The following is a 57,671-nucleotide window of genomic DNA, read 5'->3' on the forward strand; positions in this document are numbered from 1 at the left end:
ATGCATTCCATCGCGGTGCGCGTCGAGCCTTCGAGCACCCTGGCATAGGACTCGTCGAACCGGCGGCGCATGAACGTCCCAAGCATCTTTTCGAGGGTTTCGGCCGCCAGTCTCGGCAACGTCATCATAGATGCAGCCCCGCTCGTCGGTGGTGTCCCACGCCAACTCCCGACGTTCCATTCGTGTCCTCGACGCAACGGCCAGCATAGCCCATCTTGGGCCGAGTGACCAAACCCCGGGACGAAATTACGGAAATATGTTGCTGTTTTGCTCCGCGACATCACGGTTGCGGTCGGGGCGCGATACACCCTGGCGGCAGAGGGCGACAGGCCGGCAAGACCGCTTTCATTCCACCAGCAACACGTCCACGGCGACGCCGAGCTTCTGCTTCGGCGAGCCGACGATGACGCCGTCGACCGGCGAGACGTCGGAAAAGTCGCGGCCGACCGCGAGCACGATATGGTCGTTGGCGACAAGCAGATCGTTGGTCGGATCGAAATCGACCCAGCCAAGCTCGGCCCCGCACCACAGCGACACCCAGGCATGGGTGGCATCGGCGCCCTGCAGACGCGGCTGGCCCGGCGGCGGAATGGTGCGCAGATAGCCGCTGACATAGGCCGCCGGGAGGCCGAGCCCACGCAGCCCTGCGATCATCACATGGGCGAAGTCCTGGCAAACGCCGTGGCGCTTGTCGAAGACCTCGCCAAGCGGCGTCGAGATCACCGTCGCCTTCGGATCGTAGCGGAATTCGGTGCGGATGCGATGCATGAGATCGGCCGCGCCGGCAAGGATGCCTGCGCCGGGCGCAAAGCTCGTGGCCGCATAGGCGCTGACGGGACGCAGCACCGGCACCAACGGGCTCGCAAAGACATAGCCGACCGGCGAGGACGGCCCGAGGCTCGTCGCTTCAAATGCGATGTCGCGGATGCTCTCCCAGGACGGGCTGACGGCATCGCGCGCGGGCGGCCGTCGCGAGACGGAGACGCGCGAGCGCGAGTCGATGCGCAAATTGCGATGCGCGGCTTCGATCACGACGCTCTCGGTCAGGGTGCCGAAGAAATCGCGCCGCACATTGCGCTCGGTGGGGCGCGGACGGATCTCGACATGGTGCGAGATCAGCTCCTGGCCGTGGCCGCTGTTCGGCTCCAGCCGCAGCGTGCAGCGGGCGAAGCTGACCGGACTCTCGTATTCGTAAGTCGTGACGTGCCGGATGTCGTAGATCACGCCAGCCCCGTCAGCTTTTCCGGCCGGCTGGCATTGGGACCATGCGGGAAGTAATGCTGCCCGATCGCCTCGGCGAGGCCGAGCAGATCCTGCTCCAGCGCGAACAGCGTCTTGACCTCGAGCTTCTCGGCCTCCGCGGTCGCAAGCATCGCCTGCATTGCCACCGCAAGCCGTTGCGGCTTCTCGATCAGGCCGTGCTCCTTGAGGCTTGGCAGCGCCGCGATGTGCTCGTTCAGCGTCGTCACCTGGAACGCGACCGAACGCGGATTGTAGCTGTCGAGCACGGCGAGATCGCGCACCGGAGCCAGAATCGGCGCCAGCAGGTAACGCGAGCGGTAGGTGATCTGGCAATCCACCAGCGTCAGCAGGATATCGAGATCCTCGTCGCCGGCCTCGTCGTAGGCGAACTGGCGCGCAAAGCGCGTGGTGTTGATGGCGCGCTCGGTGCGGCGGCCGATGTCGAGGAAGCGCCAGCCGGCGGCGCGGTTCATGTTCTCCTGCGCCAGGCCTGCAAAACTCGCAAGCTCCTGTAAGGTCAGCTCGGCCGCGCTCACCACGCTGTCGTCGTCCTCGACCTCGTAGGCCAGGCGCTCGGCCATCTCGGTGATGACCTGCCAGGCGTCGGGCGACAGCCGCTCGCGCAGGGATGTCGCCGTGCGCTGCGCCGCGCGCACCAGCGACAGCGCCGAGCCGAAACGCTCCGGGCTCTGCAACGCTTCGGCGACGATGCGCCCCGGCGCCGCGCGCGAGGCCTGCGAGATCGCGCCCCAGGCCACCAGCAGGCGCTGGATCCGATCCGCCGATTGCAGCGAGGCCGCGGTGCCCTTGTTGGGTCCGCTCGGCGAGCCCAATGCGCGCACCAGCCGCAGCGTTGCTTCGGCACGTTCGAGATAGCGGCCGAGCCAGAACAGATTGTCCGCGGCGCGGCTCGGCAGCACGCCGGCGATGCGGCGAATCCGCACCTTGTCGGTTGCAGGCAGCAGCGTCGCGGTCGAGACCTTCTTGTCAGAGACCACCCAGACGTCGGCGGCGCGCGCGCCGTCGCCCATCGACACCGCGCGCGCATCCGCCTGCTCGGCGATGCGACAGAAGCCGCCGGGCATGATGGCCCAGCCGTCGGGCGTGGCGGCCGCGAACACGCGCAGCACGAACGGACGCGGCGTGAGCTGTCCGTGCTCCCACACCGGCATGGTCGAGAGCCGCACCACCTCCTGGCCGACATAGTCCATGCCCCGCGCGGCGATGCCGTCGATCAGGCGCTGGCGTCCGCCGGCGTCGAGCTCGTTCGCGAGTACCGGGCCATTGCTGTCGAAGCCGGGAACGCCGCGCCGGTAGGCGCCCTCGATCGCGACCTCGTCGAGCCGTGACAACACCTCGTCGCGCGCCGAACGCTGGCCGCACCACCAGGTCGCGATATGCGGCATCTTCAGCTCTTCGCCGAGCAGGCGGCGGCTCAGGGCCGGCAGGAAGCCGAGCAGCGCGCGCGCCTCCAGCACGCCCGAGCCCGGCATGTTGGCGACGACGACGCCATCCTTGCGCAGCACGTCGATCAGGCCGGGTACACCGAGCCGCGAGGAAGCATCGAGCTCGAGCGGATCGAGCGAGTTGGAATCGACCCGGCGCAGCAGCACGTCGAGCCGCTTGAGGCCGGCGACGGTGCGGATGTGGATACGGTTGTCGCTGACGGCGAGATCGTCGCCCTCGACCAGCAGGAAACCGAGATAGCGCGCCAGGGTCGCGTGCTCGAAATAAGTCTCGCTGAAGCTGCCCGGCGTGAGCACGCCGATGCGCGGCTCGTCGCGGTCGGCGCGCGCACGAAGACTGTCGCGGAACGCTTCGAAGAACGGCGCGACGCGCGGCACGTTCATCGACTTGTAGAGGTCGGAGAAGGCGCGCGAGAGCACCAGGCGGTTCTCCAGCGCATAGCCCGCCCCCGACGGCGCCTGCGTGCGGTCGCCCAACACCCACCAGCGCCCGTCGGGCCCGCGGCCGACATCGGCCGCATAGAGCGAGAGATAGCGCCCGCCCGGCGGCGGCACGCCGCAGACGGGACGGAGATATTCGGGGCTGCCGGCGATCGCGGCCGCCGGCAATGCGCCTTCCGCGACCAGCCGCCCCTCGCCATAGATGTCGCGCAGCACGAGCTCGAGCAGCTCGGCGCGCTGGGTGATGCCAGCGGAAAGCTGCTTCCAGTCGGCCTCGTCGATCAGCAGCGGCAGATGGCTGATCGACCAGGGCCGATCGGCGCTGTCGCCGGGCGCACGGTAGGTGACGCCGGCCTCGCGGAGGTGGCGATCGGCCATGCCAAACCGCCGTTCGATCTCGTCCGGCGCGAGCGCACCGAAGGCGTCGAAGAAGCGGCTCCAGACCGCGCGGGGGGCGCCGTCGGGCCCCAGGAACTCGTCGGGAATGCCGGGCAGACGGCTATAGTCGCGGACCCATTGCGCGAGGCGGCGCTGGCCTTGCGCCCTACCCGTCTGGTCGTTTTCCTCGGCTGCGCCTTCGCCCATGCGCCTCTCCCTGCCCAACCCTCACACTCATTGCAGGAGCGGGGTCCGCAAGTCGAGGGTCAGCGGAAACTCATTTGTGCGTTCCTCGGGCGGCGGCTGCATCGGACCGGGCGTATGGCCGTGGTCCTGGAAGCGCGCCAGCCGCCGCGCCTCGGCCTCGTAGGTGTTGACGGGCTTGGTGTCGTAGCTACGGCCGCCGGGATGGGCGACGTGATAGACGCAGCCGCCGAGCGAGCGGCCGTTCCAGGTATCGATCAGGTCAAAAGTCAGTGGCGCGTGAACCGGGATGGTCGGGTGCAGGCCGGAGGCCGGCTGCCAGGCCTTGAAACGGACGCCAGCCACGGCCTCCGCCGAGCGGCCGGTCGACGTCATCGGCAGGCGGCGGCCGTTGCAGGTCACGACGTGGCGGCCCTCGACAAAGCCCTCAGCTTTCACCTGAAGCCGTTCGACCGAACTGTCGACGTAGCGCACCGTGCCGCCGGCCGAGCCCTCCTCGCCCAGCACGTGCCACGGCTCCAGCGCCTGACGCAGCTCCAGCGTCACACCGCCATGATGGACGCGGCCGAAGGCGGGGAAACGGAATTCGAGCTGGGCCAGATACCATTCTGGCTCAAAGGGATAGCCGGACTCCTTCAACTCAGAAAGCACTTCAAGAAAATCCTGCCAGATGAAGTGAGGCAGCATGAAGCGATCATGCAGCGCAGTGCCCCAGCGCACGAACTTGCCTTGTTGCGGCTCGCGCCAGAATTTTGCGATCAGCGCCCGGATCAGCAACTGCTGCGCCAGCGACATGCGCGGATCGGGCGGCATTTCGAGCGCGCGGAATTCGACGAGGCCGAGCCGGCCCGTGGAGCCATCCGGCGAATAGAGCTTGTCGATGCAGATCTCGGCGCGGTGGGTGTTGCCGGTGATGTCGACCAGCAGGTGGCGGAACAGCCGGTCCACCAGCCACAGCGGCGTCTGGTAACCCGGCGGCGGCACATGCGAGAGCGCGATCTCCAGCTCGTAGATGCTGTCGTGCCGGGCTTCGTCGATGCGCGGCGCCTGGCTGGTCGGGCCGATGAACAGGCCGGAGAAGAAATAGGACAGCGACGGATGCCGCTGCCAGTACAGCACGAGGCTCTTCAACAGATCGGGACGGCGCAGGAATGGCGAATCCTGCGGTGAGGAGCCGCCGACCACGACATGATTGCCGCCGCCGGTGCCGGTGTGGCGGCCGTCGACCAGAAAGCGGTTCGCGCCGAGACGCACCTTGCCGGCATCCTCATAGAGGCCCGAGGTGATGTCGACCGCGTCGCGCCAGCTCTTCGCCGGCTGGATGTTGATCTCGATCACGCCGGGATCCGGCGTCACCTTGATGACCTCGATGCGCGGGTCGAACGGCGGCGGATAGCCTTCGACATGGACCTGGAGCTGCATCTCCTCGGCGGTGGCTTCAAGCGCCGCGATCAGTTCGAGATAATCCTCGATGCGCTCGACCGGCGGCATGAAGGCGCAGAGTACGCCGTCGCGGACTTCGACCGACATCGCAGTGCGGACCGGTACCGACGTGTTGAGATGCTCGGGCGCGACCCGCGGCGAAGCCTCCGGGCGCGCGGCGAGGGTGAACACCGGCAGCCTGCCCCGCGGCTCCAACGGATCCTGCTCGACGATGTAAGGATATTGGTTGGGCGGGACGTAGCCGAGCGAACCGATCGGCAGGCGCAGGCCCAAAGGTGAATCGCCCGGCGTCAGGAACAAATGATTGCGCCGGAGCTGCCAGCGCTCGCTGCGCCAGCGCGGCGGCGCGTTCCAGCGTTGCACCGGCAGCACGAAGCCGCGTGGGGTATTGAGGCCCTGCTCGAACACACGCGCGATGCGTGCACGTGCCTCTGGATCGGACAATTTGGCGTCGGACGGATCGACGTTGACGGGAAGTTCGGCTTCCTTCTGGAGCCAAAGCGCGGTGTCCTCATAGGCCGGCATGATGTAGCCGGGATCGAGCCCGAGCCGCTGCGCCGTACCTTCCATGAAGGTCTCGGCGTCCTTCACCTGCGCGGGCCGCGGATTTTCGATTTTGGCGATGAGGTCGGCGTTCTTCCAGATCGGCACGCCGTCCTTGCGCCAGTACAGGCCGAAGGCCCAGCGCGGCAGGCTCTCGCCGGGATACCATTTGCCCTGGCCGTAATGCAAAAGGCCGCCCGGCGCGAAGCGCGTACGCAAGCGGCGGATCAGGTCGTCGCCAAGCGCACGCTTGGTGGGACCGACGGCCTCGGTGTTCCACTCCGCCGCTTCGAGATCGTCGACCGAGACGAAGGTCGGCTCGCCGCCCATGGTGAGCCGCACGTCCTGCGCGGCAAGATCGCCATCGACCTGCTCGCCGAGATCGTTGAGCCGCGCCCAGGATTCGTCGGAGAACGGCTTTGTGATGCGCGGCGCTTCGCGGATGCGGCGGACGCTCATGTCGAACTCGAACTCGACTTCGGCAAAGCCGGCGCCACCGGAGATCGGCGCCGCCGAACGATAATGCGGCGTGGCCGCAACCGGGATGTGCCCCTCGCCCGCAAGCATGCCGGAGGTCGCGTCGAACCCGATCCAGCCCGCGCCGGGCAGATAGACCTCGGCCCAGGCGTGCAGGTCGGTAAAATCGTTCTCGACTTCCGGCGGACCCTCGATCGGATCGATGTCGGGACGGATCTGGATCAGGTAGCCGGAGACGAAGCGGGCGGCGAGACCGAGATGACGCAGGGTCTGGATCAGGAGCCATGCGGAGTCGCGGCATGAGCCGGCACCGGAGGAGAGCGTCTCCTCCGGCGTCTGCACGCCGGGCTCCATGCGGATGATGTAGCGGACGTGCTTCTGAAGCTCGCGATTGAGATCGACCAGGAAGTTGACGGTGTTCGGGGCTTCGTGCGGGATCGTGTCGAGAAATTTCGCGAACAGGCGATCGGGCTTTATGGTTTCGAGATAGGGCGCGAGCTCAGTCTTCAGGTCCTTGGGATATTCGAACGGAAAGCTGTCGGCGTAAGGCTCGACGAAGAAGTCGAACGGATTGACCACGGTCATCTGCGCCGTGAAATCGACCTCGAATTTCAGCTCGGTCGTCTTCTCCGGAAACACGTAACGCGCGAGCCAGTTACCTTGCGGATCCTGCTGCCAGTTCACGAAATGGTTTGAGGGCGTGACCTTGAGCGAATAGCTCAGGATCGGCGTCCGCGTATGCGGCGCCGGCCGCAGCCGGATGGTCTGCGGGCCAAGATCGATCGGGCGGTCGTATTTGTAGTGCGTGACGTGGTGTAATGCGACGTAGATCGACACGGGGTGCGGTGCTCCAGCAGCATTTTTGAGCAGAACACCGCTGGTGACCTCGATCAAGCACTAACAACGGGCAGACCGTGCCTACGCCACGGGCTGCACGCTCAATTACATCGTCGCGCCGAGCACCCAGGGCGCGAACTCGGCGCCGCCGAAATCGAAGCTCTCGCTCTTGGTCGGCTGTCCCGATGCCGTCTTCAGGATGAGATCGAAGATGCGCTGGCCGCACTCCTGGACGCTCTCCTCGCCTTCGAGGATGGTGCCGCAATTGACGTCCATGTCCTCTTCCATGCGCTTGTACATCGGCGTGTTGGTGGCGAGCTTGATCGAAGGCGCGGGCTTGCAGCCGAACACGCTGCCGCGGCCGGTGGTGAAGCAGACCAGATTGGCGCCGCCGGCGACCTGCCCCGTTGCGGCGACCGGATCGTAGCCGGGCGTGTCCATGAAGACGAAGCCGCGCTTCGTCACGGGCTCGGCGTAGCGCAGCACGTCGACGAGGTTGGTGGTGCCGGCCTTCGCCATCGCGCCGAGCGATTTTTCCAGGATGGTGGTGAGACCGCCGGCCTTGTTGCCGGGGCTCGGATTGGCGTTCATCTCGGCGCCTTCGCGCTCGGTGTATTCGTCCCACCAGCGCATGAGATCGACCAGCTTCTCGCCGACCTCGCGGCTCACCGCGCGGCGCGTCAGCAGATGCTCGGCACCGTAGGTCTCCGGCGTCTCGGACAGGATCACGGTGCCGCCGTGGCGGACGATGAGATCGCTGGCGGCCCCCAGGGCCGGATTGGCGGATACGCCGGAATAGCCGTCCGAGCCGCCGCATTGCAGGGCCACGGTCAATTCGCTCGCGGCGACAGTCTCGCGCTTGACCTTGTTGGCATCCGCAAGGGCTTCACGGACGAAGGCAATACCCGCTTCCACCGTCTTGCGGGTGCCGCCGACCTCCTGGATGTCCATCGCGCGCAGGCGGCCGGCGAGCTTCTGCTCCGCCATCAGCCCGCCGATCTGGTTCACCTCGCAGCCGAGGCCGAGCACGATCACGTGGGAGAAATTGACGTGACGCGCATAGCCGCCGAGCGTGCGGCGGAGCAGCGCCAGGGGCTCGTTCTGCGTCATGCCGCAGCCGGTCTTGTGGGTCAGCGCGACCACGCCATCGACATTGGGGAAGTCGGCCAGCGGATTGTCGCCGGTGAACGGATTCTTCTTGAAGACGTCGGCGACGAGGCTTGCGACATGCGCGCTGCAATTCACCGAGGTGAGGATGCCGATATAGTTGCGCGTGGCGACGCGGCCGTCCGGGCGGCGGATGCCCTCGAAAGTCGCCGGCAGGTCGAAGTTCGGCGTCGGCTTGACGTCGGCGCAATAGGCATAGTCCTTCGAGAAATCACCCATGCCGCAGTTCTGCACGTGCACGTGCTGGCCAGGCGCAATCGGCACCGTCGCAAAGCCGATGATCTGGCCATAGCGTATCACCGGCTCGCCCAATGCGATCGGCTTGATCGCGACCTTGTGGCCGGAGGGAATGCGCTCGACCGTGGTCACACCGTCGGCGACCATCGTTCCCGGCGGCAGGCTCGCGCGCGCGATCAGCACGCCATCATCGGGATGCAGGCGAATGACGGGGCTGATGGTCATGGGTATCTCCTCAGGCGAATAGTAAGTAGCGAGTGGCGAATGGAAAAGGGGAGTAGCCCAATTCGCTACTCCCCATTTGCCATTCGCGAGGTCTTAGGCCTTGCCGGCCGAATCCTTGCGGGTCGCATTGACCTGCATTTTCGCGTAGGTCGTCATCAGGCCGACCTCGTTCGAGAGCGTCACCAGCTTGAAGCCCATGTTGATGGCGCGCGCAGCACCTTCGGCGCCGCTGCAATGGATGCCGGGGTTGAGGCCGCGCTTGCCGCATTCCTTGATGATCTTGTCGTAGATCGCGAGGATTTCCGGCTCGCTGCGATCGAGCTTCGGCTCAAGGCCGTAGGAGAAGCCGAGGTCGGACGGGCCGATATAGACGCCGTCGATGCCCTCGACGTCGAGGATCGCTTCCATGTTCTCGACCGCGGTTTTCGTCTCCATCATCGGCAGCAGGATGGTGTCGGCATTCGCGGTCTTCTGGTAGGAGCCCGCGGTGCCGTACATGCCGGCGCGGATCGGGCCGTTGGAGCGGACGCCCTGCGGCGGATACTTGGAATACGACACGAGGTTCTTGGCCTCCTGCGCCGTGTTGACCATCGGGCAGATCACGCCATAGGCGCCGCCGTCGAGCACCTTGCCGATGATGCCGGGCTCGTTCCAGGGCACGCGGACCATCGGGGTCACTGGATGCTTATCCATCGCCTGGAAGCACTGCACCATCGAGAGATAGTCCTGCACGCCGTGCTGCATGTCGACGGTGACGCTGTCGAAGCCGCATTGCGCGATCATCTCGGCCGAGAAGCCGGAGGGAATCGCTAGCCACGCGTTGACCACGGCCTTGCCCGACTTCCAGATTTCCTTGACCTTGTTCGCCACGTTGCCTTCCTTCTTTTGTTGCTTGGACCGTTGTTTGGACCTTCGTCACCATGACGAGCGCCGCGACAGCACAGCTCTGCTGTTACCGCGAACCGGGGCTCCGCGCTACGCTCGCAATGACGCAAGACCTATGCGGTCGCCCGCTGGATGCTGACTTCGCTGACACCGACCTCGCGGGCGGTGTTCACTATCGCCGCCCAGGTGTCATCCGGCAAGGGGATGCCGTTCTTGCTGCGCTCGGCCCGGGTTTTCCGCTCGGGATCGCCCGGAATCAGCACCTGATCGACCCCCGCCATCGGCTTGGTGGCGCGGATGAAGTCGGTATAGCGCGACACCTCTGCATCGAACACATGGGAGGTATCGATCACCTTCGGATCGACGTAGAAGGCCAGCATGCCGTTGGCGAAGCGGCGGCCGCCCGAGGTGGCCCCGGTTCCGGTCAGCGCGCCGCCAAGCAACTCGCACATGAAGGCAAGGCCCGAGCCTTTGTGGTCGCCGAAGGCGCGGATCGCGCCGGTGCCCTTGGTGTGGTCGCGCGGCCCTTCGGGCGTGAAGGGCCCGTAAAGCACGGTCGGGTCCTCGCTGAGGGTCCCGTCGGCATCGACCAGCGCGCCCTTCGGCAGCTTCTTGCCGCCGCGGCTTGCGACCAGCACCTTGCCTTCGGCGACGACCGAGGTGGCGAAATCCAGCACGATCGGGTCCTGCCCCTCACGCGGAATGCCGACGCAATACGGCGCGGTGGAGAGCCGCTTCTCGACGCCGCCGAACGGCGCCACCAGCAGCGAGCCGGCGGCGTTGACGAAGTGCACCGAGACCAACCCTTCGGCGGCGGCCATCTCGGCCCAATCGCCGACGCGGCCGATATGGCCGGCATTGCGCAACGCGACCGCGGCAAGGCCCGCCTTCTTGCATTTCTCGATGCCGATCCGGACCGCCTGCGGCGTCACGGTCTGGCCGTAACCGAACTTGCCGTCCACCACGGCGAGCGAGGGCGTATCCACCACGACCTCAGCGGTCTGGTTCGGCACCACGAAGCCGGTCTTCAGCCAGCGGATGTAGACGGGCACGCGGATCACGCCGTGGCTGTCATGCCCGGTGAGGTTCGCCGTCGTCAGATAAGTCGCGATCCGTTTCGCCTCCTCCGGTGAGGATTGAGCGTGGCCGAAGACCTCGCCGACGAAATCGATGAGGTTCTGGACCTGGATCGTGACCATGAACTGAGCTCCCGGTTATTGTCTGGGCATGATCTTCTCGGAAAACCGCTGCACACTTTGCGCTAACGCGGCCCTCCGGGTCCGGATCATGCCCTAAGCACTCACCTTGGCATGGCCGCCGAGATAGGCGGCGCGGATCGCTTCGTTGCCCCAGAGCTCGTCGGGCTTGCCACCGAGCACAATGCGGCCGGTCTCCAGCACATAGCCGTAGTCGGCCACCGACAGACCCATGCGCGCATTCTGCTCGACGAGCAAGACCGTCGTGTTGCGGCGGATCTCGGAGATGATCTTGAACACGGCCTGCACGATGACGGGCGCAAGACCAAGCGAGGGCTCGTCGAGCAACAACAGCCGCGGCTTGGCCATCAAGCCGCGCGCGACCGCCACCATCTGCAACTGGCCGCCCGAGAGCGTCCAGCCGAGCGCGTTGGTGAACTTCCGGATGTCGGGGAACAGGTCGAACATCGCGTCCGCCTCCCGCGAGATCTCCGAGGTCGGCGCCCGGCGATTGGACGCGCCGAGCATGATGTTCTCTTTCACGGTGAGACCCGGGAAGACCCTGCGGCCTTCCGGCACGTGCGAGATGCCCATGCGGACGATCGCTTCCGGACCAAGACCTGCGATCGAATTGCCGTCGAACAGGATGTCGCCGGAAGTCGGCTTGGCGAGGCCTGAGATGGCGCGCAAGGTCGTGGACTTGCCGGCGCCGTTGGCGCCGAGCAGCGTCACCACCTGCCCCTGCTCCACCGCGCAGGTCACGCCACGCAGGGCTTCGATCTCGCCGTAGCGCACCACGAGATTGCGGATTTCGAGCAACGGCATCATTCGCTCCCGAGATAGGCGGAGACGACGTCGGGATGACGCAGCACGGCCAGGGATTCGCCGTCCGCGATGCGGCGTCCGAAGTTGAGCACGGTGATGTGCTGGGCCGCTTCCGAGACCAGCGTCATGTCGTGATCGATGATCAGGATGGTCAGGCCCTGCGCGGCGATGCGCTTGAGCAGCTCGTGCAGCTCCAGCTTCTCGGTCGAGTTCAGGCCGGCCGCGGGCTCGTCCAGCAGCAGCAGCGTCGGGTTCGAGGCGAGCGCACGTGCGATCTCGATCAGGCGCTGATGGCCGTAGGAGAAGCTCGAGATCAGCTCGTTGGCGCGGTTGCCGAGACCGACGAAGGTCAGGGCTTCCATCGCGCGCTCGGTCAGGGCGTCATCACCCTTCCCGACCATGGTGTTGCCCGGCCGCTCCGCACCGATCTCGACATTTTCGAGCGCCGTCATCGAACGGAACAGGCGGATGTTCTGGAACGTACGCCCGAGGCCCGCTGCCGTGCGCTGATGCGGCGGCATGTGGGTGATGTCGGTGCCGTCGAGCACGATCCTGCCGGCTGTCGCTTCATAGAGGCCCGAGAGCACGTTGAGCGTCGTGGTCTTGCCCGAGCCGTTCGGTCCGATCAGCGCGTGCACGCCGCCACGCTTCACCGCGATGTCGACGCCGTCGACGGCCTTGAGGCCACCGAAGTGCTTCGACAGGCCGGTGACTTCCAGCACCGTGTCGCCGCCGACCGTCGCCGGCCGGAGCTGCAGCGCGGCCGCAGCCGGCGGTGCCTTGGTCTTGGCGCGCCAGCGCGTGAAGGCATCGGCGACAAAGCCCCAGATGCCGTCGGGCATGAAGCGGATGATCAGGATCACGAACAGGCCGTAGATCGCGAGGTACAGGCCCGGCACGCTCTTGAGGAAGCGCAGCCATTCCGGGATCAGGATCAAGAGACCCGTGCCGATCGTCGAGCCGATCGGCGAAGCGACGCCGCCGAGCAGCGACATGGTCAGGAACACGATCGATTCCGCGAAGGAGAACTGATCGGGGCTGACATAGGCGAAACCGCCGGCGAACAGGCCGCCCGCGAGCCCGCCGAGCAGCGCGCACAGCGCGAAGGCGTAGATCTTGGTGCGGAACACGTCGATGCCGTTGACGCCGGCCGCCAGCTCGTTGTCGCGCACCGCGCGCATGGCGCGGCCGAGTTTTGTATCCGCGAGATGCCAGACCAGATAGCCGACGATCGCCAGCATCGCGACGCAGAAGGCGAGATAGCTCTGCGACGACTGGAACAGCTCGGGACGCTTGATGTTGGGAACGCCGTCGGGACCGCGCGTCAGCCAGATCGCGTTGATCATCACCAGCGTCACGATCTGCTGGAACGAGATCGTGACCATCGCGAGGTAATGGCCACCGAGCCGCAGCGTGGACATGCCGAGGAACGCGCCGGCCAGCAGCGAGATCAGGCAGCCGCCGACGAGGCAGACCCAGAAGCTGACATGCAGGTCCGTCGTGCCGATGCCGACCGCGTAGGCGCCGAGCCCGAAGAACGCGGCCTGCGCCAGGTTGATCTGGCCGCACAGGCCGAGCACGACCGAGAGGCCGAACACCGCGATCGAGAACGTGGTGGCCTGGAGCAGGATGTTGTGGACGTATCCGTCGAAGCGCATGGTCGCGGCGAGCGCGACAATGATCGCGGCACCGATGAAGTACGGCAGATGCCGGACCAGCAGCGGCTTCGAATGGATGGCGGGTGCCGGAATCGGCATGTTGTCGCTGGGAGCGCTCATGCTTTTTCCGCCACGCGTTCGCCGAAGATGCCCTGCGGCCGGAAGATCAGGAAAGCGATCAGCACCAGGAAGGCGAAGCCATCCTTGTAGGGAACCGAGACATAGGCGGCGCCAAACGTCTCGATCACGCCGAGCGCAAGGCCGCCGATGATGGCCCCGGCGACATCGCCGAAGCCGCCGATGATGGTGGCCGCGAACGCCTTCAGCGCGATCGTCGAGCCCATCTGGATCGAGACGAACAGCACCGGTGCGACGAGGATGCCGGCGAGACCGCCGAGCACGGCCGAATAGATGAAGGTGATCATGATCATGGTGGAGACGGAGATGCCGAGCAGCGAGGCCATCTCCTTGTCCTGCGAGGTCGCCTGCAGCTTCTTGCCGAGCAGCGTCTTCTCGAAGAACCAGAAATTGAAGATCACGAGACAGATCGTGACGCCGATGATCAGGAGATACTGGCTGTCGAGATAGACCGGGCCGACCTGAATGCCCGGCGTCTCAAACCAGCCTTCCAGCACCTGGGGCTGGGGGCCGTAGATTGCGAGCACGGAGTTCGCCAGCAGGATCGAGGCGCCGATGGTGGCGATGATCACGGGCAGATAAGTGCGGTGGCGCAGCGGATAGTAGACGCCAAGATTGAAGATGACACCAAGCAGCGCCATGCCGAGCAGCGCAACGATGAATGCCGCCCAATAGGGCAGACCGGCTTCGATCGCGACGACCATCAGATAGGCCGCGACCATGGAGAATTCGCCCTGGGCGAAGTTCACCACGTTGGTGGCACGGAAGATCAGCACGAAGCCGAGCGCAACGAGCGCATAGACGGCACCGATACCGATGCCGGTAAACAGGAGTTGTAGGGCGAGATCCATGACAAGCGTTCTGTTGGAGGTCAGATTCGTCCAATGAAAGACGTTTCGACCTCCCCGACCGAAATCGGGGAGGTCATTTCGTCAACGTCAGTCGTTGAACTCGATGTGCTTGTCGAAGACGATCTTGCCCTTGTCGTTCTTCACGATGTTGTAGCCGTGCAGACCGTCGCCGTTCTGGTCGAAATTGTATTCGCCCTCGGCACCCGGGAACTTCTTGATCGCGAGGATGGCTTCACGGACCTTGCCGGGCTCGGTGGTGCCAGCCTTGTTGATGCCCTGCGCCAGCACGTTGACGGCGTCGAAGGTCCACGAGCTCTGGTTGTCGGGCGCAACCTTGACCGCGTCGCGGTAGATCTTGCCGAACGCCTTCGAGCCTTCGCTGGAATCCTCGGCATAGTCCGCCACGCCATAGGTGTTGTAGAGCGCGGGACCGGCGAGCTTCAGCGCGGTGATGTTGACGATCGAGGGCGAGCCCACCCACGGGATGTTCACGCCGAGCTGACGGAGCTGGCGGGCGAAGATGCCGAGGTCGTTCTCGAAGGTGAAGTAGGAACCGAGGATGTCGGCGCCCGATTGCTTGATCGCGAGCACGACCGGGGTGAAGTCCTGGCTCTGGTTGGCATAGCCCTGATCGAGCACGGGCGGCGCGCCCAGCTTGGTCAGCGCTTCGGTCAGCGCCTTGCCACCGGCGGTGCCGAACGCGTCGGTCGAGTGCAGCACGGCCCACTTCTTCTTGGCCAGCGTGTTGACGCCGTATTCGGCGATGACGCGGCCGGAATAGCTGTCATTGGGACGGCAGCGGAACAGCCACTGATTGCCCATGTGGGTGAGATTCGGATCGGTACCGCCGATCATCACGGGCTTGCCGAGCTTGATCACGTCGGGCGCCATCGCGTGCACCTGGGTCGAACGGATCGAGCCGAGGAAGCCGACGATGTCGGACTGCGCGGCGAGCTTGGAGAATGCGAGCACGATGCCGGGATTGGTGGTCTGGTCGTCCTCGACGATCAGCTCGCCCTGCTTTCCCAGGATACCGCCGGCCTTGTTCACGGCTTCGAGCGCGAGCTTGGCGCCCTTGATGGCGTAGCCGCCGGATTCAGCGGCGGGGCCCGTGACGGGCGCGCACATGCCGATCTTGATGGTGGCGCCTTGCGCATGCGCGCCCTTGATGAGGTAGGGCGCGGCAATGCCGGCAGCAATTCCGGCAGCGAAGTCGCGTCTCGTCAGTCTCATTCATTCCTCCCTGGGGCCGGGCATCCTTGTCGGCCCTTCTTGTCTTGGCTCTCTCACTGAATGCAGAGCCGGATGCTACTTACGGATTCTCTCCGCGTGAGTAAATTGATATTGAGACGCCATCAACTAAGTGCGGAGAGCTCGCGCCCGAAGATGACTAACACCTGCGGCCACGATCTATTTTCGGCTATTTTTTAAGGGCTTTTCGCGCATTTCACGGCGATCGCGCTGCCCACGCGTTATGCAATGATGACAGTCATGCGTGGCAGGAAAGTCATCATGCAAATTTGCCGTTACATTTCATCCGCAACGTCACTCGCTTCGGTGGAAGCGAGACACAGTTCCAACTCACCGAGCATCTCCTGCAACTCGGCGAGCTTGCGCGCGCCGAAGCGCCGCGTGATCTCCGCATAGATCGCTTCCGAGGACGGCGCGACGGCGGCCATCAGCTTCACCCCCTCTTTCGAGATCGAGACCATGCTGCGGCGCTGATCCGACTTCGCGGTCTTCCGCTCGATCAGATTGCGCGCCTCGAGATCGCGCAGGATGCGCGACAGGCTCGGCCCGAGCAGAAACGCCGTGCGCGCGAGTTCCGTGACCTCAGCAGCGTCGATCGCCGCGAGCGCGCGGAGGATGCGCCATTGCTGTTCGGTCAATCCGTGCTCGCGCAGTTTTGGACGAAACTGCCGCATCACCGCTTCACGTGCCCTGAGCAGCGACATCGGCAGCGAGCGCGAGAAGTCGCGCATCGGCACCTGCCGTGCGGCAGGCTCACTTCCGTTCGCGGGATCAGCCGGTCTCTTCGCCATGACGCCCTTTCAAAGCCGCCCTTTCAAGCCGCAAAGTGTTTGCAGTGCAGCAAGCCCGAATTGTGTTTGACGCATTCACTTAACATGTTAAGTATCTCTGGGCACCACGATTTGTAAGATCACAAATGGCGCTTTCCAACGACGATATCCAAGCTTGTGCGAACCGTCTGCATCAGGCGGAGAAGACCCGCACGCAGATCCGGCAGCTCTCGCAGGATTTTCCCGGCATTACCATCACCGACGCCTACGCGATTCAGAAGGCGTGGGTCGACCTCAAGCTCGCCGAGGGCCGCACCGTCAAAGGCCACAAGATCGGCCTGACCTCGAAGGCGATGCAGGGCGCGCTCAATATCGACGAGCCGGATTCCGGCGTACTGCTCGACGACATGTTCTTCGCCGATGGCGGCCTCGTCCCGACCGAACGCTTCATCGCGACGCGCGTCGAGGCCGAGCTTGCCTTCGTCATGAGCAAGCGCCTCTCCGGTCCTGATTGCTCAATGTTCGACGTGCTCAACGCCACCGACTTCGTCGTGCCGGCGCTGGAAATCCTGGACACGCGGATCGAGCGCGTCGATCCCAAGACGAAAGCCACGCGAAAGATCTTCGACACCATCGCCGACAACGCCGCGAACGCCGGCATCGTGCTCGGCGGTCGCCCAATCCGTCCGCTCGACGCCGATCTGCGCTGGATCGGCGCGCTGTGTTTCAGGAACGGCCAGCTCGAGGAAACCGGCCTTGCCGCCGGCGTGCTCAATCATCCCGCGACCGCCGTTGCCTGGCTCGCCAACAAGATCGCACCGCTCGGCCTTGCGCTGGAGCCCGGGCAGGTCGTGCTCGCCGGCTCCTTCATCCGTCCGATCGAGACCCGCAAGGGCGACACAATTCAGGCCGATTATGGCGCCTACGGCTCGGTGAGCTGCTACTTCGCCTGACAACAAGAATACACAGGGAGTGAAACCGCGATGCCGCATTTCACGATTGAATATTCGGCCAATCTCGACAACCGCCTCGACATCGGCGCGGTGTGCGAGGTCGTGCGCAAGGCGGCGGTCGAGACCGGCATCTTCCCGCTCGGCGGCATCCGCGTTCGCGCTGTCAGGTGCGAGCACTACGCGATCGCGGACGCGCGGCAGGACTACGGCTTTCTCGACATGGTGCTGCGCATCGGAGAGGGCCGCGACCTTCCCATGCGCCAGAAGGCCGGCGAGCACGTCTTCCAGGCGCTTTCAAAACATCTCGATCCCGTCTTCGCCGCCAGCAAGTTCGCTTTGTCGTTCGACATGCAGATCAACGACAAGGACACCAGCTGGAAGCGCAACAACATCCACGACGCCCTGAAAGTGGAGGCCGCCCATGGATAAGCCCACGCCGAAAACCGATGTGTTCCAGGCCAATCGCGACCGCACAGCACCGCTGCTGAAGACGCTGCGGGCCGACGGCATCGGCCATATGATCGACGGCAAGACCGTCGCCTCGATCTCGGGCGAAACCTTTGAAACCAAGTCGCCTGTCGATGGCGCCGTGCTTGCAAGCGTCGCCCGCGGCAACGCCGAGGATATCGACGCCGCAGCCACAGCCGCTGCGCTGGCCTTCAAATCCTGGCGCGACATGAGGCCGGCGATGCGGCGCAAGCTGCTGCACCGCGTCGCCGACGCGATCGAGGACAATGCCGACGACATCGCCGTGCTCGAATGCATCGACACCGGCCAGGCCTATCGCTTCATGGCCAAGGCCGCGATCCGCGCGGCGGAGAATTTTCGCTTCTTCGCCGACAAGTGCGCCGAGGCGCGCGATGGCCTGAACACGCCGAGCGACGAGCACTGGAACGTCTCGACCCGCGTGCCGATCGGCCCCGTCGGCGTGATCACGCCGTGGAACACGCCGTTCATGCTCTCGACCTGGAAGATCGCGCCGGCGCTGGCCGCGGGCTGCACCGTCGTGCACAAGCCGGCCGAATGGTCGCCGGTGACAGCCGCGATTCTGGCAAGGCTGGTCAAGGAGGCCGGCGTTCCCGACGGCGTGCTCAATACCGTCCACGGTTTTGGCGAGGAGGCCGGCAAGGCGCTGACCGAGCATCCCGCCATCAAGGCGATCGGCTTCGTCGGCGAGAGCGCGACGGGATCGGCGATCATGGTTCAAGGCGCGCCGACCCTGAAGCGCGTGCATTTCGAGCTCGGCGGCAAGAACCCGGTGATCGTGTTCGACGACGCCGATCTCGACCGCGCGCTCGATGCCGTCGTGTTCATGATCTACTCGCTCAATGGCGAGCGCTGCACGTCGTCGAGCCGCCTGCTGATCCAGCAGAACATTGCCGAGAAATTCGTGGAGAAGCTGACCGCGCGCGTGCAGGCGCTCAGGGTCGGCCATCCCCTCGATCCCGCCACCGAGATCGGGCCGCTGATCCACGAACGGCACCTCGCAAAAGTCTGCTCCTATTTCGACGTTGCGCGGCAGGATGGCGCTGTGATCGCCGTCGGCGGTAAGACCTATGACGGCCCGGGCGGCGGACATTATGTCGAGCCGACGCTCGTGACCGGTGCGAACGGCAAGATGCGCGTGGCGCAGGAGGAGGTGTTCGGCCCCTTCCTCACCGTGCTGCCCTTCAAGGACGAGGCCGACGCCATCGCGATCGCCAACGACATCCGCTATGGCCTGACCGGCTATGTCTGGACCAACGACGTCGGCCGCGCACTGCGCGTTGCCGACGCGCTGGAGGCCGGCATGATCTGGCTGAACTCGGAAAACGTCCGCCATCTGCCGACGCCGTTCGGCGGCATGAAGGCCTCGGGCATCGGCCGCGACGGCGGCGACTACTCGTTCGACTTCTACATGGAAACCAAGCACGTCTCGCTGGCGCGGGGCACGCACAAGATTCAGAAATTGGGAATCTGACGCTCGTCGAGCCGAGGGGAAACGCCGATGCCCGTACCGCAACACATCTTCGAACCGCCGTTCAACATCATCCGCTCCAGCCACGTCGTGCTCGACGTGACCGACCTGAAGCTCAGCCGCGAATTCTACGAGACCACCGTCGGTCTGCATGTCGAGGATGCCGACGACAAGTTTGCCTACTTGCGGGCAGCCGAGGAGCATCAGCATCACTCGCTGGTGCTGCGCAAGGCGGCAGCGCCGGCCTGCAACCGGCTCGGCTTCAAGGTCGGCAACGACGGAGATCTCGACAAGGCCGCAAAGTTCTTGTCCGAGAACGGCCTCGGCTATTCCTTCGTCGACCAGCCCTTCCAGGGCCGCACGCTGCAATTCACCGATCCCTTCGGCTTCCAGATCGAGCTCTATGCGGCGATGGACCGCCGGCCGCATCTGCTTCGTCGCTACGACCTCTACAGGGGATGCCACCCGCAGCGGCTCGATCATTTCAACGTCTTCGCCGCCGAGGTGCAGGACACCGTCGAGTTCTACGCACGGCTCGGCTTCCGTCTCACCGAATACGCCGAGGAGGACGGGCCGAACGGGCGCATCGCAGCCGCCTGGATGCATCGCAAGGGCAATGTGCACGATTTCGCCATCACCAACGGCAAGGGCCCTCGCCTGCACCACTTCGCCTACTGGACGCCGACGGCGATGAACATCATCCATCTCTGCGACGTCATGGCCTCCCAGGGCTTCGTCAAGAACATCGAGCGCGGCCCGGGACGCCACGGCATCTCGAATGCGTTCTTCCTCTACGTGCGCGACCCTGATGGGCACCGTCTCGAACTCTACACCAGCGACTATTTCACCGGCGATCACGACCACGAGCCGCTGCGTTGGTCGCTGCGCGATCCGCGCCGCCAGACGCTGTGGGGCGCGCCGGCGCCGCGCTCGTGGTTCGAGCAGGGTTCGCCCTTCTCGGGCCAGGCCGTGCGTGAACCGAAATTCGTGGCCGACGTGCTGGTGGCGGATTAGGCGATGAAACTTCCTCGCCTCGCCACATATTCCGTCAAGGGTGAAACCAGGTACGGCGCCGTCCTTGAGGGCGGCATCGTCGATCTCTCCGTACGCCACGCAAAAGACTATCCGACGCTGCGCGAAGTGATTGCGGCCGGAAAGCTCGTGAGCCTTGCCGAGCAGGCCGCCGGCCGCGCGCCGGATCACCCGCTCGCCGACATCATTTGGCTGCCGCCGGTGCCCGCGCCGGAAAAGATCATCTGCATCGGCGTCAACTATCCCGATCGCAACGCCGAGTACAAGGACGGCCAGGACGCGCCGAAATATCCGAGCATGTTCATGCGCTCGCCGCGCTCCTTCGTCGGCCACGACACGCCGCTGGTGCGCCCGCGCGCATCGGCGCAGCTCGACTACGAGGGCGAGATCGTGCTGGTGATCGGCAAGGCCGGCCGGCACATTGCCGAGAGCGCTGCGCTCGATCACATCGCCGCGTTGACGCTCTGCAACGAAGGCTCGGTGCGCGACTGGTTGCGCCACGCAAAATTCAACGTCACGCAGGGCAAGAACTTTGATTCCAGCGGCAGCCTGGGTCCGTGGCTGGTGCCCTACACGCAGGAAGCGCAGATCGCCGACGTCAGGCTCACCACGCATGTCAACGGCGAGCTGCGGCAGGACGACGTGACCAGCCGCCTGATGTTTCCGTTCCGCTATCTCATCAGCTATATCTCGACCTTCGCAACGCTTGTCCCCGGTGACATCATCGTGACGGGCACGCCGACGGGAGCGGGTGCGCGGTTCGATCCGCCGCGCTACTTGAAGCCCGGTGATGTCATCGAGGTCGCGGCCGAAGGCATCGGCACTTTGCGCAATGGTGTCGTCGACGAAGCCTGAACAACAATCGAAGTGGAATAGTGCAATGACCACCCTCACCGGCGGCGAAGCAATCGTAAGCGGCCTTGTCGCCCACGGCGTCGACACCGTGTTCGGCCTGCCCGGCGCGCAGGTCTACGGCCTGTTCGACGCCTTCCATCAGGCCCAGCTCAAGGTGATCGGCGCGCGGCACGAACAGGCCTGCGGCTACATGGCGTTCGGCTATGCGCGCTCCAGCGGCAGGCCCGGCGTGTTCAGCGTGGTGCCCGGCCCCGGCGTGCTCAACGCCAGCGCGGCGCTGCTGACCGCTTACGGCTGCAACGAGCCGGTGCTCTGCGTGACGGGTCAGGTGCCGACGCAATTTTTGGGCAAGGGCCGCGGCCATCTGCACGAGATGCCGGACCAGCTTGCGACCTTGCGCACCTACGTGAAATGGGCGGATCGTATCGAAACGCCCGGCAACGCGCCGACCACCGTGGCCCGCGCCTTCCAGGAGATGACATCGGGCCGGCGCGGCCCCGCCTCGGTCGAAATGCCCTGGGATATTTTTACCCAGCGCGCCGACACCGCGGCCGCACAGGTGCTGGAGCCCCTGCCTGCGCCGCGGCCTGATCCTGATCAGATCAAGCAGGCCGCCGCGCTCATCAAGGCCAGCAAGGCGCCGATGATCTTCGTCGGCAGCGGCGCGATCGAGGCGCGCGACGAGATCCTCGAGCTCGCCGAGATGATCGATGCACCCGTCGTCGCTTTCCGCAGCGGCCGCGGCATCGTCTCCAACGCGCATGAGCTGGGGCTCACGATGGCTGCCGCCTACAAGCTCTGGCCGAAGACTGATTTGATGATCGGTATCGGCTCGCGACTGGAGCTGCCGACCATGTCGCGCTGGCCGTTCCGCCCCGACGGCCTGAAGAGCATTCGCATCGACATCGACCCGGTCGAGATGCGGCGCTTCATCTCGGACACCGCCATCGTCGCCGATGCCAGGACTGCGACCGCCGATCTCGCCGCCGCCGTCAGCAAGGCCGGCTACAGCAAGACCGCCGGCCGCCGCGCCGCGATCCGCGACGCCACCGCGACCGCGCAACAGGACATCCAGCGCATCCAGCCGCAGATGGCCTATCTCAACATTTTGCGCGAGGTGCTGCCGGCGAACGCGATCGTCACCGATGAGTTGTCGCAGTTCGGCTTCGCGTCCTGGTACGGCTTTCCGATCTACGAGCCGCGCACCTTCATCACCTCAGGGTATCAGGGCACGCTCGGCTCGGGCTTTCCGACCGCGCTCGGCGCCAAGGTCGCCAATCCCGACAAGCCGGTGGTGGCGATCACCGGCGACGGCGGCTTCATGTTCGGCGTGCAGGAGCTTGCCACCGCCGTGCAGTTCAACATCGGCGTCGTGACGCTGGTGTTCAACAACAACGCCTATGGCAATGTGCGCCGTGACCAGCGCGAGCGCTTTGATGGCCGCGTGGTGGCGTCCGACCTCGTCAACCCGGATTTCGTCAAGCTCGCGGAGTCCTTTGGCGTCGCCTCTGTGCGCGTCACCGCGCCGGACCAGTTCAAGGCGGCGATGGAAAAGGCGCTCGCCCACGGCGGGCCGTATCTGATCTCGGTCGAGGTCACGCGGGATTCGGAAGTGAGCCCCTGGGCGTTCATTCACCCGCCGAAACCGTAATAGAAGCATCGTAGTTCCGGGACTCTTCCCTTCTCCCCTCCTGGGAGAAGGAAGATCAGCGGAGAAGGAAGATCAGCGCGTCCTGCGAAACGTCAGATTGATCCGCTTCCGCCCGAGCAGCGCATGCTCGCCTTCGGCGAGCGGCGCCACGCCGTGATAGGCGAGCCTGCTGGCCCCGCCCCAGACGACCACGTCGCCATGGACGAGCCGGAAGCGGCGCGGCTTGTCGCTGCGCGCCATGCCGCCGAACAGGAAGGTCGCGGGCAGCCCGAGGGAGACCGAGACGATCGGCGCCGAATAGTCCAGCTCGTCCTTGTCCTGATGCAGCGACAGCCGCGTGCCGGGCTCGTAGCGATTGACGAGGCAGGCGTCGGGCGCAAAGCCTTCGAAGCCGCCCTGCTCCGCCGCGCGGCGGGCGAGACCGCGGAGCACCGGCGGCATCACCGGCCATGGCGCGCCGGTCCGCGGATCGATCGGGTCATAGCGGTAGCCGGTGTGATCGGTGATCCAGCCGCGCTCGCCGCAATTAGTCATGGCCACCGACATCAGATGGCCGCCAGGCGTGGTCATGCGACGGAACGGCGACAGTGCCACGATCGCGCGGACCGCTTCGATCAGCTCGCTCTCGATTGGCTTGACGAAACCGCGCAGCAAGACGGCGCCGTCGGCGATCTGCTCGCGTGACGGCTGGGCTTCGGCGGCCGTGTCAAACAGATCAGCCGTCAATCGCAGCGCTCATTTTGCATCATGGAAGATCACACCCAGCGTGTGGCGCTGGCCGGACCTGAGACGGCTGACGCCGTGGCGCAGATTAACCCTGTAGGTGCCGCGTGTCCCCTGCACCGGGCGGTGATGCACAGCAAAGGCCACGGCGTCGCCCTGCGTCAGCGGAACCACTTCGGCGCGGGACTGCATGCGCGGCCGTTGCTCGGTCAGCACGAACTCGCCACCGGCGAAATCGCGGCCGGGCTCGGACAGGAGGATCGCGACCTGGAGCGGGAACACATGCTCGCCGTAGAGGTCCTGGTGCAGGCAATTGTAATCGCCGGCCTCGTATTGCAGCAGCAGAGGCGTCGGCCGCGCCTGCCCTGCCTCGTGGCAACGCTTGAGGAAGGCGGCATGTGCAGCGGGATAGCGGATGTCGATCCCCATCGCCTCATTCCAGCGATTGGCGACGCCTTGCAGGTGCGCATAGAGCGCGGGGCGCAGCTGCGCGATGAGATCGGGGAGCGGATAAGAGAAGTACTTGTATTCGCCGCGGCCAAAACCGTGGCGACCCATGACGATGCGGCTGCGGAAGTTTGCATCATCAGGATAGAGCGCGGCGACGGCGCGGCATTGGTCGGGCGTCAGCAGATTCTTCAGGACGGCGCCGCCCTGGGCGTCGAGCTCGGCCGTGATCTGCGGCCAGTCGAGGGTGTCGACATGGGCGGCGAGGTCAGCGGACGGCTTTGGAGGCGCTTTGCGTGCTGTTGCTGTCATGGCTCTGACTTTCGCAAGACCGCCCCGCCCTCTGCCACCCGATTTCCGACTCTCCCCGGAACCGGTCTGGATTGCTTCGCGTCGCTCGCAAGGACGACGGAGAGGTATCAGCCCCGCACCGGCAGCGTCGCCACGTCATACCCGTGCCTGATGGTCCGCTTCAGTACGGGATCCTCAAGCTCGAAATCGAAACGGTCGGCGGGGCGGATGCCGCCCTTGGCGGCGAAGGTGCCGCCGAACATGGCGCAGCCATCGGGGAGCTTCCCACCCTCAAAGCCGCGCGCGATGAGGTCGGCGACTGGCAGCATCGCGTCCAGCGTACCCTCCTGGTAGAGCACGCGCTCGCCCTTGATCGTGGCATAGGAGCGCAGGATCATCCTGTCCCAATGGCCGATGACGTCCTCGAGCTCCCAGAGCGTGGATGCGACCGGCTTGTCGCACATCTGCTTGGACACGGTGACGTTGTAGGCCTCGACCTTGCGGTCGGTGTGATCCGAGCCGCAGCCGACGAAGATGCGGCCCTGCCAGCCGATCAGCACGAACTCGACCTCACCGGAGGACTCGCCACCGGTGCATTCGATGCTGTCTTCCTGAGTGAGCCGCCGCGCCGAGGCGCGGTAGTAGATCGGCGTCGAGGCCGGCGGGGCGATGCCCATCTCTTGCAGCTCGGCGATGTGCTTGTCGCGCGCGACGGGATCGCGGCCGGTCCAGCCTGCGATGACCATCTGGTCGATGGCCAAGGTCAGCGGCGTGGTGGTGTCCTGGGCGTCGACGGTGAAAGTCAGGTCAAACACGAATTACGGCCTCCATGCCGGCAGCAAGTTCAAAGATGCGACGGTCCGATCCGCCGGCGCCCGCGAGCATCAGGCCGACGGGAATGTCGCCCTCGCGATGTGCAGGCAGCGAGATGGCGCAGCCATCGATCATGTTGATCAGGGTGCAATTACGCAGCGCCCGCAGGTTTTCCTTGGTGAACGCCTTGTCGTCGGCGAGATCGGTGATCTTCGGCGGCGTGTTGGCGGTGGTCGGCAGCACCAGCGCATCATAAGGCGCGATGCGCGCATTGACGCGGGCGATCAGCGAGCGGCGCTCGTTGAGGAGATCGATGTAGTCGGCCGCGCTCTGCGCCTCGCCGCGCATGATGCGCACGAAGACCCTGGGGTCGTAGACGTCGCCCTTGGCCGTGATGAGATAGCGATGCCAGGCGTAGCTTTCGGACGCCGCAAAGCCGCCCTTGGCGTTCATCGGGCCGATGTCGTGAAATTCGGCCATCTCGATGCGCTCGATGATCGCGCCGTGATCGGCGAGGCTCTTGAGCGCACGCTCGAACGTCGAGGCCACGTCTGCGTCGAGATCGTCGAGCGCAATCGTGGTCGGCACTGCGAGCCGCATGCCCTTTAGCAGCCTCGGCTTCAGCGGAACGATCGGCTCGTTCGCGAGCACGGCGTCGAGAATGGCACAGCAACTGACCGATCGCGCCAGCGGCCCGATGCTGTCGAGCGAGAACGACAGCGGCACAGAGCCATCGAGCGGCACGCGGCGCTGCGTCGGCTTGTAGCCGACGATGCCGTTGAAGGCGGCCGGAATCCGGCAGGAGCCGCCGGTGTCGGTGCCGAGCGCGCCATGCGCCATGCCGTCGAGCACCGAGACCGCCGCGCCCGAGGACGAGCCGCCCGGCACGTGCCCCTCGGCCCGGTTCCAGGCGCCCTTTGGCGTGCCGTAGTGCGGATTGATGCCGATGCCGGAATAGGCGAACTCGGTCATGTTGGTCCGCCCGATCACGACGAAGCCGGCGTGGCGCAGCCGCGCAACAGCCGCCGCATCTTGCTCAGCCGGATCGGAATCGTCGAGCGCACGGGAGCCGGCGCGCGTCGTCTGCCCCTTGATGTCGAAGAGATCCTTGATCGAGATCGGGATGCCGGCATAGCGCGATGGCGCCGCCTTCACCTTGCGCAGGCCGTCCATCGCGTCCGCCGCCGTGAGCGCGGCGTCCTTGTCGACGTGGATGAAAGTGCGCTGGCCCTCACCGGCGGGGTCGGCAATCCTGGCGAGGCATGCCTCGACGAGCTTGCGGGAGGTGGTGCGGCCGCTTTCGAGGTCGTCGGCGAGCTTCGCCAGTGTCGGGAAATCGGGCATGTCTGTCTCACGGAATATTGCGCGCGCAATCTATAGCGCCGCCTCGGTTCGACACAAGCATTGTGCGCATGATGGCATGCATGCGCATTGCTGGACCGTTGACGCGCCATGGTCGATTGTCGCATCAAGATCGAAACAGGCGGGCGTGAAGGCTCTGCCTTTATCAAGATTTGCCTTGGGAGGGCGTTCCGAGATGGCCGAACCGCAGCGCGCGCGACCGAAACCGACGCCGGAAACCCAGCATTTCTGGGACGGCACGAAAGCGGGCGAGCTGCGCCTGCAGCGCTGCGACGCCTGCGCGCATGTCTATTTCCCCCCGCGCCCGTTCTGCCCGTCCTGCGCCTCGCGCAAGGTCAGCATCTTCAAGGCGAGCGGCAAGGGTTTCCTCTACAGCTACGTGATCAACCACCGTCCCGCCGCGCCCGGCTTCACGCCGCCTTATGCGATCGCAGTGGTTCAGCTCGCCGAAGGGCCGCGGATGATGAGCAACATCATCGACTGTCCGCAGACGCCGGAAGCGCTTGAGCTCGACATGAAGCTCGAGGTCGCCTTCGAGGTACTCGACGACAAGATCACCCTCCCCGTCTTCCGTCCGGCGAAGGGGTAAGCCATGCGCAGGAACCAAGTTGCCGTCGTCGGCGCGGCCGAGACCACCGAGCTCGGCGTCGTCCCCAACATGTCGCAGCTCCAGCTTCACGCGGACGCGGCGCTCAACGCCATTGCGGATGCCGGGCTGAAACTCTCCGACATCGACGGCTTTGCCACCGCAGTCGAAACACCGCAGCAGGTCTGCCATTATCTCGGCATCAAGCCGACCTGGGTGGACGGCACCTCGGTCGGCGGCTGCTCGTTCATGCTCCACGTTCGCCATGCGGCGGCGGCGATCGAGGCCGGCCTGTGCAAGACCGTGCTGATCACGCATGCCGAGAGCGGCAAGTCGATGATCGGCAAGGCGCCGCGCTCGATTCCCGCCGACAGCCTGCAAGGGCAGTTCGAGGCGCCCTTCGGCGTCTACGGCCCGCCCAGCATGTTCCCGATCCCCGTACTGCGTTTCATGAAGACCTACGGCATCACCCATGAGCAGTTGGCCTCGGTGGCGGTGGTCCAGCGCGAATGGGCGGCGAAGAATCCGCGCGCAATGATGAAGGACCCGATCACGGTCGCCGACGTGCTCAGCTCGCGCATGATCGCCTACCCGTTCCGCCTCTTGCAATGCTGCCTCGTCACCGACGGCGGCGGCGCGCTGATCCTGACCTCGGCCGACCGCGCCAAGGATTTTCCGCGCAAGCCCGTCTACATCATGGGGACCGGCGAGAGCGTGGAAACGCCGATGGTCAGCCAGATGGAAACGTTCAATTCCTCGCGCGCGTTCAAGACCGCGGGCCCGCTGGCCTTCAGGGAAGCAGGTATCGCGCACGGTGATGTCAATCATCTCATGATCTACGATGCATTCGCGCATCTGCCGCTGTTCGGCCTCGGTGATCTCGGCTTCATGCCGCATGAGGAGACAGGCAGGTTCATCGCCGACGGCAATACCCGCCCGGGCGGCAAGCTCCCGCTCAACACCAATGGCGGCGGCCTGTCGTACATGCATTCGGGCATGTACGGCATGTACGCGCTCCAGGAGAGCGTGCGCCAGATGCGCGGGATTGCGCCGGCACAGGTGCCGAATGCGAAGATTTCGGTGTGCCACGGTGTCGGCGGCATGTTCGCCGCAAGTGGCACGATCGTGTTTACGAACGAGAGGTAGCTACTGTCATTCCGGGATGCGCCGAAGGCGCAGGCCCGGAATCCTTACTCCCGATGGTGGTTATGGATTCCGGGCTCGCGCCAAGGGGCCCGCCCCGGTATGACGACGGAATTTGGAACGGCTAGCGGAGAACCCACATGACAAAATCACTGCAAGACAAGGTCATCATCGTCACCGGCGCAGGCCGCGGCATCGGGCGCGAGATCGCGCTGCTCTGCGCGGCGGAGGGCGCCAAGGTCGTCGTCAACGATCCCGGTGGCGCCGCCGACGGAGCCGGTAGCAGCGCGACCCCCGCCGAGGAGGTGGTCGAGGAGATCAAGAAGCGCGGCGGCATCGCGGTCCCTAATTTCGAGTCGGTGGCGGAAGCTGTCCCTGCCAGCAAGATCGTGAAGACCGCGACCGATCATTTCGGCCGGCTAGACGGCGTCGTCAACAATGCCGGCATCTTGCGCGACATGATCTTCCACAAGATGAGCGTGGAAGCGTTCGAGGCCGTCATCAAAGTCCATTTGATGGGCTCGTTCTACGTCTCGCACGCCGCAGCGCGGATCTTTCGCGAGCAGGAGAGCGGCTCCTTCGTGCACTTCACCTCGACCTCCGGCCTGATCGGCAACTTTGGCCAGGCCAACTACGCCGCCGCCAAGCTCGGCATCATCGGCCTGTCGAAGTCGATCGCGCTCGACATGGGCCGCTTCAACGTCCGCTCCAACTGCGTCTCGCCGTTCGCCTGGACCCGCATGATCGGCACCATCCCGACCGAGACCGAAGCCGAGAAGGCGCGCGTCGAGAAGATCAAGCAGATGGGACCGGAGAAGATCGCGCCGATCTGCGCCTATCTGCTCTCCGACGCCGCCAAGGACGTCAGCGGCCAGATTTTCGGCGCCCGCATGAACGAGCTGTTTCTGTTCAGCCAGAATCGCCCGCTGCGCTCGGTGCACCGGAGCGAAGGCTGGACGCCGCAATCGATCGCGGAACACGGCATGCCGGCGCTGAAGGGCTCGTTCTACAAGCTCGACCGCTCCGCCGACATCTTCCCCTGGGATCCCGTGTAAGGGATCCCGTCCAGCCGCATTTCCGGCATCCCTGCCCTGCGATCTCCGGTTGTCTGGTCCGGAGATCGCCCCGCTTTACGCCCGATTGCGGGCGAATGGTGTCCTCCCAACAAAACTTTGGGAGGAAACCATGACAAGAACGCTGACCAACACCGACGACACGACTGCATGCGAGGGTGGCGGTCTCGGCCGCCGCACTCTCCTCAAGGGCGCGGCCACCGTCGCCGCATCGGCCCTGCTCGCCTCGCGCAGCGAGGCCCGCGACTTCGGCGCCAGTGCCGAGCCGCAGCGCTATCCCGACCCCGACATCGTCGTCATCGATCCCAAGCGCTTCAAGGCCAAGGTCGGCAACACCGCGATCAAGCGGCTCTATACAGGCTGCCTGTGGGCGGAAGGGCCGGCGTGGAATGCGCAAGGACAATATCTCGTCTGGAGCGACATCCCGGCCAACCGGCAGCTTCGCTATCTCGACGACGACGGCCATATCTCCGAGCAGTTCCACAAGCCGTCGAACGAAGCCAACGGCAACTCGTTCGACACTGAAGGACGCCAGATCAGCGCCGAGCGTACCCGCCTCGTCCGCCACGAGCACGACGGTTCGGTCACGACACTGGCCGAGCAGGCGGGCGGCAAGCCGCTCAACGGCCCGAACGACATGGTGGTGCACCCCAACGACAAGGCGATCTGGTTCACCGATCCCGGCTATGGCGCGATCAGCATCTATGAAGGCAAGCTCGCCAACACCGGCTCGCTGCAGCCCTTTCAGAAGGAAGCGGTCTATCGGCTGGACCCGCAAACCGGGCAGGTTTCAAAGGTCGCTGACGAGCCGTTCAAACCCAACGGCATCGCGTTCTCTCACGACTACAAAAAACTCTATGTCTGCGACACCGGCATCACGCACTACCCTGAGGCCAAGAACGTGGTGTGGTCCTACGACATCGACGGGCCAAAACTGTCGAACCCGAAGAAGCTGATCGACATGACGCTCGACGGCAAGTCAGGCTTCCCGGACGGCCTGCGCGTCGACACCGAGGGCAACATCTGGGTCGGTGCCGGCTGGGTGGGACCGGGCTACGACGGCGTGCAGGTGTTTTCAGGCGCCGACGGCGCACGCATCGGGCAGATCCTGTTGCCCGAGACCTGCGCGAATGTCTGCTTCGGCGGCAGGAAGCGCAACCGCCTGTTCATGACCGCGAGCCAGTCGCTGTATGCGGTCTATGTGGAGACCCAGGGGGCGCACTTCTGCTGAGTGACGCGAGTAGTGAGTGGCGAATGGCGAGTGGACTCCATTCGCTACTCGCCATTCGCTATTCACCTAACCCGTATTCCTCAGCCCCGCCGAAATGCCGTTGATGGTCAGTTGAATCCCGCGCAGCACCTGTTCGTCAGGGTTCTGCGCGCGATGCTCCTTCAGCAGCTCGACCTGCACGTGGTTGAGCGGATCGAGATAGGGGAAGCGGTGGCGCACCGAGCGCTCCAGCAGCGGGTTACCCTGGAGCAGCCGGTCCTGGCCCATGATGTCGAGCAGTGTCTCGATGCAGGAATGCCATTCGCGGCGGATGCGGCCGAAGATCTTCTCGCGCAGGGCTTCGTCCGGCACCAGCTCGGCATAGCGCGAGGCGATCGCGATCGAGCTTTTGGCCAGCACCATGTCCATGTTCGACAGCAGCATGCGGAAGAACGGCCATTCCCTGTAGAGCTCTTTCAGGAACGGCATGCCCTTGTCGGGATGCTCCGCGATCCATTGCTCGACCGCGCTGCCAAAGCCGTACCAGCCGGGCAGCATCAGGCGGCACTGCGCCCAGGAGAACACCCAGGGAATGGCACGAAGGTCCTCGATCGCGCGGGTCTTCTTGCGTGAAGCCGGACGGCTGCCGATGTTCAGCGTCGCGATCTCGTTGATCACGGTCGAGGCCCAGAAATAATCGACAAAACCGTCGGTCTCGTAGACGAGGCCGCGATAGGCTTTGAAGGCGAGGTTCGACAATTCGTCCATCGCGGTCAGGTATTCGCGGCGCGGCGCGCTCTGGCGCGGATGCAGCAGGCTCGCCTCCAGCGTCGCGGCGGCAAGGATCTCCAGATTGTTGCGGCCGACTTCGGCGTTGGAATATTTCGACGAGATGATCTCGCCCTGCTCGGTGATGCGGATCTGTCCGTTCACCGCGCCGCCGGGCTGGGCGATGATGGCATCATAGCTCGGGCCGCCGCCGCGGCCGACCGAGCCGCCGCGGCCGTGGAACAGGCGCAGCCGGATGCCGTGGCGCTCGAACACGTCGACGAGGCCGATCTCGGCCTTGTACAGCTCCCAGCCCGAGGTGACGAAGCCGCCATCCTTGTTGCTGTCGGAATAGCCGAGCATGACCTCCTGTACGCTGCCGCGGCTGTCGACGAGGCGGCGGTAATCGTGCAGCGACAGCATGCGGTCCATGATGCCGCTGGAGGCCTGCAAATCCTCGATGGTCTCGAACAGCGGCACGATGTTGATGGCGCTGCGCCCGGACGGATGGACGAGGCCGACCTCCTTGAGCAGCACGGCCACTTCGAGCATGTCGGACATGCCCTTGCACATCGAGATGATGCATTGGGGAATGGCGTCCGAGCCGAACTTCGCATGCGCCTCGGCCGCGGCATGGAAGACGTTGAGCTCGCCCATGGTCTCGTCGCTGTATTTGACGAATGGCGAGACCAGCGAGCGCGTTGAACGCAGCTCGTTGGTGAGCAGCGAGATGCGCGCCTCCTCGCCGAGCGCGAGATAGGACATGCCGGGGTTCGCGGCATCCATCAGCTCGGCGATGGTACGTTCGTGCACGGCCGAGTTCTGGCGGATGTCGAGCCGCGCCAGGTGGAAACCGAAGCAATCCACCGCACGCCGCAGCAGCCGCAGCCGGCCGCGGGCGATGACGCGGGCGTTGTTGGAGATCAGCGAGCGGTGCAGCACGTCGAGATCGGCTTGCAGCTCCTTGACGGTCTCGTAAGGCCTGCCCTTGCCGACGGGCCGGCGCGTGATCTCGACCTCGAGCTTTTCGGCCGTCGCCGTCAGGCGCGCATAGATGCCGGAGACCGCGAGACGATAAGGCTCGCCGCTCCGGTGCGGCGAGGTGTCGGGCGAGCGTTCCGCCAGCGTCCGCAGCTCCTCGGAGACGTCGGCGAGATGCGCCGCGATCGACAGCTCCGAGCCGAGCACATGCAGCTCGTTCAGATAGAACTGCATCACCCGGCTCGACTGGAGCCGCAGCGTCCCGCGCATCACGTCGGCGGTGACGAAGGGATTGCCGTCGCGGTCGCCGCCGATCCAGCTGCCCATGCGCAGGAACGAGGCGAGCTCGGCTGCCGCCTGCTCGCCGGCCTCCTCCAACCGGTCTTCCAGCACGTTGACCAGCCGCGGCACCTCGCGCAGGAAGGTGTAGTCGTAGAACGAGAGGCCGTTGGCGACCTCGTCGAGCACGGTGAGCTTGGTCCGGCGGAGCAGATTGGTCTGCCACAGCGTCAGCACCTCGCGGCGGAGCTGCTCGTCGCTGGCGGCGGCCTCGTCCGCGGTCAGCGCCACGCGCTCGCGGCGGTCGAGCAGGCTTGCGACCTCCATCTCGCGGTCCATGGTGCTCTTGCGGCGGACCTCGGTCGGATGCGCCGTCAGCACCGGGCTGACCAGCGCAGTCCTGAAGAAGCCGCGCAACGTATCGGCATTGATGCCGGCCGCCTTGGCGTGGGCGAGCGTCTCCGCCAGCACGCCGGAGCCGGCGCTTTGCGCGGCACTGCGGGCGCGCATCTGGCGGATGTTGTTCTGGTCCTCGGCGATGTTGGCGAGGTGGGAGAAATAGCTGAAGGCGCGGACGATCCGCACCGTCTCCGAGGTCGACATGCTGTCGAGGATCTGCTCGAGCTCGCGGCGCGCGAGCCGGTCCTCGTCGCGGTGGAACCGGATCGAGGTCTGGCGGATACGCTCGACCAGATCGAACAATTCGGCGCCCTCCTGGTCGCGCACCGTGTCGCCCAGGATGCGCCCGAGCAGGCGGATATCGTCACGCAGCCGCGCATCCGCTTCCAGCGCCTGGGCGTCCTCAGGGCGATTAGGGCGGCTGTCAGTGGCGTCGGATGGCACGGTCTGGAGGGACATGGCTCGCTTCCTTGTTCGAGCTCGCTTGGCTGCCCGGCTCAACCGAGTGTGCAAGTTTTTTGCCGCAGCGCAAGATGAAGTTGGGGGCGGCGCACACTAAGGGCGGCGATCGCTCCGTGCGGCTAGGCCGGCACGATCACCTTGCCGATCGGCCAGAGCGCGATGCCGGCGAGCTTCAGATGGGCCCAGGCGAAGGGGATGCCGATGATGGTGATCGCGAGGACCAGCGCTGTCACGAGGTGGCCGAGCGCCAGCCACCAGCCGGCCAGCACGAACCAGATGATATTGCCGATCACCCCGAGCGGCCCGGTGCCGATATCGCTCTCACCGGTGACCTCGTAGCGGTTGACCGCCCGCGAGCCGAACGGCAGCAACGTGTAGACGGCAATGTTGAACGCCGCCCGCGCCCAGGGCAGGCCGATGATGGTGATGGCCATGATGACCGCGGCGACCAGCCAGCCGAACGCCATCCAGGCGCCGCCGATGAGGATCCAGAGGATGTTGAGCAGGATGGAAACGGGGGTCATGGGATGATCCGGAGGTCGATGACCCCACTTATATAGGCTCGAAAGCTATTGCTGCGAAGACAGCTCCGATATCTTCCGAGATCAAAGTCCATGGCGGCGGCTGCGTTCGGCGCGCAGCGACGCCCCGACAAACCCGACATCCTCGATTCCGCGGGACATCTCCCTCGCGCAGAGCCAAAGCGTCATCGCGGCCACGCCGAGCGCGGCCAGTGCGGACACCAGAAGCGGATTCGAACAGAAGGTGTCGAGCAGGTTCTCCAGCGGAACAGACCCGCTTGGCCGGGGCGGCCCGCACGCCGAGGACGCTGCGGCCCAGCCGCCAAGCATCGCGCTGGCTGCGTTCGCTCCGGCCAGCACCACAACGACAATCGCGAGGCCCTTCTTCACGGAGAGCGCGAGATCAACCAGCTTCACCACGACACAGCACGTCCCCGCGAAGACGATGGCCACGCCCCATGTCGAAGATCCCGCGGACAATCCCTGTGCCTGACCAGCCCACCCCCAAAATGCGGCGACGCAGGCAAGCAAAGTGAGGTTGACCTTCACCCCTTCCGGAAATTTGCAGCGAAGGACATAGGCATTCGCCTTTTCAACAAGGTCCAGCAATGCGCATGCGATCAAGCCAGCCGCAAAGCCGCCGAGATGTACGCCCCAATCGATCCGCGAATTGCTGAACGCGAACACGACATTCAATCCGATGTTGATGGCGAAGAAGTCGAACCTGAGGTCGAGCTTGCCGAGGATCCACAGGCAAAGCAGCGCACCCAGGATGCCTGACGTGGCGCCGGATGCGCCGACCGTCAAATAAGGCGTGGAATGGATGGCGTTGCCAATGATGGCGCCGAACACCATCGCGCAGAGATAGATGATGAGGAAATAGGCCGGTCCGACCCGCCTCTCCAGATGCCCGCCCCACAGCACCAGACACAACATGTTCATGGTGAGGTGGACGAAATTGACGTGCAGGAAGCCATAAGCGAGCAGGCGCCAATATTCGTGCCGCGCCAGCGCGGTCGAATACATTCCGCCGTAACGATACAGCAACTCGGCCGGCGCCGACGGGCCGCCCGCCTGGATGAAGCAAAATCCCGATGCGAGGACCGTTACCGTCATCAGCGCGTAGACGGCGGCATGCGGGACTTCGAAAAAGCTGGAGCGGTATGAGGGCATGGATGATCGCAAGCGGCTCGTGAGGAAGCGGCAAACTAGCCGAGCCGACCAATCATTGCTACCCCAGCGTGTGCTATCCGGCCCTGCCTACCGCCCCTCGAACTTCGGCTCGCGCTTCTCCATGAAGGCCTTCATGCCCTCGGCCATGTCCTGGGTCTTGAACAGCGGCAGGAGCTGGAGATAGACGTGGTGGACGTGGTCAGAGAAGTTCTCGTTGAGCCCCATCCGCATCATGCGCTTGGAGGCCTGCACCGCGAGCGGCGCATTGGCGGCGATCTCGCGGGCGATCGCAGTGGCGCGGTTCATCAAATCGGCATCCGGCACGACCTCGTTGGCGAGGCCCCATTCGAGACACTCGCGGGCGCTGAGCGTGCGGCCGGTGAAGATCAGCTCGGAGGCCTTGGCCCATCCGAGCATGCGCGGCAGCAGCCAGGTGCCGCCGGATTCCGGCACGACGCCGCGCTTGACGAAGGCGGCAGCGAGTTTCGAGGACTCCGCCATGACGCGGATGTCGCAGCCGAGCGCAGTGTCCATGCCGTAGCCGGCAGCGCCGCCGTTGACGGCGCAGATGGTCGGCTTGTCCATTGCCTGCAGCACGGTCGGCGGCGTGTTGCGCAGGTTGATCGTGGTCGGCGAGGACGCGGCGCTGAGGCCGTTGCCGTCGCGCTCCTTGCGCAAATCGAGGCCGGCGCAGAATGCCCGCCCCTTGCCGGTGAGGATCACGACGCGGACGTTCTTGTCCTCATTGGCCTCGGTCAGAAGGCGCGCGAGATCGTTCAGCATCGGGCCGGAGATGGTGTTCATCCGCTCCGGCGCGTTCAGCGTGATGGTCGCTATGAGGTCGGCGACGGTGTAGAGGACTTCGTTGGTTGCGTCGGTCATGATGAATGCTCCTCCATCCGTTGTCTCGTAGGATGGGCAAAGGCGCGCTCGCGCCGTGCCCAGCGACTGTCTCCGTAAGCGAATTTGGTGAGCACGCTCCGCTTTGCCTTCCCTACGGGTCCTCGTCGAGCTGTCAGATCTTCCGCCCCGCCTGCTCCCAATAGGGATCGCGGAGACGACGCTTGAAGATCTTTCCGGAGTCTTCGCGCGGCAGCCCCGAGTGGATCTCGATATGCTTCGGCACCTTGTAGTCAGCGAGCGAGGTCTTCAGCCGCGCACGGACATCGGCGGCTTCAAGCGTGATGCCTGGTTGGGGCTCGACCACGGCCATCAGCGCCTCGCCGAACTCGGCATCGGGGATGCCGAACACGGCGCAATCGTGTACGCCGGGCACGGCGTGGAGCACGGATTCGATCTCCGCCGGATAGATGTTGACGCCGCCGGAGATCACCATGTCGCGCTTGCGGTCGCAGATGAAGACGTAACCGTCGTCGTCAATGTAGCCGACGTCGCCGGAGGTGATGAAGCCGTCGCGGTCGATCTCGACGCGCTTCTCCGGCTTGTTGTGGTAGGTGAAGTCGGCCATCCCGGCCATGCGGGAATAGATCTCGCCGATCTCGCCCACGCCGAGCATGCGGCCGTCGTCGCCGATGAAGCGCAGCTCGGCGCCGGGCGAGATCTTGCCGACGGTGCCGGGTTTCTTCAGTGCGTCCTCGGAGGTCGCAAACGTTACGGCGCCGGATTCGGTCGAGCCGTAGAATTCGTAGATCACCGGCCCCCACCATTCGATCATGGCGCGCTTGACTTCGGCCGGACAGGGAGCCGCGGCATGGATGATGTGGCGGAGCGAGGAGACGTCGTACTTCCTGCGCACCGTCTCCGACAGCTTCATCAGGCGGATGAACATGGTCGGCACCATGAAGATGGTGTCGATCCTGTACCGCTCGATGAGTTCAAGAAACTCTTCGGCCTCGAAGCGTGGCATCAGCACCAGCGCGCCGCCGAGCTTGCCGGCGCGAATACCGAACGAGTTCGGCGCGGAGTGATAGAGCGGACCCGGCAGAATTGCGCGCGCGCCGGGCTTCAACCCATAGATCATCGCACGCATGCGCTCACCGGCGGCCTGCTGATCCGGTGTCGGTGCATGGCGCCGCACGCCCTTGGGATGACCTGTTGTCCCCGAGGTGTAGATCATGTTCATGGGCTGCGGGACGACCGGGCCGTCATAGGGCTGGTATTGCGCGAGCCAAGATTCGAAATCGATCGCGAAGTCCGGCGTCTTCAGATGATCCGGATCGATCTTGTAGTTGGGCAGGATCTCCGGCGGCGTCGGCACGCTGAGCACGGTGACGCCCTTCGGGATCGCATCGCGCAAGGCGTGCAGCATGTCGGCATGTCCGATCAGAACGGACGTGCCGGTATCCCCGAGGATGTAGTTGATCTCCTCCGGCTTGAAGTGCCAGTTGATCGGGACGCCGTAGGCGCCGAGCCGCATCGCGGCGTAGGCAGCCTCCAGGAAAGCGATGTCGTTGCGCATCAGCATGCAGACGCAATCGCCTTGCTTGATGCCGATTTTGGCGAGGCCGCTCGCGATGCGATCGGCGCGGGCGGCGACTTCAGTGTGGGCGCGGCGACGCTCGCCGGAGACGATGCCGAGGAAATGGGACGTTTCGCTCATTTTTGTTTTTCTTTGTTGCTCGCGACGGTCTTAGTTAGTCGCCATCACCGGGCTCGTCCCGGTGATCCACGTTCTTGCTTCGCCGCCCGGATCAAGAACGTGGATGGCCGGGACATCTAGCGAGAAGACGCGCTTCGCGCTCTTGCCCGGCCATGACGGAGAGACTCAATCTGCATACCTCGCCGCGCGCTTCTCCAGATTGGAGCGCACCGCTTCGGTCTGGTTCGCGCTGCCGATCAGCTTCTGCTGCTCGACGGACTCGGCAAGCAGCGCGGGACCCGGATCGACCGAGAGATTGTTGAGCAGGCGCTTGGCAGCCCGGATCGCATCGGGGCTCTTGCCGGCGATCTCGCGTGCGACTTCGAGGGCTGCGGCGCGCGGATCATCGCAGATGCGCGTGGCGAGGCCGTAGGTCATCGCCTCCTGTGCGGAGAAGATGCGCCCCGTATAGGTGAGATCGCGCAGGATGTCGTCGCGCACGAGCGAGGCCAGGATCGGCGTTCCGGCCATGTCGGGCACGAGGCCCCATTTGATCTCCATCACCGACATCCGCGCATCGGAGCTGAGGAAGCGCATGTCAGCACCGAGCGAGAGCTGGAAGCCGCCGCCGAACGCAACGCCGTGCACGGCCGCAATCACGGGAACTGGAAGCTGGCGCCACCCCCATACCGCCTGCTGCGGGAAGTTTGCCTGACCATGCGTCCGCTTGGTGAGATCGCGATTTTCGCCACCCGGAATTCCATTGCCGCCCTTCTCCTTCATGGCGGCAAAACGCCCCATGTCGAGACCGGCGCAGAAGGCGCGGCCTTCGCCCGAGAGCACGACGACACGCACGCCTTTTTCCTTCGAAAGCCGCTCGGTTGCGGCAACTAGGGCCTCGAACATGGCCTGATCGAGCGCATTCATCTTGTCGGCGCGCACCAGACGCACGTCGGCGACGCCTTCCGAGATCGAGATCGAGACGCGCTCTTCCATGGATGAATTCTCCCCTGTTCTTGTTCGGTGCCGCTTTACAGAAAGCTGACGGCCAGATTTAGTCAATCGACCAATTAACTGACAATCCGTACGGGAGAAACAGCCATGTTCAAGGAAAATCTTCTGGCTGGGCGGCGCATTCTCGTGACCGGCGGCGGCACCGGGCTCGGCAAGTCGATGGCGGCGCGCTTCCTCCAGCTCGGCGCCGAGGTCCACATCTGCGGCCGGCGCAAGATCGTCTGCGACGAGACCGCGACCGAATTGATGGATCAGTATGGCGGCCGCGTCACCAGTCACGGCGTCGACATCCGCAACGCGCTCGCGGTCGAAGAGATGGTCGAGAATATCTTTCGTGACGCGCCCCTCACCGATCTCATCAACAACGCCGCCGGCAATTTCATCTCGCGCAGCGAGGAGCTCTCGCCGCGCGGCTTCGATGCCGTCGCCAACATCGTCATGCACGGCACGTTCTACGTGACCCATGCGGTCGGCAAGCGCTGGATCGCCTTGAAGCAGCCGGGGAACGTGGTGTCGATCACCGTGACCTGGGTGCGCAACGGCTCGCCTTACGTGGTGCCGTCGGCGATGAGCAAGTCGGCGATCCACGCCATGACGATGTCGCTTGCGACCGAATGGGGTCGCTACGGCATCCGCCTCAACACGATCGCGCCGGGCGAGATTCCGACCGAGGGCATGAGCAAGCGCATCAAGCCCGGCGACGAAGCCGGCGCGCGCACCAAGGCGATGAACCCGATGGGCCGCGTCGGCACCATGGAGGAATTGCAGAACCTCGCAGTGTTCCTGATCTCCGGCGGCTGCGACTGGATCACCGGCGAGACCATCGCGATGGACGGCGCGCAGGCGCTGGCGATGGGCGGCAATTTCTACCAGCTCCGCGACTGGAGCGACGACGACTGGAAAACCGCGCGCGAGAGCATCATGGCGCAGAACGAGAAGGACCGGGCGAAGCGGGGGTGATCTCGCGTTGCGAGGGAAGACGTGTGAGCGGCTGACGCTCTCACTCCGCCCTCAATTGTCGTCCCTGCGAAGCAGGGACCCATGACCCCAGGGAGAAGATTGACGAGAGACCGGTAACTCCGAGTCTTCGCCAAACTTCTCCCTGTGGCTATGGCTCACGGATCTGCGCGCTTGAGGCGCGCTTGTCCGGGACGACGTCGCTGAGAGAACGCAACATCCCTCTCCCGTATTGTCTTTACCCGCGGATGACGCCACACTCGGCGGTATAAAAACAAAACGCCACGGGAGAGACATGTCCATCACACAGCCATTGGCGAATCTCGCCGACATGGTGCGCGAGCGCGCGACCAGCCGCGGCAACGCCACCGCCTACGAGTTCGAGGGCCGCGTCACCAGCTTCGCCGAGTTTAACGTGAAGACCAACCAAGTCGCGAACGCGCTTGTCGCGATGGGCGTGACGAAGGGCGAGCGCATCGCCTATCTCGGCAAGAACAGCGACCTCTATTTCGAGCTGCTGATGGGCGCGATGAAGGCTGGTGTCGTCATGGCGCCGGTGAACTGGCGGCTCGCCGGGCCCGAGGTCGCTTTCATTGTCGCCGATTGCAAGGCGCCGGTGCTATTCGTGGGGCCGGAGTTCATCGCGCACGTCCGTCAGATCAAGGATCAGCTTCCGGGCGTGCGCACTGTCATCACCACCGAGGGCGGCGCGCCGGAATGGCAGGATTTTACGGCTTGGCGCGATGCGCAGAGCGGCGATGATCCCAGGGTGCCGGTCGACACCAGGGACATCGCGATCCAGCTCTATACGTCGGGCACGACGGGCAAGCCGAAAGGCGCGATGCTGTCGCATGCGAACTTCCTCAACCTCGTGCAAACCGGCAATGCCGCGGACAAGCCGGAATGGAACCGGTGGTCAACCACTGACGTCTCGCTGGTGGCGATGCCGATCTTCCACATCGGCGGTTCAGGCTGGGGCGTGATGGGGCTCTATCACGGCGCCCGCGGCGTGATCGCGCGCGAGTTCGATCCGACCAAGGTGCTGGATTTCTTCGAGCAGTCGGGCATCACAAAGCTGTTCATGGTGCCGGCGGCGATGCAGTTCGTGGTGCGGCAGCCGCGCGCGAAGACGGTCGATTTCTCGCGGCTGAAATACATGCTGTACGGCGCCTCGCCGATTCCGGCGGCGCTGCTGAAGGAATGCATCGACATCTTCAAATGCGGCTTCGTGCAGATGTACGGCATGACGGAGACCACCGGCACCATCGTCGCTCTGCCGCCAGAGGATCACGTCGAGGGGCTGGAGCGGATGCGTTCGGCCGGCAAGGCGCTGCCAGGTGTCGAGATTGCGATCCTGGATGCGGAAGGAAAACCACTGCCGCCCCGCCAGGTCGGCGAGATCGCGACGCGCTCGGGCTCGAACATGGCCGGCTACTGGAATTTGCCGGAAGCGACCGCCTCGACGCTGCGCGGCGACGGCTGGCTGCGCACGGGCGATGCCGGGTACATGGACGAGGACGGCTATCTCTACATCCACGACCGCATCAAGGACATGATCATCTCCGGCGGCGAGAACATCTACCCGGCCGAGGTCGAGAGCGCGCTGTGCGATCACCCTGATGTCGCCGAAGCCGCCGTGATCGGCATCCCCGATGACAAATGGGGCGAAGCCGTGAAGGCCGTCGTGGTGATGAAGCCCGGCAAGCAGGCGACCGCCACCGACATCATCAACTTCACCCGCGAGCGCATCGCCGGCTTCAAGACACCGAAGAGCGTGGAGTTCCTGCCGGCGCTGCCGCGGAATCCGAGCGGCAAGATTTTGCGGCGGCAGCTGCGGGAGCCGTATTGGGCGGGGAAAGATCGAAGGGTGAATTAGCCTGGCCGTCGTCCCGGGCGCGCGCAGCGCGAGCCCGGGACCCATAACCAGAGGGGGTGGTTTGACCAAGGCTCGGAGTTAGGCGGGGACGACGGGGGAGAGATACCGCACAACAATGGCGGTGCCGTAGGGTGGGCAAAGGCGCAAACCGCCGTGCCCACCATCTCTTCACGTTTACGGACAGAAGTGGTGGGCACGTTCCGCTTTGCCCACCCTACGATAGCTGCGCTATCAACGACTGCTAATGTTTCCCCGGCCCCATATACCCGAACAGGAACCCCGCCACCTTGCGCATCTGGATCTCCTCGCTGCCTTCGGTGATGCGGTAGCGGCGGTGGTGGCGGTAGATGTGCTCGAACGGCTTGTGGCGTGAGTAGCCCATGCCGCCGTGGACCTGCATGGCGCGGTCGGCGGATTCGCAGCAGAGGCGGTTTGCCCAGTAGTTGCACATCGAGACGCGGTCGGACAGCGTGCGCTCGATCTGCTCCTCGTTGAGCTGGTCCATCTCCCAGGCGGTCTTGCGGATCAAGAGGCGCAGCATCTCGGCCTGCGTGGCGAGCTCGACCAGCGGGAACTGGATCGCCTGGTTCTCGGCGAGCGCCTTGCCGAACGGCTTTCGCTCGCGCGCGTATTTCACACTCTCGTTGATGCAGTAGACGGCGGCGCCGAGCGAGCTTGCCGCCTGGCGGATGCGGTTCTGGTGCACGAAGCACTGCGCCAGCGACAGGCCGCGGCCGACTTCGCCGAACAGGGCATCCTCAGGCACGAACACGTCGGTAAAGCTGACGCGGGGATGGTCGGTCGGCATGTTGAAGGTCCACATGTATTCTTCGACCTTCACGCCATGGCTCTTGGCCGGCACCAGGAAGCAGGTGATGCCGCGGGCATCGCCGTCGTTGCCCGAGGTGCGCGCGAACAACGCGCAATGCGTGGCGACGTGCATGCCGGTCGTCCACATCTTCTCACCGTTGATGATCCAGCCCTTGACGTTGTCGCGGGTCGCCGGCACCGCGCGCGTCTCCATGTGGGTGGCGTCCGAGCCGTGATGCGGCTCCGTCAAGCCAAAGGTGATGCGGTACCTGCCCTTGATCGAGCCGTCGATCATCGCCTTCTGGTCGTCGCGGCCATAGCGATCGAGCATGGTGACAACGGGAAAATTGCCGACGATGGAGTGCTCGTTCTGGAGATCGTTGTGCAGGCCGAGACCCTTGGCGGCAAAGTGCTCGCGGATCACGGCCATCCAGAGGTTGGAGCCGTCCTTGCCGCCATATTGCTTCGGCACCGGAAAACGCAGATGGCCGGCGGCGTCCGCGAGATCCTTGGCCTTGCGCAACAGCGCTTCCCACTCGTGTCGCGGCAAGCCGCCATTCTCGAAATCGGTGCGCGCCCATTCGCGGCGATGGTCGAAGAAGCGGATGTTGTCGTCGGCTTGCTCGAGCGGCTTGATCTCACGCTCGATGAAGCGGTCCAGCTCTCCGAGATACGCGACGAGATCGGCAGGCAATGAGAAATCCACGGTTCTCTCCCGGATTGATTTTATCGTTTTGCGTTAAGGCGCTAGGGCGCGTTTCTGCTTCGCACGATTAAGGTGAGAAGTGTGCGAACAAGTCAAGCAAGGCGAGATGTGTGAGAGGCGCAAGGCGCGCCCGCGCAATTCGATGGTGCTCAGGCGCCGACGCGCGCTAGTATGACGCCAATATTCCTTCACGAGAAAATGCGGGAGCGCGCGATGGATCTGAAATTCTCAAAGGTGGAACGCAAGGGGCCGATCACGATCGTTACGCTGTCGCGGCCCGAGGTCTACAACGCGCTGCACACCGACGCGCATTTCGAGCTCCAGAAGGTGTTTGACGATTTCTCAGCCGATCCCGCGCAATGGGTCGCGATCGTCACTGGCGCCGGCGACAAGGCGTTCTGCGCAGGCAACGATTTGAAGTGGCAGGCCGCCGGCGGCAAGCGCGGCTGGGACAAGGGCGGCTTTGCCGGCCTCACTGCGCGCTTCGACTGCGACAAGCCGATCATCGCCGCGGTCAACGGCGTCGCCATGGGCGGCGGCTTCGAGATCGCTCTCGCCTGCGACCTGATCATCGCCTCCGAGAATGCGACCTTCGCCCTGCCTGAACCGCGCGTAGGCCTTGCCGCACTTGCCGGCGGCCTGCACCGGCTGCCGCGCCAGATCGGCCTGAAGCGCGCCATGGGCATGATCCTCACCGCGCGCCATGTCAGCGCCAAGGAGGGACATGAGCTCGGCTTCGTCAACGAGGTCGTGCCGCAGGGCGAAGCGCTCGCGGGCGCGCTACGCTGGGCGGAGATGATCACCAAGAACTCGCCGATGTCGATCCGGGCCTCGAAACAGACCATCCAGAAGGGACTTGCGGTATCGCTCGAGCAGGCGATCGAGGAGCAGCGCGACTACCCGGCGGTGAAGGCGATGGTGGCCTCGCAGGACTACATCGAGGGCCCGAAGGCGTTCTCGGAGAAGCGGCCGCCGAAATGGGTGGGGAAGTAAAAGTTTCGCTCGCCCAAGCGAGATCCTCTATCGTCACAGCTGTCATGCCCCGGCTTGACCGGGGCATCCAGTACGCCGCAGCTTCTCGGTTCAATCACTACCGTCTCTGGAATACTGGATCGCCCGCCCCTGTGCGCAATTGCGCACTAGGCGGGCGATGACGGCGACTATGGAGCGCGACCGCCCGACCCGCCTATCGCCCCAGCTCCCGCTTGTACGACGCGTAGTTCGGCTGGTCGACCGCGAGCTTGTCCATCGTGGTCGCCCACAGATGCTCGGCGAGCCCGGGCGTTGCAAGATCAACCTCACCCTTCGCGATGCGTTCTGCCAGCGCCGCGTTCAAGTCGCTGACCGAGCCGTCCATGCCGAGCAGCGCGCGCAGCCGCTCCACCTCCTTCGCATCTCTCCCCTCCTCCTGCGTCAGCTGCCGCGTGACGAGGTCGAGGATGTTGATGGCGACGCGCAGCTTGAAGGCCTGGTGGCCGGAAATCAGCGGTGTGATGTCGTTGCGGAGGAAATCGGCGACCGCCGTGGTCAGCTCGATCGGGGTCGGTTCGTCCTGCATGTCTCACCTCCCGCGCGGCGCGAGCAGCCGCAAGAGATCAATCTCGGTTTCCGAAGCGCGGCGGCCGATCATGGCGCGTTCCATCGAATGATCCGGCCCCTCGCGAAATCGCTGCATCATGCCGCCGCACATGATGCCCCAGCGCAGCGTGCCCATCACTTCCCAGAATTTGACGCGCGCAGGATCGCATTTGCGGCCCGCGGCCTCATAGCCGGCGAACAGCTCCTCGCGTGTGCCAAAACCGCCCACCGGCTTGTCGATCTCGCCAAAACGCCAAGAGTTGACGCAGACCCAGCCGAGATCCTCCATGGGATCGCCGAGATGGGCGAGCTCCCAGTCGAGCACGGCGCGGACGCCGTCGGCGCCGATGATGAGATTGCCGTTGCGGAAATCGCCATGCACCAGTGTCGTCTCGGCCGATGGGCCGGGATCGTGGTCACGCAGCCAGCGCAGCGCCAACTCGAACACGGGCTTTGGCCAGTTGAGGCTGCGATAATCGCGCTCGAACTCGCCGATCTCCTGGGTCGCAGACCGGCTGCGCAACTCGGGCAGCTTGTCCCGCTGCAGCCTGTGCAGGCCGGCGAGCACGCCGCCGATCTGCCGCGCCAACAGCGGCCGCGCCGTCGCGAACTCCTCATCGCGAAGGATCTTGCGCGCGATGGTCTCGCCGTCGACCCGCTGCATGATGAAACCGGTGCCGAGATCCTCGTCGGGCGTTAGCACATGCATCACGCGCGGCGACGGCACGCCCGCCTCATAGGCGAGCTGCATCAGCTGCGCTTCAGCGGCGAGGCCCGCCGCACGCGTCGGCGCAGCACCATACCCCTTCGGCGAGCGGCGCAGGATCGCGCCGATCGGCCCATCGGGATGCTCGATGTCGAAGCGCCATGTCTCCTGGCTGGCGCCGCCGGACAGCTTTGCCGCGCCGGTGACGCCGGTCGCTCCTTCGCACCAGCGCGCGACGCTGCGGGAGAGCTCCGCCTCGATCATTTGCCTTTGAACTGCGCCGGGCGCTTCTCCAGGAAGGCGCCAACGCCTTCACGGAAATCGTCCGTGTCGCCGGCATGGAGCTGGCACTGGAATTCGAGATTGAGCTGTTCCTCGAAGGAATTTTCCGGACTGTCCCAATAGAGCTTGCGGATCAGCGACAGCGCGACCGTCGGGCCGCTCGCAAGGTCCCGCGCAAGCTTCATCGCCTCCTCCATCAGCACCCCGTCATCGTAGACGCGGTTGACGAGGCCCCATTCCAGCGCCTTCTCGGCCGGCAGCCGCTCGCCCATCAGCGACAATTCGATCGAGCGCGCACGACCGACGAGGCGCGGCAGCAGCCAGGTCGAGCCGCAATCCGGCACGAGGCCGATGCGGCGGAAGGCCTGAAGAAAGTAAGAGGATCGCGCGCACAGAATCATGTCGCCGAGCAGCGCGAAGCTCATGCCGGCGCCGGCGGCCGGGCCGTTGACCGCGGTCACGATCGGGCAATGCAGATTGCGGATGCGCCGCAGGAAGGGATGAAAGCCGGTCTCGAGCGTCAGGCCGGCCTTGGTCTTCTTCGACTGGTTGTTGCGCCCTTGCAGATTCGCGCCGGTGCAGAACGCCCGCCCCGTGCCTGTCAGCACCACGCAGCGCACCTCGCCCTTCTTCTCCTCGATCGCGTCGAGCGCATCGGCGAGGCCGCCCAGCATGTCCACGGAGACTGCGTTCATCACCTCCTGATGGTCGAGCCGGAGGATCGCGACCGAACCATCGAAATCGAGCGTGACGTGTTTGAACTGCATGGTTTCCTCGTCAGTTGCGGCCTGCGTCAGTTTCGCAGGCCGGAATTGCTTTTGCCGGGGCGCATATTTGATTTTTGGCGCGGTCTTGTCCATGGTGATCAGAGCATAGCAAGCAATCTTGCGCGCAGCGGCTGATGCGCCTCATACCAAAAACAGGAAACGCGCCATGAACCTTTTCGATCTCACCGGCCGCGTCGCCGTGATCACCGGCGGCAATGGCGGTATCGGGCTCGGCATCGCGCAGACACTCGCGGGCCAGGGCTGCAACGTCTCGATCTGGGGCCGCAATCCTGACAAGAACAAGGCTGCTGCCGCGAGCATGGCGGGCCTCTCCGGCAAGGTCGACAGCCGCGTCTGCGACGTCACCGATCCGGCCTCGGTCGATGCGGCGATGAAGGCGACGCTCGACATTTTCGGCCGGGTCGACGGCTGCTTTGCCAATGCCGGCATCGGCGGCGGCGGCCGGCGCTCCTTCATCGAGCGCACCGAGGAGGAATGGCGCACGATGTTTGCGACCAATCTCGACGGCGTGTTCCACGCGTTCCAGGCCGCCGCAAAACATATGACCGAGCGCGCCAATGCCGGCGATCCTTTCGGCCGGCTGGTCGCGACATCGAGCCTCGCCTCGATCTTCGGCACCGCGCGCAATGAGCATTATGCCGCGACCAAGGCCGCGATCAACGCGCTGGTGCGCGCGCTCGGCGTCGAGCTGGCGCGTCACGGCGTCACCGCGAACGCGATCCTGCCCGGCTGGATCAAGAGCGACATGACCGCGGGCATCATGGCCAACGAAAAATTCGTCGCCAACGTGATGCCGCGGATTCCGATGCGCCGCTTCGGCGAGGCATCCGATTTCGGCGGCATCGCCGTGTATCTGATGAGCAAGGCCTCGTCGTATCACACCGCGGATACGTTCGTGATTGATGGCGGCTATACGGCGTTCTGATTTTTCGTAGGGTGGGCAAAAGGCGCGCTTGCGCCCGTGCCCACCATTCGCATTTTTAGATGTCGTGGTGGGCACGTTGCGCTTTGCCCACCCTACGATTTTTGTTTTTGTAAGCGCAGAATGGGAATGGGCAAATGTTCTCGCACATCATGATCGGCACCAACGACCTCGACAGGGCCAAGTCGTTCTACGACAGTCTGCTCGGCACGCTCGAAGTGCGGCCGGCCAGGGTCGACGGCCACCGCATCTTCTACATCACCAAGACCGGCGTGTTCTCGGTATCGAAACCGATCAACGGTGAACCGGCAACGTGCGCCAACGGCGGCACGATCGGTTTTGCCTGCAATTCGCCGGAGCAGGTCGATGCCTGGCATGCGGCCGGTCTCGCAGCCGGCGGCGCGCCGATCGAGGACCCGCCCGGTGTACGTCAGGGCCCGGGCGGCAAGCTCTATCTCGCTTACCTGCGCGATCTCGACGGCAACAAGATCTGCGCGATGCATCGGATGCCGAACTAGCGGCAGCAAGCACTGTCATTCCCCGCGAAGGCGGGGAATCCAGTACGCAGAGGCTTCTCGCTTCAATCACGATTATCACGGAGTACTGGATCGCCCGCCTTCGCGGGCGACGACAGTTGAGATTTCGGCGCGCGCAGGCCCTGCCGGCGCCCATCCCTATTCAAACAACATTTCAAACGCCCTCGCGATATTCCATCGCGTGGCATGGGTCGCGTGAAAAATGCGCGCTCGCACTTTGGCCGCGCTGCGACTATTCTCTCGTCCAGCACGATCTCAGCGACACGGGAGGAACAATGACAAAACACACCTACATACCCCGCACCACCAACTACACCCTCAATCCCGGCGATGAGCTCAACGATCTCCGCATGTCGGACCAGGTCCGGCCGCTCTACGACCACGTCAGGAAGTTCATCCGCGACACCGTCGAGCCGATGTCGATCGAGTTCGCCAAGGCGGGCGAAGGCAAGCAGGACCGCTGGAGCTTCACCCCGAAGCAGCTCGAGGTGCTCGAGGTCGCCAAGAACAAGGCGAAGAAGGAAGGCCTCTGGAACTTCTTCCTGCCCGATGACGAGACCGGCCAGGGCCTGAAGAATCTCGATTACGCCTATATCGCCTCCGAGCTCGGCAAGAGTCCGTTGGCCTCCGAGACCATGAACTGCTCCGCGCCGGACACCGGCAACATGGAGGTGCTCGAGCGCGTCGGCACCAAGGAGCAGAAGGAGAAGTGGCTGAAGCCGCTGATGAACGGCGAGATCCGTTCGGCCTATGTCATGACCGAGCCGAACGTCGCCTCCTCCGACGCCAAGAACATTTCGACGACCGCAAAGCTCGTCGGCGACGAATGGGTCATCAACGGCGAGAAGTACTACATCTCCGGCGTCGGCGATCCCCGCTGCAAGATCCTCATCGTGATGGTGAAGACCAATCCGGACGCGGCGCCGAGCAAGCAGCAGTCGCAGATCCTGGTGCCGCGCGACACGCCCGGCGTCGAGGTGCTCGGGCCCATGTATGTATTCGGCCAGGACCACGCCCCGCGCGGCCACATGCACATGCGCTTCAACAATGTGCGCGTGCCCAAGGAGAACATGCTGCTCGGCGAAGGCCGGGGCTTCGAGATCTCGCAGCTCCGGCTCGGCCCGGGCCGCATCCATCACTGCATGCGCACGATCGGCAAGGCCGAGAAGGCGCTCGATCTGATGGTACAGCGTGGCCTCACCCGCGAGGCCTTCGGCAAGAAGATCGCCCATCTCGGCGGCAACATGCAGATCATCGCGCAGGCCCGCTGCGAGATCGAGGCGATGCGGCTGATGGTGCTGAAGGCAGCCAAGGCGATGGACGTGCTCGGCAACAAGGAGGCTCGCGTCTGGGTCTCCATGGTCAAGGCCATGGTGCCGGAGCGCGCCTGCAAGATCATCGACCAGTCGATCCAGATGCACGGCGCCACCGGCATCTCGCACTGGACCCCGCTTGCCGAGATGTATCAGGACGTCCGCCATCTGCGCTTCGCCGACGGTCCGGACGAGGTGCACTGGATGGTGGTCGGCCGGCACGAGCTGAGCATGGCGTAATCGACGAGATGCCGTAGGGTGGGCAAAGGCGCGCACTTCGCGCGCCGTGCCCACCATCGCGGCCTACGCGAGGAGTGGTGGGCACGCTGTCGCTTTGCCCACCCTACGAAGGTCGTTCGACGGAAAAGGAAGCCGATGGAATACGCCGCCAGCGACTTGACGCCACGCGAGCGCTACAAGGTGCTGACGTCCTTCGTCCTGCCGCGGCCGATCGCGTGGGTAACCACGGTCGGGCCGACCGGCGTCGTCAACGCCGCGCCGTTCAGCTTCTTCAACGCATTCTGCGAAGATCCGCCGCTGTGCATGTTCGCGGCGAACCGCAAGCCGAACGGTCAGGACAAGGACACGTTCCTCAACATCCAGCGCACCGGCGAGTTCGTGGTCAATATCGCCGACGAGCCGCTGGCGAAAGCGATGCATGAGAGCAGCGGCGACTTTCCACCTGACGTCGGCGAGCCCGACTATCTCGGCTTGAAACTCGCGCCGTCGACCAGGATCGCGGTGCCGCGGCTGGCTGACACGCCCTGGGCGATGGAGTGCAAGCTCTGGAAGATGATCGACGTCAACGACGATCGCCGGCTGATCATGGGCGAAGGCATCCACTTCCATATCCGTGACGAGCTGTGGGACGACAAGGCGATGCGCGTGCACATGGACCGCTATCACCCGATCGGCCGCATGTTCGCCGACCGCTACTGCCGCACCGATGACCGCGTGGTGTTTCCGGCGGCGGAAGGGGCGAAGGGGAAGTAAGCCGCGGTGAAGGTGCGCCCCCTCGCCCGCCTGCGGGGAGAGGGTTGGGGTGAGGGGGATTCTCCTCGGGGACGGTGACAGTGTGACTCGCGGAGAGTCCCCCTCACCCGAATTCGATCTACGATCGAATTCGACCTCTCCCCGCAAGCGGGGCGAGGTGAAGAAAGAGGTCTACGTCGCGGGCGCGATCTTGTCCTGCGTCTTGGTCTCGAAATCGCTGGCATCATGCCGCTCGTGGAGCTGGCTGGCGGGATCGCCGGAGACGCGGTTGACCATGCGGCCGCGCTTGACGGCCGGGCGCTTGGCGATCTGGTCGGTCCAGCGCTGCACGTTCTTGTAGTCCTGCACCGACAGGAATTCGCCGGCGCCGTAGACCAGCCCCTTGGCGAGTGCGCCGTACCAGGGCCACACCGCGATATCGGCGATGGTGTAGTCATTGCCCGCGAGGTACTCGTTGTCGGCGAGGCGCCGGTCGAGCACGTCGAGCTGGCGCTTGGTCTCCATCGCAAAACGGTCGATGGCGTATTCGATCTTGGTCGGCGCGTAGGCGTAGAAATGACCGAAGCCGCCGCCGAGATAGGGTGCGCTGCCCATCTGCCAGAACAACCAGGACATCGCGTCCGTCCGGGCCTTGATCTCCTTCGGCAGGAAGGCGCCGAACTTCTCGGCGAGGTAGAACAGGATCGAGCCGGACTCGAACACCCGGATCGGTTCGGGACCGGACCGGTCCATCAGCGCCGGAATCTTGGAGTTCGGGTTGATGTCGACAAAGCCGCTGCCGAACTGGTCGCCATTGCCGATCCTGATCAGCCAGGCATCGTATTCGGCGCCCTTGTGGCCGAGCGCCAGAAGCTCCTCCAGCATCACCGTGACCTTCACCCCGTTTGGCGTCGCCAGCGAATAGAGCTGGAGCGGATGCTTGCCGACCGGCAGCTCCTTGTCGTGGGTGGGGCCGGCGATCGGGCGGTTGATGCTGGCGAACTGCCCGCCGTTCTCCTTGTTCCAGGTCCAGACTTTGGGCGGCACGTAGGCGGGGGTATCGGTCATGCTGGGGCTCCGGCGAAAAGATGCGCCTGCATTAATTAGCCCGCGAATAGCCGATGGCAAGTCCTGCCGGCCCTGCGTCCGGCGCGGGCCTCAAGCCGGCGTCATGCATCCGACCTAACCGGTCACCACCCTGCGGGGCTGCAGCGCCGCCTCCATTACAAACCCCTCGTACCCCTTTGCCGCGACCTCGTCGCAGATCCGCCTGTAGACCCCGACGCCGCCGATATAGGGCATGAAGATGCGCGGCTTGCCGGGGATGTTGGCCCCCATGTACCAGGAATTGGCCTGCGGATAGAGCGTGCCGTGGGCGACCTCGTTGACATGGGCGACCCACCTGTCCTCGGCCTCCCTGCCCGCCTCCATGGTGGCAAGGCCCTGCCTGCGCATGTGGACGAGGCAATCGGCGATCCAGTCGACATGCTGCTCGATCGAAACGATCATGTTCGACAGCACCGATGGGCTGCCGGGGCCGGTGATGATGAAGAGATTCGGAAAGCCCGCGCTCATCAGCCCGAGATAGGTCTTTGGGCCTTCCGCCCACTTCTCGTTCAGCGCCCGTCCGCCCGGGCCACTGATATCGATCTTCGCGATCGAGCCGGTCATGGCATCGAACCCTGTCGCCATCACCAGCGCGTCGACCTCGTGGTCCTTGCCTGCGACACGCACGGCATTCGCCGTGATCTCCTCGATCGGATTGGTCTTGATGTCGACCAGCGAGACGTTCGGGCGATTGAAGGTCGCGAAATAATCCGTGTCGATGCAGATGCGCTTGGTGCCGATCGGATGACTGTTGGGCTGGAGCAATTTTGCAGTCTCCGGATCCCTGACGATCTCGGCAATCTTGCCGCGTACGAAGTTTGCCGCGGTATCATTCGCGGACCTCTCGAGGCCGAGATTGTTGTAGACATACATGAAGGTGAGCCCGCCGCGCTCCCAGCGCGACGCGTACTTGCCGTTCCTGATCTCGTCGCTGTCGTCGAGTGCGCCGCGATCGGGCTGCTCCGCGAAAATGCCGTTGCGTGCGACCTCACGCGCGAACTGGCGGATCTCCGGATATTTTTTGCGGAACGTGTCGCGTTCCTCGTCGGTCAGAGCGGAATTGCGGGCGGGGATCGAGAAATTCGCCGTGCGCTGAAACACGGTGAGATGTTTGGCTTGCTCGGCGATCACAGGCGTCGACTGGATTCCTGACGATCCCGTGCCGATCAGGCCGACGCGCAAGCCGGTGAAATCGACGTCCTCGTGCGGCCAGTTGCCGGTGTGATAGACGGGGCCTTTGAAGCTCTCAAGGCCTTTGATGTCGGGCTTGCGCGCGTTCGAGAGGCAGCCGGTCGCGAGCACGATGAACTGCGCCTCAACCGTCTTGCCGCCGGATATCGTCACCGACCAGCACTTCGCACGCTCGTCGAACGCGGCGCGCTCGACGCGGGTGTCGAACTGGATGTCCCGGCGAAGATCAAAACGATCGGCAACGTGGTTGGCGTATTTCAGGATCTCCGCTTGCGGCGCGTAGCGCTCGCTCCAGTCCCATTCCTGCTGGAGCTCTTCGGAGAATGAGTAGGAGTACTGCATGCTCTCGACATCGCAGCGCGCGCCAGGATAGCGATTCCAGTACCAGGTGCCGCCGACGCCACCACCCTGCTCATAGACGCGCGCCGAGAAGCCAAGATTGCGCAGGCGATGCAGCATGTACATGCCGGCAAAGCCCGCACCGACAACGACCACGTCGTAGGCTTTCGCGGTTTGGGCCGGACTCGCTTGCGCTGGCGACATCGATTGGCGCTCCCTCGTTGTTTTCTCTTTGTTTGAGCCAGCATTCTCTGGGGCTCACAAAAGCGCAAGAGGCAAATCGGTGGGCTCTGGTCCGCATATTTTGTGCAGCGGAATGGCTCATCCGCCGCGTGGCGTCTGCACGCAAGATGCGCGGCCAAATCCGGCTTGGCATCGCAGGCGACGATGGGCTAGCGTCGAAGCGCCTTCGCTCAAGCAAAGCAACAACAGCAACGCGACGGCTGCCGGGAGAGAGCCATGAAATCGCCGATCTGCGACATGCTGGGCATCGAGTTCCCGCTGCTCGCCTTCAGTCATTGCCGCGACGTCGTTGCCGCCGTCAGCCGCGCCGGCGGCTTTGGCGTGTTAGGTGCCACCGTGCACACGCCCGACACGCTCGAACGCGAACTGAGATGGATCGACGAGCATGTAGACGGCAAGCCCTACGGCATCGACGTGCTGATCCCCGAAAATATCTCGACCTCGGGCGAGAAGGACGTCACCTGGAAGAGCCTGGAGGCGCGCGTGCCGCAGGAACACCGGGCCTACACGCGCGACCTGCTGAAGAAGTACGACATCGAGTTGACGACCACTGATGTGGCCGACAACCAGCCGCAACCGTTCGATGCAAGGACGGCACTTCAGTTGCTCGAGGTCTCTTTCAACCATCCGATCCGATTGATCGCCAACGCGCTGGGCGTGCCGCCGAAGGCGATGATCGACATGGGCAAGAAGCACGGCGTGCCGGTTGCGGCCCTCGTCGGCGCCAAGGAGCATGCGTTGCGCCAGGTCGCCGCCGGTGTCGACATCCTCGTGGTGCAGGGCACCGAGGCCGGCGGCCATTGCGGCGAGGTCTCGACCATGGTGCTGGTGCCGGAGGTGATCAAGGCGATCAAGAAGATCCGCGACGTGCCGGTGCTGGCGGCCGGCGGCATCATGACGGGACGGCAGATGGCGGCCTGCATGGCGATGGGTGCCGCGGGTGCCTGGACCGGCTCGGTGTGGCTTGCGACAGTGGAAGCCGAGACCACGGAGATTTTTCGCGAGAAGATGATCGCGGCATCCTCGCGCGACGCGGTGCGCTCGAAGGGCCGCACCGGCAAGCCCGCACGGCAGCTCCGCTCGGTCTGGACCGATGCCTGGGACCGCGCGCCGGAAAGCCCGGGCGCGCTGCCGATGCCGCTGCAGAGCATCATCAGCCGCGACGCCTTCAATTCGATCGACCGCGCAGCCGCAAGCGGCAACGCCAAGGCGCGCGATCTCGTCAGCTATTTCGTCGGCCAGGGCGTCGGCCTGATCGACGGCGTGAAGTCGGCGGGCGCCGTTGTGCAGGAGTTCAAGGAAGACTTTGCCGAAGCCGTCGAGCACATGAATGCGCTGGTGGCGGAGTGACGGTGTGCGCGGCCCATCCTTCGAGGCTCGCCAAGCGGCGCGATGCGCCGCTCGGCTCGCACCTCAGGATGACGCTGCGTCCGTAGCCGTCATCCTGAGGTGGCCGCTTCTTCAGCGGCCCTCGAAGGACGACGGCGTGCCAAGAATCTGAAACGTGAAACAAGAAGAAATGACCAAGACCAATATCCCCGAAGACCGCATCCCCGTCATCGTCGGCATCGGCGAGATCGTCGACCGACCCAAGGAGATCACCGAGGGCCTCGAGCCGCTCGACCTGCTCGAACAGGCGCTGCGCAGGGCCGAGCAGGACGCCGGCGTGAAAATGCTTGGCGAGGTGCAGTCGCTCGACGTCGTCAACTTCCTGAGCTGGCGCTACCGCGATCCGGAGAAGCTCTTGGCGCAGCGGCTCGGCATTGCGCCTGCGCATTGCCATTACGGCCCGGTCGGCGGCGAGAGCCCGATCCGCTATCTCCACGAGGCGGCAAAGCGCATTGCGCGTGGTGAATGCACGGTAGCGGCAATCTGCGGCGCGGAGGCGCAGTCGACCGCGACCAAGGCAGAACGCGCCGGGGCAAAGCTGCCCTGGACGCCATTCGCGCATGACGTCGAGGAGCCCAAGCGCGGCGCCGCGTTCCAGAAGCCGCTGGCGGTGAAGCTCGGCGTGTTCCGTCCTGTTACCGTCTATCCCTTCTATGAGTCCGCCTCCTCCGCCCATTGGCGCCAGACGCCCCGCGAAGCCATGGCAGAGTCCGGCACGCTGTGGTCGCGCTACTCCGAGGCCGCCGCCGAAAATCCCAACGCCTGGCTGAAGCGGCGCTATGCGCCGGACGAGATCACGACGCCGACGGCGGACAATCGCCTGATCGCATGGCCCTACAACAAGCTCATGGTTGCCAACCCCAGCGTCAACATGGGCGGCGCGTTGCTGCTCACCAGCCTCGCCAAGGCACGAGCGGCCGGAATTCCCGAGGACAGACTGGTCTACCCGCTCGGCGGCGCCTCGGCGGAAGAGCCGCGCGACTATCTCTTGCGCGACCAGTTTTACGAGAGCCATCCGCAGAACGCCGTGCTGAAGGCAGTGATGGACCTCGCCGGCGGCGACGGCAAGAAGTTCGACGCGATCGAGCTCTATAGCTGCTTCCCGTGCGTCCCCAAGATGGCGCGGCGTACGCTGGGCCTGGGCGCCGACGTGCAGCCGACCGTGACCGGTGGCCTCACCTTCTTCGGCGCGCCGCTCAACACCTACATGACGCATGCAGCCTGCGCGATGATCCGGCGTGTGCGCGACGGCGCCAAGCTCGGGCTGCTCTACGGCCAGGGCGGTTTTGTTACCAAGCATCACGCCCTGGTGGTGTCGAAGACGCCGCCGCGTGAGGCCCCGGCGCAGGAGACGAGCGTGCAGGCGGAAGCCGACCGCAACAAGCGCGCGGTGCCGGAGTTCGTCACGGAGCCGAGCGGCAGGGGCAAGGTGGAGAGCTTTACGGTGCTCTATGGCCGAGGCGGCGATGTCGAGCACGGCGTGGTGATGCTGCGCACGCAAGACGACCGGCGCACGCTGGCGCGGATTCCCGCGCGCGATAGCGCGACGCTGGCACATCTGCTGAACATGGATCGCACGCCGGTCGGCTCGCTCGGCGAGATCACGATGGCTGCGGATGGCGTGCCGGAGTGGCGCGTGGCGTAGCTGGCTCTCGTGTCCCGGACGCGGTGCGGCGCGAAGTGCCGCTCCGCAACAGCTCTCGTAGGGTGGGCAAAGCGAAGTGTGCCCACCATCTTGATGTGATCCGGCAAGATTGGTGGGCACGGCGCAAGAGCGCCTTTGCCCACCCTACGAGACCGGCATCCGGGGCACGAGACCGCCCTTAACTCTTCGGCGCCTGCTTCTCCGACGCCGTCGCCGGCTTGCCCTTGGCGCCAACGACGCGGACCGGATCGCCATCAGAGAGGCCGTCCGGCGGGGCGGTGATGACGCGGTCATCCGCTGCGATTCCTGAGGCCAACTCGATCTCGCGGCCGAGGTCGCGCGCGATCGTCACCGACTTGAACAACACCTTGTCGTCGGGCCCGACCGTCGCGACGCGCAGACCGCTGCCGTTGAAGATCAGGGCACTGGCGGGAACGCTGAGCGGCGCGGAGTCGCGCTGAAGGCCGAGCTTCACGCTGGCATAGCCGCCGGGCATCAGCTCACCGCTCGAATTGTCCAGACCGAGCTGCATCCGCGTGGTGCCGGAGGCGACGTCGACGGCTTGCGAGGAGGCTTCCACTGTCGCCTGGAAGGTCCGGTTCGGATACTCCGGCAGCGCGATGGTGGCCTTGGCACCGATCTTGATCGCCGGCACGTAGTTCTGGGGAACGTTGACGTAGACGCGCAGCTTGGTGATGTCGGAGACTACGAACATCGCCGGACCCGAGCCGCCGCCGGCATTGATCAGTGCGCCGACGTCGGTATCGCGCGCGGTGACGACGCCATCGAACGGCGCGGCGATCTTCTTGTAGCCGGCCAGCGCTTCCAGCCGCTCGACATTGGCCTGGCCTGAGTGCACGGCCGCGTTCTTGTTGGAGAGATCGGCGGTACGCTCGTCGATCTCCTGCGCCGAGACGAAGTTGGAGGCGACCAGCGTCTTGCGGCGGTTGAGCGTTGCTTCCGAGAGCCTGGCGCTGGCCTGCTGGCTGGCCAGATCGGCGCGGGCCTGCAAGAGCTGCTGGTCGAGGTCGGGCGCCTCGATCTCGGCGATCACCTGCCCGGACTTGACGCGCGCGCCGATGTCGACGCTCCAGCTCTTCAGGTAACCGGAGACGCGCGCGAAGATCGGCGCACGGTAATAGGCTTCAAGCCGGCCCGGCAGGTCGATGGTGGAGTTGAGAGCCTTGGCATTGGGCAGGGTCACCGCAACGCTGGGAACGGCCTGATCGTCGGTCCATTCCTTCAGCTTGGAGCCCTGCTCCTCGCGGGCGCGGATGCCGGTTCCCACGACGAGGCCAGCCGCAATCAGCGCCACCACGCCGAAGATGCCCAGTTTCCGGTGCGACACCGGGGAGCGGGGTTCAGTGGGCGACATGCGGGGTCTCCAATGGGGCGGCGGCTTTGGCGCCTTGTTTCTTGTGTACCATACTGAACACCACGGGAACAAACATCAGCGTGGCGAAAGTTGCAAAGATCAGGCCGCCGATCACGGCGCGGCCAAGGGGCGCATTCTGCTCGCCACCCTCGCCCAGGCCCAGGGCCATCGGCGCCATGCCGATGATCATGGCGAGCGCGGTCATCAGCACCGGGCGGAACCGGACGAAGCCGGCTTCGAGCGCAGCGGCGATGGGGTCACCGAGTTCCTCGTAGCGCTCGCGGGCGAAGGAGATCACGAGCACGCTGTTGGCGGTGGCAACGCCCATGCACATGATCGCGCCGGTCAGCGCCGGCACCGACAGCGTGGTCTCGGTCATGAACAGCATCCAGACGATGCCGGCGAGCGCGGCCGGCAGCGCCGTGATGATCACGAACGGGTCGGACCAGGACTGGAAGTTCACGACGATC

49 protein-coding genes (2 of these 49 only partly in view) are annotated in these 57,671 nt (G+C 64.9%); 19 read left to right on the top strand and 30 right to left on the bottom strand.

Annotated features, from left to right (window positions below; all coding sequences use genetic code 11):
- The 12 genes from JQ627_RS04530 to hpaR all read right to left on the bottom strand — a co-directional run.
- Positions 1-128 carry the 5' portion of an HD domain-containing protein gene (locus tag JQ627_RS04530; protein ID WP_212482926.1) on the bottom strand. Its footprint begins 700 nt before the window's first position, so only the first 128 of its 828 coding nucleotides appear in the window; the start codon lies at positions 126-128; its stop codon lies beyond the left edge, outside the window.
- Between the two features lie 217 nt (positions 129-345).
- Positions 346-1,224 (bottom strand): transglutaminase family protein, encoded by an 879-nt coding sequence (locus JQ627_RS04535; RefSeq protein WP_212482927.1) that lies wholly within the window; start codon positions 1,222-1,224, stop codon positions 346-348.
- A complete protein-coding gene (locus tag JQ627_RS04540; RefSeq protein ID WP_212482928.1) occupies positions 1,221-3,734 on the bottom strand; it encodes a circularly permuted type 2 ATP-grasp protein in 2,514 nt (837 codons plus the stop codon). The genes JQ627_RS04535 and JQ627_RS04540 overlap by 4 nt, the downstream gene beginning before the upstream one ends.
- Before the next feature lie 27 nt (positions 3,735-3,761).
- The gene (locus JQ627_RS04545) at positions 3,762-7,031 is read right to left on the bottom strand and encodes a DUF2126 domain-containing protein (RefSeq protein ID WP_212482929.1); all 3,270 of its coding nucleotides are present in this window, start codon (positions 7,029-7,031) and stop codon (positions 3,762-3,764) included.
- Between the two features lie 105 nt (positions 7,032-7,136).
- Positions 7,137-8,660: a UxaA family hydrolase gene (locus JQ627_RS04550; protein WP_212482930.1), complete on the bottom strand. Its 1,524-nt coding sequence runs from the start codon at positions 8,658-8,660 to the stop codon at positions 7,137-7,139.
- A gap of 93 nt (positions 8,661-8,753) precedes the next feature.
- Positions 8,754-9,530, bottom strand: coding sequence for an aldolase/citrate lyase family protein (locus JQ627_RS04555; RefSeq protein ID WP_212482931.1), 777 nt, complete (start codon positions 9,528-9,530; stop codon positions 8,754-8,756).
- A 128-nt stretch (positions 9,531-9,658) separates the two neighbouring features.
- Positions 9,659-10,744 carry a malate/lactate/ureidoglycolate dehydrogenase gene (locus JQ627_RS04560; RefSeq protein ID WP_212482932.1) on the bottom strand — a complete coding sequence of 362 codons (1,086 nt, stop codon included), beginning with the start codon at positions 10,742-10,744 and terminating at the stop codon, positions 9,659-9,661.
- Between the two features lie 93 nt (positions 10,745-10,837).
- Positions 10,838-11,566 carry an ABC transporter ATP-binding protein gene (locus tag JQ627_RS04565; protein WP_014496846.1) on the bottom strand — a complete coding sequence of 243 codons (729 nt, stop codon included), beginning with the start codon at positions 11,564-11,566 and terminating at the stop codon, positions 10,838-10,840.
- Positions 11,566-13,344, bottom strand: a complete 1,779-nt coding sequence (locus tag JQ627_RS04570) for an ABC transporter permease subunit (RefSeq protein WP_212482933.1) — start codon at positions 13,342-13,344, stop codon at positions 11,566-11,568. Before JQ627_RS04570 ends, JQ627_RS04565 begins: the two co-directional genes overlap by 1 nt.
- Positions 13,341-14,213 carry a branched-chain amino acid ABC transporter permease gene (locus JQ627_RS04575; RefSeq protein WP_014496848.1) on the bottom strand — a complete coding sequence of 291 codons (873 nt, stop codon included), beginning with the start codon at positions 14,211-14,213 and terminating at the stop codon, positions 13,341-13,343. Before JQ627_RS04575 ends, JQ627_RS04570 begins: the two co-directional genes overlap by 4 nt.
- Before the next feature lie 87 nt (positions 14,214-14,300).
- A complete protein-coding gene (locus JQ627_RS04580) occupies positions 14,301-15,446 on the bottom strand; it encodes an ABC transporter substrate-binding protein (protein WP_212482934.1) in 1,146 nt (381 codons plus the stop codon).
- Positions 15,447-15,739: 293 nt separating this feature from the next.
- The gene (gene hpaR, locus JQ627_RS04585; protein WP_212482935.1) at positions 15,740-16,255 is read right to left on the bottom strand and encodes a homoprotocatechuate degradation operon regulator HpaR; all 516 of its coding nucleotides are present in this window, start codon (positions 16,253-16,255) and stop codon (positions 15,740-15,742) included.
- A gap of 125 nt (positions 16,256-16,380) precedes the next feature.
- Between hpaR and hpaH the strand changes: the two genes are divergently transcribed.
- From hpaH to JQ627_RS04615, 6 genes are read left to right on the top strand one after another with little or no spacing between them, the layout of a single operon-like run.
- Entirely contained in the window at positions 16,381-17,187 is an 807-nt protein-coding gene (gene hpaH, locus JQ627_RS04590) for a 2-oxo-hept-4-ene-1,7-dioate hydratase (protein ID WP_212482936.1), read from the top strand.
- A 30-nt stretch (positions 17,188-17,217) separates the two neighbouring features.
- On the top strand, positions 17,218-17,616 hold the full coding sequence (locus JQ627_RS04595) for a 5-carboxymethyl-2-hydroxymuconate Delta-isomerase (protein WP_212482937.1): 399 nt from the start codon (positions 17,218-17,220) through the stop codon (positions 17,614-17,616).
- Positions 17,609-19,147, top strand: coding sequence for a 5-carboxymethyl-2-hydroxymuconate semialdehyde dehydrogenase (gene hpaE / locus JQ627_RS04600; protein WP_212482938.1), 1,539 nt, complete (start codon positions 17,609-17,611; stop codon positions 19,145-19,147). Before JQ627_RS04595 ends, hpaE begins: the two co-directional genes overlap by 8 nt.
- Before the next feature lie 27 nt (positions 19,148-19,174).
- Positions 19,175-20,158, top strand: a complete 984-nt coding sequence (gene hpaD, locus JQ627_RS04605; protein WP_212482939.1) for a 3,4-dihydroxyphenylacetate 2,3-dioxygenase — start codon at positions 19,175-19,177, stop codon at positions 20,156-20,158.
- A gap of 3 nt (positions 20,159-20,161) precedes the next feature.
- Positions 20,162-21,031 (top strand): fumarylacetoacetate hydrolase family protein, encoded by an 870-nt coding sequence (locus tag JQ627_RS04610; protein WP_212482940.1) that lies wholly within the window; start codon positions 20,162-20,164, stop codon positions 21,029-21,031.
- A 25-nt stretch (positions 21,032-21,056) separates the two neighbouring features.
- The gene (locus tag JQ627_RS04615) at positions 21,057-22,682 is read left to right on the top strand and encodes a thiamine pyrophosphate-dependent enzyme (RefSeq protein ID WP_212482941.1); all 1,626 of its coding nucleotides are present in this window, start codon (positions 21,057-21,059) and stop codon (positions 22,680-22,682) included.
- A gap of 72 nt (positions 22,683-22,754) precedes the next feature.
- Here the strand turns inward: JQ627_RS04615 and alkB are convergent, their stop codons facing one another.
- The 4 genes from alkB to JQ627_RS04635 all read right to left on the bottom strand — a co-directional run bounded on the left by alkB (position 22,755) and on the right by JQ627_RS04635 (position 26,300).
- On the bottom strand, positions 22,755-23,408 hold the full coding sequence (gene alkB, locus JQ627_RS04620; protein WP_212482942.1) for a DNA oxidative demethylase AlkB: 654 nt from the start codon (positions 23,406-23,408) through the stop codon (positions 22,755-22,757).
- Between the two features lie 9 nt (positions 23,409-23,417).
- Positions 23,418-24,164 carry a 2OG-Fe(II) oxygenase gene (locus tag JQ627_RS04625; protein ID WP_212482943.1) on the bottom strand — a complete coding sequence of 249 codons (747 nt, stop codon included), beginning with the start codon at positions 24,162-24,164 and terminating at the stop codon, positions 23,418-23,420.
- A 107-nt stretch (positions 24,165-24,271) separates the two neighbouring features.
- Entirely contained in the window at positions 24,272-24,958 is a 687-nt protein-coding gene (locus tag JQ627_RS04630) for a DUF2848 domain-containing protein (protein ID WP_212482944.1), read from the bottom strand.
- On the bottom strand, positions 24,951-26,300 hold the full coding sequence (locus JQ627_RS04635) for an amidase (RefSeq protein ID WP_212482945.1): 1,350 nt from the start codon (positions 26,298-26,300) through the stop codon (positions 24,951-24,953). Before JQ627_RS04635 ends, JQ627_RS04630 begins: the two co-directional genes overlap by 8 nt.
- Positions 26,301-26,493: 193 nt before the next feature.
- Between JQ627_RS04635 and JQ627_RS04640 the strand changes: the two genes are divergently transcribed.
- The 4 genes from JQ627_RS04640 (at position 26,494) to JQ627_RS04655 (ending at position 30,351) form a co-directional block, all read left to right on the top strand.
- Positions 26,494-26,907, top strand: coding sequence for a Zn-ribbon domain-containing OB-fold protein (locus JQ627_RS04640; RefSeq protein ID WP_212482946.1), 414 nt, complete (start codon positions 26,494-26,496; stop codon positions 26,905-26,907).
- Between the two features lie 3 nt (positions 26,908-26,910).
- Positions 26,911-28,050, top strand: a complete 1,140-nt coding sequence (locus JQ627_RS04645) for a thiolase C-terminal domain-containing protein (RefSeq protein WP_212482947.1) — start codon at positions 26,911-26,913, stop codon at positions 28,048-28,050.
- A gap of 137 nt (positions 28,051-28,187) precedes the next feature.
- Positions 28,188-29,102 carry an SDR family oxidoreductase gene (locus JQ627_RS04650; RefSeq protein ID WP_212482948.1) on the top strand — a complete coding sequence of 305 codons (915 nt, stop codon included), beginning with the start codon at positions 28,188-28,190 and terminating at the stop codon, positions 29,100-29,102.
- Positions 29,103-29,232: 130 nt separating this feature from the next.
- Entirely contained in the window at positions 29,233-30,351 is a 1,119-nt protein-coding gene (locus JQ627_RS04655; protein WP_212482949.1) for an SMP-30/gluconolactonase/LRE family protein, read from the top strand.
- Positions 30,352-30,417: 66 nt separating this feature from the next.
- Here the strand turns inward: JQ627_RS04655 and ppc are convergent, their stop codons facing one another.
- The 6 genes from ppc to JQ627_RS04685 all read right to left on the bottom strand — a co-directional run bounded on the left by ppc (position 30,418) and on the right by JQ627_RS04685 (position 38,448).
- The gene (gene ppc / locus JQ627_RS04660) at positions 30,418-33,216 is read right to left on the bottom strand and encodes a phosphoenolpyruvate carboxylase (RefSeq protein WP_212482950.1); all 2,799 of its coding nucleotides are present in this window, start codon (positions 33,214-33,216) and stop codon (positions 30,418-30,420) included.
- A 122-nt stretch (positions 33,217-33,338) separates the two neighbouring features.
- Positions 33,339-33,743, bottom strand: a complete 405-nt coding sequence (locus JQ627_RS04665; RefSeq protein ID WP_212482951.1) for a YccF domain-containing protein — start codon at positions 33,741-33,743, stop codon at positions 33,339-33,341.
- 81 nt (positions 33,744-33,824) lie between these two features.
- Positions 33,825-34,913, bottom strand: coding sequence for a rhomboid family intramembrane serine protease (locus tag JQ627_RS04670; protein WP_212482952.1), 1,089 nt, complete (start codon positions 34,911-34,913; stop codon positions 33,825-33,827).
- Positions 34,914-35,000: 87 nt separating this feature from the next.
- Entirely contained in the window at positions 35,001-35,795 is a 795-nt protein-coding gene (locus tag JQ627_RS04675) for an enoyl-CoA hydratase/isomerase family protein (protein WP_212482953.1), read from the bottom strand.
- Positions 35,796-35,928: 133 nt separating this feature from the next.
- On the bottom strand, positions 35,929-37,473 hold the full coding sequence (locus JQ627_RS04680; protein WP_212482954.1) for an acyl-CoA synthetase: 1,545 nt from the start codon (positions 37,471-37,473) through the stop codon (positions 35,929-35,931).
- Positions 37,474-37,638: 165 nt separating this feature from the next.
- Positions 37,639-38,448, bottom strand: a complete 810-nt coding sequence (locus tag JQ627_RS04685; RefSeq protein WP_212482955.1) for a crotonase/enoyl-CoA hydratase family protein — start codon at positions 38,446-38,448, stop codon at positions 37,639-37,641.
- 105 nt (positions 38,449-38,553) lie between these two features.
- Between JQ627_RS04685 and JQ627_RS04690 the strand changes: the two genes are divergently transcribed.
- Positions 38,554-39,426 (top strand): SDR family oxidoreductase, encoded by an 873-nt coding sequence (locus JQ627_RS04690; protein ID WP_212482956.1) that lies wholly within the window; start codon positions 38,554-38,556, stop codon positions 39,424-39,426.
- Positions 39,427-39,718: 292 nt separating this feature from the next.
- Positions 39,719-41,299 carry a fatty acid--CoA ligase gene (locus JQ627_RS04695; RefSeq protein WP_212482957.1) on the top strand — a complete coding sequence of 527 codons (1,581 nt, stop codon included), beginning with the start codon at positions 39,719-39,721 and terminating at the stop codon, positions 41,297-41,299.
- A 241-nt stretch (positions 41,300-41,540) separates the two neighbouring features.
- Here the strand turns inward: JQ627_RS04695 and JQ627_RS04700 are convergent, their stop codons facing one another.
- The gene (locus JQ627_RS04700) at positions 41,541-42,815 is read right to left on the bottom strand and encodes an acyl-CoA dehydrogenase family protein (protein ID WP_212482958.1); all 1,275 of its coding nucleotides are present in this window, start codon (positions 42,813-42,815) and stop codon (positions 41,541-41,543) included.
- Between the two features lie 213 nt (positions 42,816-43,028).
- Here JQ627_RS04700 and JQ627_RS04705 point away from each other — a divergent pair, with 213 nt between their 5' ends.
- Positions 43,029-43,808: an enoyl-CoA hydratase-related protein gene (locus JQ627_RS04705; protein WP_212482959.1), complete on the top strand. Its 780-nt coding sequence runs from the start codon at positions 43,029-43,031 to the stop codon at positions 43,806-43,808.
- A gap of 193 nt (positions 43,809-44,001) precedes the next feature.
- Here the strand turns inward: JQ627_RS04705 and JQ627_RS04710 are convergent, their stop codons facing one another.
- Genes JQ627_RS04710 through JQ627_RS04720 form a run of 3 tightly spaced genes read right to left on the bottom strand, consistent with a single transcriptional unit; the run spans position 44,002 to position 46,148 of the window.
- Positions 44,002-44,373 carry a DUF6285 domain-containing protein gene (locus tag JQ627_RS04710; protein WP_212482960.1) on the bottom strand — a complete coding sequence of 124 codons (372 nt, stop codon included), beginning with the start codon at positions 44,371-44,373 and terminating at the stop codon, positions 44,002-44,004.
- Positions 44,374-44,376: 3 nt separating this feature from the next.
- Positions 44,377-45,363 carry a phosphotransferase family protein gene (locus JQ627_RS04715; RefSeq protein ID WP_212482961.1) on the bottom strand — a complete coding sequence of 329 codons (987 nt, stop codon included), beginning with the start codon at positions 45,361-45,363 and terminating at the stop codon, positions 44,377-44,379.
- Complete coding sequence (locus JQ627_RS04720) at positions 45,360-46,148, bottom strand: enoyl-CoA hydratase/isomerase (RefSeq protein WP_212482962.1); 789 nt, start codon at positions 46,146-46,148, stop codon at positions 45,360-45,362. The genes JQ627_RS04715 and JQ627_RS04720 overlap by 4 nt, the downstream gene beginning before the upstream one ends.
- Positions 46,149-46,314: 166 nt before the next feature.
- Here JQ627_RS04720 and JQ627_RS04725 point away from each other — a divergent pair, with 166 nt between their 5' ends.
- The 4 genes from JQ627_RS04725 to JQ627_RS04740 all read left to right on the top strand — a co-directional run bounded on the left by JQ627_RS04725 (position 46,315) and on the right by JQ627_RS04740 (position 49,933).
- Positions 46,315-47,094, top strand: coding sequence for an SDR family NAD(P)-dependent oxidoreductase (locus tag JQ627_RS04725; protein ID WP_212482963.1), 780 nt, complete (start codon positions 46,315-46,317; stop codon positions 47,092-47,094).
- Between the two features lie 134 nt (positions 47,095-47,228).
- Positions 47,229-47,609: a VOC family protein gene (locus JQ627_RS04730; protein ID WP_212482964.1), complete on the top strand. Its 381-nt coding sequence runs from the start codon at positions 47,229-47,231 to the stop codon at positions 47,607-47,609.
- A gap of 293 nt (positions 47,610-47,902) precedes the next feature.
- Positions 47,903-49,180 (top strand): acyl-CoA dehydrogenase family protein, encoded by a 1,278-nt coding sequence (locus JQ627_RS04735; protein ID WP_212482965.1) that lies wholly within the window; start codon positions 47,903-47,905, stop codon positions 49,178-49,180.
- A gap of 135 nt (positions 49,181-49,315) precedes the next feature.
- Positions 49,316-49,933: a flavin reductase family protein gene (locus JQ627_RS04740; RefSeq protein ID WP_212482966.1), complete on the top strand. Its 618-nt coding sequence runs from the start codon at positions 49,316-49,318 to the stop codon at positions 49,931-49,933.
- Between the two features lie 171 nt (positions 49,934-50,104).
- Here the strand turns inward: JQ627_RS04740 and yghU are convergent, their stop codons facing one another.
- A complete protein-coding gene (gene yghU, locus JQ627_RS04745; RefSeq protein WP_212482967.1) occupies positions 50,105-50,980 on the bottom strand; it encodes a glutathione-dependent disulfide-bond oxidoreductase in 876 nt (291 codons plus the stop codon).
- A gap of 114 nt (positions 50,981-51,094) precedes the next feature.
- A complete protein-coding gene (locus JQ627_RS04750; protein ID WP_212482968.1) occupies positions 51,095-52,753 on the bottom strand; it encodes an NAD(P)/FAD-dependent oxidoreductase in 1,659 nt (552 codons plus the stop codon).
- 255 nt (positions 52,754-53,008) lie between these two features.
- Here JQ627_RS04750 and JQ627_RS04755 point away from each other — a divergent pair, with 255 nt between their 5' ends.
- Together JQ627_RS04755 and JQ627_RS04760 are read left to right on the top strand one after the other, a co-directional pair.
- Positions 53,009-54,142, top strand: coding sequence for a nitronate monooxygenase (locus JQ627_RS04755; protein ID WP_212482969.1), 1,134 nt, complete (start codon positions 53,009-53,011; stop codon positions 54,140-54,142).
- Between the two features lie 169 nt (positions 54,143-54,311).
- Positions 54,312-55,826: an acetyl-CoA acetyltransferase gene (locus tag JQ627_RS04760; protein ID WP_212482970.1), complete on the top strand. Its 1,515-nt coding sequence runs from the start codon at positions 54,312-54,314 to the stop codon at positions 55,824-55,826.
- Positions 55,827-56,004: 178 nt separating this feature from the next.
- Here the strand turns inward: JQ627_RS04760 and JQ627_RS04765 are convergent, their stop codons facing one another.
- Complete coding sequence (locus JQ627_RS04765) at positions 56,005-57,201, bottom strand: efflux RND transporter periplasmic adaptor subunit (RefSeq protein ID WP_212482971.1); 1,197 nt, start codon at positions 57,199-57,201, stop codon at positions 56,005-56,007.
- Positions 57,188-57,671: the final stretch of an efflux RND transporter permease subunit gene (locus JQ627_RS04770; protein WP_212482972.1), read on the bottom strand. Its footprint extends 2,696 nt past the window's final position; only the last 484 of its 3,180 coding nucleotides appear in the window; its start codon lies beyond the right edge, outside the window; the stop codon is at positions 57,188-57,190. The genes JQ627_RS04765 and JQ627_RS04770 overlap by 14 nt, the downstream gene beginning before the upstream one ends.

The sequence above is a fragment of the Bradyrhizobium liaoningense genome, from assembly GCF_018130785.1.
Lineage (GTDB): Bacteria > Pseudomonadota > Alphaproteobacteria > Rhizobiales > Xanthobacteraceae > Bradyrhizobium > Bradyrhizobium liaoningense_A.

Excerpts from the sequence above, each read along its gene's own strand:
- JQ627_RS04650 (WP_212482948.1), top strand. The coding sequence starts at position 28,188 with ATGACAAAATCACTGCAAGACAAGGTCATCATCGTCACCGGCGCAGGC.
- hpaD (WP_212482939.1), top strand. The coding sequence starts at position 19,175 with ATGCCCGTACCGCAACACATCTTCGAACCGCCGTTCAACATCATCCGC.
- JQ627_RS04710 (WP_212482960.1), bottom strand. The coding sequence starts at position 44,373 with ATGCAGGACGAACCGACCCCGATCGAGCTGACCACGGCGGTCGCCGAT.
- JQ627_RS04635 (WP_212482945.1), bottom strand. The coding sequence starts at position 26,300 with ATGCCCGATTTCCCGACACTGGCGAAGCTCGCCGACGACCTCGAAAGC.
- JQ627_RS04645 (WP_212482947.1), top strand. The coding sequence starts at position 26,911 with ATGCGCAGGAACCAAGTTGCCGTCGTCGGCGCGGCCGAGACCACCGAG.
- JQ627_RS04695 (WP_212482957.1), top strand. The coding sequence starts at position 39,719 with ATGTCCATCACACAGCCATTGGCGAATCTCGCCGACATGGTGCGCGAG.
- JQ627_RS04725 (WP_212482963.1), top strand. The coding sequence starts at position 46,315 with ATGAACCTTTTCGATCTCACCGGCCGCGTCGCCGTGATCACCGGCGGC.
- JQ627_RS04765 (WP_212482971.1), bottom strand. The coding sequence starts at position 57,201 with ATGTCGCCCACTGAACCCCGCTCCCCGGTGTCGCACCGGAAACTGGGC.
- JQ627_RS04625 (WP_212482943.1), bottom strand. The coding sequence starts at position 24,164 with ATGACAGCAACAGCACGCAAAGCGCCTCCAAAGCCGTCCGCTGACCTC.
- JQ627_RS04735 (WP_212482965.1), top strand. The coding sequence starts at position 47,903 with ATGACAAAACACACCTACATACCCCGCACCACCAACTACACCCTCAAT.
- JQ627_RS04550 (WP_212482930.1), bottom strand. The coding sequence starts at position 8,660 with ATGACCATCAGCCCCGTCATTCGCCTGCATCCCGATGATGGCGTGCTG.
- JQ627_RS04675 (WP_212482953.1), bottom strand. The coding sequence starts at position 35,795 with ATGACCGACGCAACCAACGAAGTCCTCTACACCGTCGCCGACCTCATA.
- JQ627_RS04580 (WP_212482934.1), bottom strand. The coding sequence starts at position 15,446 with ATGAGACTGACGAGACGCGACTTCGCTGCCGGAATTGCTGCCGGCATT.
- JQ627_RS04615 (WP_212482941.1), top strand. The coding sequence starts at position 21,057 with ATGACCACCCTCACCGGCGGCGAAGCAATCGTAAGCGGCCTTGTCGCC.
- ppc (WP_212482950.1), bottom strand. The coding sequence starts at position 33,216 with ATGTCCCTCCAGACCGTGCCATCCGACGCCACTGACAGCCGCCCTAAT.
- yghU (WP_212482967.1), bottom strand. The coding sequence starts at position 50,980 with ATGACCGATACCCCCGCCTACGTGCCGCCCAAAGTCTGGACCTGGAAC.
- JQ627_RS04730 (WP_212482964.1), top strand. The coding sequence starts at position 47,229 with ATGTTCTCGCACATCATGATCGGCACCAACGACCTCGACAGGGCCAAG.
- JQ627_RS04680 (WP_212482954.1), bottom strand. The coding sequence starts at position 37,473 with ATGAGCGAAACGTCCCATTTCCTCGGCATCGTCTCCGGCGAGCGTCGC.
- JQ627_RS04640 (WP_212482946.1), top strand. The coding sequence starts at position 26,494 with ATGGCCGAACCGCAGCGCGCGCGACCGAAACCGACGCCGGAAACCCAG.
- JQ627_RS04705 (WP_212482959.1), top strand. The coding sequence starts at position 43,029 with ATGGATCTGAAATTCTCAAAGGTGGAACGCAAGGGGCCGATCACGATC.
- JQ627_RS04760 (WP_212482970.1), top strand. The coding sequence starts at position 54,312 with ATGACCAAGACCAATATCCCCGAAGACCGCATCCCCGTCATCGTCGGC.
- JQ627_RS04740 (WP_212482966.1), top strand. The coding sequence starts at position 49,316 with ATGGAATACGCCGCCAGCGACTTGACGCCACGCGAGCGCTACAAGGTG.
- JQ627_RS04595 (WP_212482937.1), top strand. The coding sequence starts at position 17,218 with ATGCCGCATTTCACGATTGAATATTCGGCCAATCTCGACAACCGCCTC.
- JQ627_RS04570 (WP_212482933.1), bottom strand. The coding sequence starts at position 13,344 with ATGAGCGCTCCCAGCGACAACATGCCGATTCCGGCACCCGCCATCCAT.
- JQ627_RS04565 (WP_014496846.1), bottom strand. The coding sequence starts at position 11,566 with ATGCCGTTGCTCGAAATCCGCAATCTCGTGGTGCGCTACGGCGAGATC.
- JQ627_RS04750 (WP_212482968.1), bottom strand. The coding sequence starts at position 52,753 with ATGTCGCCAGCGCAAGCGAGTCCGGCCCAAACCGCGAAAGCCTACGAC.
- JQ627_RS04720 (WP_212482962.1), bottom strand. The coding sequence starts at position 46,148 with ATGCAGTTCAAACACGTCACGCTCGATTTCGATGGTTCGGTCGCGATC.
- hpaR (WP_212482935.1), bottom strand. The coding sequence starts at position 16,255 with ATGGCGAAGAGACCGGCTGATCCCGCGAACGGAAGTGAGCCTGCCGCA.
- JQ627_RS04690 (WP_212482956.1), top strand. The coding sequence starts at position 38,554 with ATGTTCAAGGAAAATCTTCTGGCTGGGCGGCGCATTCTCGTGACCGGC.
- JQ627_RS04540 (WP_212482928.1), bottom strand. The coding sequence starts at position 3,734 with ATGGGCGAAGGCGCAGCCGAGGAAAACGACCAGACGGGTAGGGCGCAA.
- JQ627_RS04685 (WP_212482955.1), bottom strand. The coding sequence starts at position 38,448 with ATGGAAGAGCGCGTCTCGATCTCGATCTCGGAAGGCGTCGCCGACGTG.
- JQ627_RS04610 (WP_212482940.1), top strand. The coding sequence starts at position 20,162 with ATGAAACTTCCTCGCCTCGCCACATATTCCGTCAAGGGTGAAACCAGG.
- JQ627_RS04560 (WP_212482932.1), bottom strand. The coding sequence starts at position 10,744 with ATGGTCACGATCCAGGTCCAGAACCTCATCGATTTCGTCGGCGAGGTC.
- JQ627_RS04575 (WP_014496848.1), bottom strand. The coding sequence starts at position 14,213 with ATGGATCTCGCCCTACAACTCCTGTTTACCGGCATCGGTATCGGTGCC.
- JQ627_RS04665 (WP_212482951.1), bottom strand. The coding sequence starts at position 33,743 with ATGACCCCCGTTTCCATCCTGCTCAACATCCTCTGGATCCTCATCGGC.
- JQ627_RS04655 (WP_212482949.1), top strand. The coding sequence starts at position 29,233 with ATGACAAGAACGCTGACCAACACCGACGACACGACTGCATGCGAGGGT.
- hpaE (WP_212482938.1), top strand. The coding sequence starts at position 17,609 with ATGGATAAGCCCACGCCGAAAACCGATGTGTTCCAGGCCAATCGCGAC.
- hpaH (WP_212482936.1), top strand. The coding sequence starts at position 16,381 with ATGGCGCTTTCCAACGACGATATCCAAGCTTGTGCGAACCGTCTGCAT.
- JQ627_RS04670 (WP_212482952.1), bottom strand. The coding sequence starts at position 34,913 with ATGCCCTCATACCGCTCCAGCTTTTTCGAAGTCCCGCATGCCGCCGTC.
- JQ627_RS04755 (WP_212482969.1), top strand. The coding sequence starts at position 53,009 with ATGAAATCGCCGATCTGCGACATGCTGGGCATCGAGTTCCCGCTGCTC.
- JQ627_RS04715 (WP_212482961.1), bottom strand. The coding sequence starts at position 45,363 with ATGATCGAGGCGGAGCTCTCCCGCAGCGTCGCGCGCTGGTGCGAAGGA.